The 56,365-nt window shown below is 72.5% G+C and carries 54 protein-coding genes and 2 pseudogenes (1 of these 56 only partly in view); 41 read left to right on the top strand and 15 right to left on the bottom strand.

Annotated elements, in window-relative coordinates:
* Nucleotides 1–128: 128 nt before the first annotated feature.
* On the bottom strand, nt 129–1,403 hold the full coding sequence (locus tag ACF1G2_RS19475) for a DUF1015 domain-containing protein (RefSeq protein WP_391799467.1): 1,275 nt from the start codon (nt 1,401–1,403) through the stop codon (nt 129–131).
* 79 nt (nt 1,404–1,482) lie between these two features.
* Between ACF1G2_RS19475 and ACF1G2_RS19480 the strand changes: the two genes are divergently transcribed.
* The 4 genes from ACF1G2_RS19480 to ACF1G2_RS19495 all read left to right on the top strand — a co-directional run bounded on the left by ACF1G2_RS19480 (nt 1,483) and on the right by ACF1G2_RS19495 (nt 5,693).
* A complete protein-coding gene (locus ACF1G2_RS19480) occupies nt 1,483–2,607 on the top strand; it encodes an HAD hydrolase-like protein (RefSeq protein WP_391799468.1) in 1,125 nt (374 codons plus the stop codon).
* Nucleotides 2,608–2,740: 133 nt separating this feature from the next.
* Nucleotides 2,741–3,796, top strand: coding sequence for an iron chelate uptake ABC transporter family permease subunit (locus tag ACF1G2_RS19485; RefSeq protein ID WP_352191677.1), 1,056 nt, complete (start codon nt 2,741–2,743; stop codon nt 3,794–3,796).
* A complete protein-coding gene (locus ACF1G2_RS19490; RefSeq protein WP_391799469.1) occupies nt 3,793–4,827 on the top strand; it encodes a FecCD family ABC transporter permease in 1,035 nt (344 codons plus the stop codon). Before ACF1G2_RS19485 ends, ACF1G2_RS19490 begins: the two co-directional genes overlap by 4 nt.
* Nucleotides 4,824–5,693, top strand: coding sequence for an ABC transporter ATP-binding protein (locus tag ACF1G2_RS19495; protein WP_391799470.1), 870 nt, complete (start codon nt 4,824–4,826; stop codon nt 5,691–5,693). Before ACF1G2_RS19490 ends, ACF1G2_RS19495 begins: the two co-directional genes overlap by 4 nt.
* Here the strand turns inward: ACF1G2_RS19495 and ACF1G2_RS19500 are convergent.
* Entirely contained in the window at nt 5,682–6,029 is a 348-nt protein-coding gene (locus tag ACF1G2_RS19500; protein WP_391799471.1) for an SCP2 sterol-binding domain-containing protein, read from the bottom strand. The two genes, ACF1G2_RS19495 and ACF1G2_RS19500, sit on opposite strands and share 12 nt — an antisense overlap.
* A gap of 201 nt (nt 6,030–6,230) precedes the next feature.
* On the opposite strand from ACF1G2_RS19500, the gene ACF1G2_RS19505 reads away from it, so the two are divergent.
* From ACF1G2_RS19505 to ACF1G2_RS19530, 6 genes are all read left to right on the top strand, one after another.
* On the top strand, nt 6,231–6,485 hold the full coding sequence (locus ACF1G2_RS19505) for a hypothetical protein (protein WP_391799833.1): 255 nt from the start codon (nt 6,231–6,233) through the stop codon (nt 6,483–6,485).
* A 70-nt stretch (nt 6,486–6,555) separates the two neighbouring features.
* Nucleotides 6,556–7,371 carry a TlyA family RNA methyltransferase gene (locus ACF1G2_RS19510; RefSeq protein ID WP_391799472.1) on the top strand — a complete coding sequence of 272 codons (816 nt, stop codon included), beginning with the start codon at nt 6,556–6,558 and terminating at the stop codon, nt 7,369–7,371.
* Entirely contained in the window at nt 7,368–8,285 is a 918-nt protein-coding gene (locus ACF1G2_RS19515) for an NAD kinase (RefSeq protein WP_352191671.1), read from the top strand. The genes ACF1G2_RS19510 and ACF1G2_RS19515 overlap by 4 nt, the downstream gene beginning before the upstream one ends.
* A 157-nt stretch (nt 8,286–8,442) precedes the next feature.
* Nucleotides 8,443–10,161: a DNA repair protein RecN gene (gene recN / locus ACF1G2_RS19520; RefSeq protein WP_391799834.1), complete on the top strand. Its 1,719-nt coding sequence runs from the start codon at nt 8,443–8,445 to the stop codon at nt 10,159–10,161.
* Between the two features lie 569 nt (nt 10,162–10,730).
* On the top strand, nt 10,731–11,495 hold the full coding sequence (locus tag ACF1G2_RS19525; protein ID WP_391799473.1) for a hypothetical protein: 765 nt from the start codon (nt 10,731–10,733) through the stop codon (nt 11,493–11,495).
* 90 nt (nt 11,496–11,585) lie between these two features.
* Nucleotides 11,586–12,671: a glycosyltransferase family 4 protein gene (locus ACF1G2_RS19530; protein WP_391799474.1), complete on the top strand. Its 1,086-nt coding sequence runs from the start codon at nt 11,586–11,588 to the stop codon at nt 12,669–12,671.
* 25 nt (nt 12,672–12,696) lie between these two features.
* Here the strand turns inward: ACF1G2_RS19530 and ACF1G2_RS19535 are convergent, their stop codons facing one another.
* Nucleotides 12,697–14,346: a PucR family transcriptional regulator gene (locus tag ACF1G2_RS19535; protein ID WP_391799475.1), complete on the bottom strand. Its 1,650-nt coding sequence runs from the start codon at nt 14,344–14,346 to the stop codon at nt 12,697–12,699.
* Nucleotides 14,347–14,505: 159 nt separating this feature from the next.
* Between ACF1G2_RS19535 and ACF1G2_RS19540 the strand changes: the two genes are divergently transcribed.
* Together ACF1G2_RS19540 and ACF1G2_RS19545 are read left to right on the top strand one after the other, a co-directional pair.
* Entirely contained in the window at nt 14,506–16,026 is a 1,521-nt protein-coding gene (locus ACF1G2_RS19540; RefSeq protein ID WP_391799476.1) for an APC family permease, read from the top strand.
* Nucleotides 16,027–16,053: 27 nt separating this feature from the next.
* Complete coding sequence (locus ACF1G2_RS19545) at nt 16,054–17,679, top strand: flavin monoamine oxidase family protein (RefSeq protein ID WP_391799477.1); 1,626 nt, start codon at nt 16,054–16,056, stop codon at nt 17,677–17,679.
* A gap of 3 nt (nt 17,680–17,682) precedes the next feature.
* Here the strand turns inward: ACF1G2_RS19545 and ACF1G2_RS19550 are convergent, their stop codons facing one another.
* Nucleotides 17,683–19,074: an FAD-binding oxidoreductase gene (locus ACF1G2_RS19550; RefSeq protein WP_391799478.1), complete on the bottom strand. Its 1,392-nt coding sequence runs from the start codon at nt 19,072–19,074 to the stop codon at nt 17,683–17,685.
* A gap of 121 nt (nt 19,075–19,195) precedes the next feature.
* A complete protein-coding gene (locus tag ACF1G2_RS19555) occupies nt 19,196–20,998 on the bottom strand; it encodes a glycoside hydrolase family 15 protein (protein WP_391799479.1) in 1,803 nt (600 codons plus the stop codon).
* 467 nt (nt 20,999–21,465) lie between these two features.
* Between ACF1G2_RS19555 and ACF1G2_RS19560 the strand changes: the two genes are divergently transcribed.
* From ACF1G2_RS19560 to ACF1G2_RS19625, 14 genes and pseudogenes are all read left to right on the top strand, one after another.
* The gene (locus ACF1G2_RS19560) at nt 21,466–23,115 is read left to right on the top strand and encodes a CTP synthase (RefSeq protein ID WP_391799480.1); all 1,650 of its coding nucleotides are present in this window, start codon (nt 21,466–21,468) and stop codon (nt 23,113–23,115) included.
* 86 nt (nt 23,116–23,201) lie between these two features.
* Nucleotides 23,202–23,828 (top strand): NUDIX domain-containing protein, encoded by a 627-nt coding sequence (locus tag ACF1G2_RS19565; protein WP_391799481.1) that lies wholly within the window; start codon nt 23,202–23,204, stop codon nt 23,826–23,828.
* A 227-nt stretch (nt 23,829–24,055) separates the two neighbouring features.
* Entirely contained in the window at nt 24,056–26,041 is a 1,986-nt protein-coding gene (locus ACF1G2_RS19570; RefSeq protein ID WP_391799482.1) for an AAA family ATPase, read from the top strand.
* 150 nt (nt 26,042–26,191) lie between these two features.
* On the top strand, nt 26,192–27,307 hold the full coding sequence (gene ald, locus ACF1G2_RS19575; protein ID WP_391799483.1) for an alanine dehydrogenase: 1,116 nt from the start codon (nt 26,192–26,194) through the stop codon (nt 27,305–27,307).
* Nucleotides 27,308–27,706: 399 nt separating this feature from the next.
* Nucleotides 27,707–28,750: a ParA family protein gene (locus tag ACF1G2_RS19580; protein ID WP_229818740.1), complete on the top strand. Its 1,044-nt coding sequence runs from the start codon at nt 27,707–27,709 to the stop codon at nt 28,748–28,750.
* The gene (locus ACF1G2_RS19585) at nt 28,747–29,265 is read left to right on the top strand and encodes a hypothetical protein (protein ID WP_391799835.1); all 519 of its coding nucleotides are present in this window, start codon (nt 28,747–28,749) and stop codon (nt 29,263–29,265) included. The genes ACF1G2_RS19580 and ACF1G2_RS19585 overlap by 4 nt, the downstream gene beginning before the upstream one ends.
* Nucleotides 29,266–29,311: 46 nt before the next feature.
* Nucleotides 29,312–30,673, top strand: coding sequence for a segregation/condensation protein A (locus ACF1G2_RS19590; RefSeq protein WP_391799484.1), 1,362 nt, complete (start codon nt 29,312–29,314; stop codon nt 30,671–30,673).
* Nucleotides 30,670–31,278, top strand: a complete 609-nt coding sequence (gene scpB / locus ACF1G2_RS19595) for an SMC-Scp complex subunit ScpB (RefSeq protein ID WP_391799485.1) — start codon at nt 30,670–30,672, stop codon at nt 31,276–31,278. Before ACF1G2_RS19590 ends, scpB begins: the two co-directional genes overlap by 4 nt.
* Complete coding sequence (locus tag ACF1G2_RS19600; protein WP_391799486.1) at nt 31,278–32,405, top strand: pseudouridine synthase; 1,128 nt, start codon at nt 31,278–31,280, stop codon at nt 32,403–32,405. Before scpB ends, ACF1G2_RS19600 begins: the two co-directional genes overlap by 1 nt.
* Nucleotides 32,406–32,540: 135 nt before the next feature.
* On the top strand, nt 32,541–33,194 hold the full coding sequence (pnuC, locus tag ACF1G2_RS19605; RefSeq protein ID WP_391799487.1) for a nicotinamide riboside transporter PnuC: 654 nt from the start codon (nt 32,541–32,543) through the stop codon (nt 33,192–33,194).
* A complete protein-coding gene (locus tag ACF1G2_RS19610) occupies nt 33,191–34,270 on the top strand; it encodes an AAA family ATPase (protein WP_391799488.1) in 1,080 nt (359 codons plus the stop codon). Before pnuC ends, ACF1G2_RS19610 begins: the two co-directional genes overlap by 4 nt.
* On the top strand, nt 34,267–35,016 hold the full coding sequence (locus tag ACF1G2_RS19615; RefSeq protein ID WP_391799489.1) for an NUDIX domain-containing protein: 750 nt from the start codon (nt 34,267–34,269) through the stop codon (nt 35,014–35,016). Before ACF1G2_RS19610 ends, ACF1G2_RS19615 begins: the two co-directional genes overlap by 4 nt.
* Nucleotides 35,013–36,035, top strand: coding sequence for an ADP-ribosylglycohydrolase family protein (locus ACF1G2_RS19620; protein WP_391799490.1), 1,023 nt, complete (start codon nt 35,013–35,015; stop codon nt 36,033–36,035). Before ACF1G2_RS19615 ends, ACF1G2_RS19620 begins: the two co-directional genes overlap by 4 nt.
* An 80-nt stretch (nt 36,036–36,115) precedes the next feature.
* Nucleotides 36,116–36,202 (top strand): annotated as a pseudogene (locus ACF1G2_RS19625) (ATP-binding protein); the annotation flags it as partial.
* 35 nt (nt 36,203–36,237) lie between these two features.
* Here the strand turns inward: ACF1G2_RS19625 and ACF1G2_RS19630 are convergent.
* Nucleotides 36,238–36,423 (bottom strand): hypothetical protein, encoded by a 186-nt coding sequence (locus tag ACF1G2_RS19630; protein ID WP_391799854.1) that lies wholly within the window; start codon nt 36,421–36,423, stop codon nt 36,238–36,240.
* 283 nt (nt 36,424–36,706) lie between these two features.
* Here ACF1G2_RS19630 and ACF1G2_RS19635 point away from each other — a divergent pair, with 283 nt between their 5' ends.
* From ACF1G2_RS19635 to ACF1G2_RS19645, 3 genes are all read left to right on the top strand, one after another.
* Nucleotides 36,707–37,465, top strand: a complete 759-nt coding sequence (locus ACF1G2_RS19635; RefSeq protein ID WP_391799491.1) for a GntR family transcriptional regulator — start codon at nt 36,707–36,709, stop codon at nt 37,463–37,465.
* Nucleotides 37,466–37,502: 37 nt separating this feature from the next.
* Nucleotides 37,503–38,774, top strand: a complete 1,272-nt coding sequence (locus ACF1G2_RS19640) for an MFS transporter (protein ID WP_391799492.1) — start codon at nt 37,503–37,505, stop codon at nt 38,772–38,774.
* Nucleotides 38,775–39,338: 564 nt separating this feature from the next.
* Nucleotides 39,339–40,121, top strand: coding sequence for a TSUP family transporter (locus tag ACF1G2_RS19645; protein ID WP_391799836.1), 783 nt, complete (start codon nt 39,339–39,341; stop codon nt 40,119–40,121).
* Between the two features lie 77 nt (nt 40,122–40,198).
* Here ACF1G2_RS19645 and ACF1G2_RS19650 read toward each other — a convergent pair.
* Nucleotides 40,199–40,506: pseudogene (locus tag ACF1G2_RS19650) on the bottom strand (cation transporter); the annotation flags it as partial.
* A 17-nt stretch (nt 40,507–40,523) separates the two neighbouring features.
* Between ACF1G2_RS19650 and ACF1G2_RS19655 the strand changes: the two are divergent.
* Both ACF1G2_RS19655 and ACF1G2_RS19660 read left to right on the top strand, forming a co-directional pair.
* Nucleotides 40,524–40,739, top strand: coding sequence for a hypothetical protein (locus ACF1G2_RS19655; RefSeq protein WP_391799493.1), 216 nt, complete (start codon nt 40,524–40,526; stop codon nt 40,737–40,739).
* A 78-nt stretch (nt 40,740–40,817) separates the two neighbouring features.
* The gene (locus tag ACF1G2_RS19660; protein WP_391799494.1) at nt 40,818–41,057 is read left to right on the top strand and encodes a hypothetical protein; all 240 of its coding nucleotides are present in this window, start codon (nt 40,818–40,820) and stop codon (nt 41,055–41,057) included.
* Nucleotides 41,058–41,458: 401 nt separating this feature from the next.
* Here ACF1G2_RS19660 and ACF1G2_RS19665 read toward each other — a convergent pair whose 3' ends face one another.
* From ACF1G2_RS19665 to ACF1G2_RS19675, 3 genes are read right to left on the bottom strand one after another with little or no spacing between them, the layout of a single operon-like run.
* Nucleotides 41,459–42,148 carry a DNA polymerase beta superfamily protein gene (locus ACF1G2_RS19665; protein ID WP_391799495.1) on the bottom strand — a complete coding sequence of 230 codons (690 nt, stop codon included), beginning with the start codon at nt 42,146–42,148 and terminating at the stop codon, nt 41,459–41,461.
* Nucleotides 42,149–42,158: 10 nt separating this feature from the next.
* On the bottom strand, nt 42,159–42,650 hold the full coding sequence (locus tag ACF1G2_RS19670) for a Rieske (2Fe-2S) protein (RefSeq protein WP_391799496.1): 492 nt from the start codon (nt 42,648–42,650) through the stop codon (nt 42,159–42,161).
* Between the two features lie 45 nt (nt 42,651–42,695).
* Nucleotides 42,696–43,031, bottom strand: coding sequence for a DUF952 domain-containing protein (locus ACF1G2_RS19675; protein WP_391799497.1), 336 nt, complete (start codon nt 43,029–43,031; stop codon nt 42,696–42,698).
* A gap of 106 nt (nt 43,032–43,137) precedes the next feature.
* Here ACF1G2_RS19675 and ACF1G2_RS19680 point away from each other — a divergent pair, with 106 nt between their 5' ends.
* The 6 genes from ACF1G2_RS19680 to der all read left to right on the top strand — a co-directional run bounded on the left by ACF1G2_RS19680 (nt 43,138) and on the right by der (nt 47,951).
* On the top strand, nt 43,138–43,407 hold the full coding sequence (locus ACF1G2_RS19680) for a YidB family protein (protein WP_391799498.1): 270 nt from the start codon (nt 43,138–43,140) through the stop codon (nt 43,405–43,407).
* Nucleotides 43,408–43,530: 123 nt separating this feature from the next.
* Nucleotides 43,531–43,893, top strand: coding sequence for a chorismate mutase (gene aroH, locus ACF1G2_RS19685; RefSeq protein ID WP_383179229.1), 363 nt, complete (start codon nt 43,531–43,533; stop codon nt 43,891–43,893).
* Nucleotides 43,890–44,978: a prephenate dehydrogenase gene (locus ACF1G2_RS19690; protein WP_391799499.1), complete on the top strand. Its 1,089-nt coding sequence runs from the start codon at nt 43,890–43,892 to the stop codon at nt 44,976–44,978. The genes aroH and ACF1G2_RS19690 overlap by 4 nt, the downstream gene beginning before the upstream one ends.
* A 126-nt stretch (nt 44,979–45,104) precedes the next feature.
* A complete protein-coding gene (cmk, locus tag ACF1G2_RS19695; protein ID WP_391799500.1) occupies nt 45,105–45,791 on the top strand; it encodes a (d)CMP kinase in 687 nt (228 codons plus the stop codon).
* A gap of 53 nt (nt 45,792–45,844) precedes the next feature.
* Nucleotides 45,845–46,432 carry a lysophospholipid acyltransferase family protein gene (locus ACF1G2_RS19700; RefSeq protein WP_391799837.1) on the top strand — a complete coding sequence of 196 codons (588 nt, stop codon included), beginning with the start codon at nt 45,845–45,847 and terminating at the stop codon, nt 46,430–46,432.
* 70 nt (nt 46,433–46,502) lie between these two features.
* The gene (gene der / locus ACF1G2_RS19705; protein WP_391799501.1) at nt 46,503–47,951 is read left to right on the top strand and encodes a ribosome biogenesis GTPase Der; all 1,449 of its coding nucleotides are present in this window, start codon (nt 46,503–46,505) and stop codon (nt 47,949–47,951) included.
* 109 nt (nt 47,952–48,060) lie between these two features.
* On the opposite strand, the gene ACF1G2_RS19710 is transcribed toward der, so the two are convergent.
* Both ACF1G2_RS19710 and ACF1G2_RS19715 read right to left on the bottom strand, forming a co-directional pair.
* Nucleotides 48,061–48,387: a hypothetical protein gene (locus tag ACF1G2_RS19710; protein WP_391799502.1), complete on the bottom strand. Its 327-nt coding sequence runs from the start codon at nt 48,385–48,387 to the stop codon at nt 48,061–48,063.
* A 128-nt stretch (nt 48,388–48,515) separates the two neighbouring features.
* A complete protein-coding gene (locus ACF1G2_RS19715) occupies nt 48,516–49,298 on the bottom strand; it encodes a hypothetical protein (RefSeq protein WP_383226320.1) in 783 nt (260 codons plus the stop codon).
* 194 nt (nt 49,299–49,492) lie between these two features.
* On the opposite strand from ACF1G2_RS19715, the gene ACF1G2_RS19720 reads away from it, so the two are divergent.
* Complete coding sequence (locus ACF1G2_RS19720; RefSeq protein WP_391799503.1) at nt 49,493–50,062, top strand: transglycosylase family protein; 570 nt, start codon at nt 49,493–49,495, stop codon at nt 50,060–50,062.
* Here the strand turns inward: ACF1G2_RS19720 and ACF1G2_RS19725 are convergent.
* The 3 genes from ACF1G2_RS19725 to ACF1G2_RS19735 are packed head-to-tail and all read right to left on the bottom strand — an operon-like array spanning nt 50,046 to nt 53,841.
* Nucleotides 50,046–50,705, bottom strand: coding sequence for an ATP-binding cassette domain-containing protein (locus ACF1G2_RS19725; RefSeq protein ID WP_391799504.1), 660 nt, complete (start codon nt 50,703–50,705; stop codon nt 50,046–50,048). The genes ACF1G2_RS19720 and ACF1G2_RS19725 overlap by 17 nt on opposite strands.
* On the bottom strand, nt 50,702–53,455 hold the full coding sequence (locus ACF1G2_RS19730; protein ID WP_391799505.1) for an ATP-binding cassette domain-containing protein: 2,754 nt from the start codon (nt 53,453–53,455) through the stop codon (nt 50,702–50,704). Before ACF1G2_RS19730 ends, ACF1G2_RS19725 begins: the two co-directional genes overlap by 4 nt.
* On the bottom strand, nt 53,443–53,841 hold the full coding sequence (locus tag ACF1G2_RS19735) for a hypothetical protein (protein ID WP_391799506.1): 399 nt from the start codon (nt 53,839–53,841) through the stop codon (nt 53,443–53,445). Before ACF1G2_RS19735 ends, ACF1G2_RS19730 begins: the two co-directional genes overlap by 13 nt.
* A gap of 148 nt (nt 53,842–53,989) precedes the next feature.
* Here ACF1G2_RS19735 and ACF1G2_RS19740 point away from each other — a divergent pair, with 148 nt between their 5' ends.
* From ACF1G2_RS19740 to ACF1G2_RS19750, 3 genes are all read left to right on the top strand, one after another.
* Nucleotides 53,990–54,487, top strand: coding sequence for a hypothetical protein (locus tag ACF1G2_RS19740; RefSeq protein ID WP_391799507.1), 498 nt, complete (start codon nt 53,990–53,992; stop codon nt 54,485–54,487).
* Nucleotides 54,465–55,754, top strand: a complete 1,290-nt coding sequence (locus tag ACF1G2_RS19745) for an ABC transporter substrate-binding protein (RefSeq protein WP_391799508.1) — start codon at nt 54,465–54,467, stop codon at nt 55,752–55,754. Before ACF1G2_RS19740 ends, ACF1G2_RS19745 begins: the two co-directional genes overlap by 23 nt.
* A gap of 83 nt (nt 55,755–55,837) precedes the next feature.
* Nucleotides 55,838–56,365, top strand: partial view of a glycosyltransferase gene (locus tag ACF1G2_RS19750; protein WP_391799509.1) — the beginning only. 750 nt of this gene lie beyond the right edge of the window; the window shows 528 of its 1,278 coding nt (coding positions 1–528); the start codon lies at nt 55,838–55,840; the stop codon falls past the right edge of the window.

The following is a 56,365-nucleotide window of genomic DNA, read 5'->3' on the forward strand; positions in this document are numbered from 1 at the left end:
GGCGGGGCCGCCCCAGTGCGCGCCGTCGCCGCCCCTGGCGGGCCCGCCCGGGGGGGGGGCCGCGCGGGCGGGGGGGGGGGGGGGGGGGGGGGCCCCCCCGGGGGGGGGGCCCCCCCCTTCTCCATGTCTCAGTCCAGCGCCAGGCTTCTGAGCACCAGGCCCGTCGCCGGCTTCGGTCCGAAGGACGTCGACTTGCGGGGCATGGTGACGCCCTGCCGGGCCAGGTCCCGTACGACGTCCTCCCGTACCGGATGCATGAGCACCGCCGTTCCGCCGCGGCGTTCGGCCTGTGCCACGGCGGCCTCGGTGTCGTGGATGTAGCTGATCTCCTCAGGGTCGTCCGGGATGTGCCACAGATGGTCGAGGAGCGTGGCGTGCAGGACCGTGGCGTCCAGGGTGCGCCAGGCCTCCGGGCGGTCGGCGGGGACGGTCCGGGCGAGGAGCTCAGGGTCCGGGCGGTCCACGAGGTGGAAGGTGCCGTCGCCGGCGAGGAGGAAGGCGTTGCCGCCGGAGGCGGCGGCCGCCAGGGCCTCCATGGCCGTCGGCAGCGTGCCCTCGACGCGGCGGACGCGGAAACCGTCGCCGAGGGCGGCGAGGGCCTCGCCGACGGGGAGGCGGTTGAGCAGCCGGTGGATGGCGCGGACCCTGAGCGGGTATCGGGCGGTGTCGATGAGCAGGACCAAGCCGTAGTTCCACGGGCTTGGCTGGGCGTGTTCCTCGCGGAGGCGGAGGTAGGTCGCCCAGCGGTGGTGGCCGTCGGCGATCAGCGCCTGGTGCTCGGCGAGGCCCGCGGAGACCGTGGCGAGGTCGTCGGGGTCCGTGATCGCCCAGAGGCGGTGGTGGAAGCCGTCCTCCGTGGTGGTGGCCAGCAGGGGCTCGCGGTGGACGGTGCGCTCGATGACCTCGGCCGTCTCGTTGCCGTCGCCCCGGTAGGTGAGGAGCAGCGGCTCCAGGTTGGCCGCGGTGGTCCGCATCAGCGCGGCGCGGTCCTCGACGACGTGCGGCATCACGTCCTCGTGGGGGAGCACGATCCCCTCGGCCGGGGTGGAGAGTTCCAGGGCACCGATGACGCCCCGCTGCAGGATGCCGTCGCCGCTCTGCTCGTACACGTACAGGGCGGGCTCGGGGTCGGGGGCGAGGACGCCCTCGGCGAGCCAGCGGTCGAGGGTGACCGCGGCCTTGCGGTGGCGGGTGCCCGCGGTGACGGCCTGAGGCAGGATCAGCCGGACGATGTTGTGGGGGTCGGCGGACTCGAGGTGGTGCAGTCCGTCGGGCCGTACGACGACGTCGTACGGCGGTGAGGTCACGGCGGCCAGGCTGCCGACCCGCTCCGGGACATAGCGGAGTCCCCGGAACGGGACCAGGTGCAGACCGTCATTGGCCGCAGGACCTCTGCTCATCATTGCGCAATCGTAAGTGGGCGGTGGCAATGAGCGATGATCGGGGGAGTCGGGACGGCTGAGACGTGAGGAGTACGAGGTCATGGGTGACGGCGGGCAGGGCGGTCAGGGCGTGCGGCAGGGCTCGGAGCGGGGCCGTGAGCCGGGCTCGGAGCCCGGTCTGCGGCATGGTTCGCGGGAGGTCAGGGACCGGCCGGCCGGCATCGAGCGGACGCTGAGCGAGGCGTACGACACGGCGCTGCTGGATCTGGACGGTGTGGTGTACGCGGGCGGTGAGGCGATCGCCCATGCCGTGGACGCGCTGGGCGCGGCCCGGGCCGGCGGGATGCATCTCGCGTACGTCACCAACAACGCGCTGCGGACTCCGGACGCGGTGGCCGCGCACCTGACCGAGCTGGGCGTTCCGGCGGAGGCGGCGGACGTCATCACGTCCGCGCAGGCGGTCGCGCGGCTGATCGCGGACGACGTGCCCGCGGGTTCGCCGGTGTTGGTTGTCGGGGGTGAGGGGCTCCGGGTGGCGCTGCGCGAGCGGGGCCTGGAGCCGGTGGAATCGGCGGACGTGGACGGTCTCGCGGCCGTGGTGCAGGGGTACGGCGGGCCGGAGATGCCGTGGGCGCGGTTCGCGGAGGCGGGCTACGCGGTGGCGCGGGGCGTGCCGTGGTACGCCTCGAACACGGACCTGACGATTCCGGGGGCGCGGGGGATCGGGCCGGGGAACGGGGCGGCGGTGGAGGTCGTACGGATCGCCACGGGCGGTGTCGTGGAGCCGAAGGTGGCGGGGAAGCCGTTGCCGCCGATGCACCGCGAGACGGTGCTGCGGACGGGGGCGGAGCGGCCGCTCGTGGTCGGGGACCGGCTGGACACGGACATCGAGGGGGCGTTCAACGGGGGCGTGGACTCGCTGCTCGTACTGACGGGGGTGACGGACGTGGCGCAGCTGCTCGCCGCTGTTCCGGAGCACCGGCCGACGTATGTGGACGCGGATCTGCGCGGGCTGCTGACGGGGCAGCCGCACGTGGTCGGGGTGCACGGGGGGTTCGTGTGCGGCGGCTGGTCGGCCGAGGCGCGCGGCGGCGAACTCGTCCTCGACGGGGAGGGGCCGGCCCTGGACGGGGTGCGGGCGCTGTGCGCCGCGGCGTGGACGGAGGCCGGGGCGGGCGCCTGCGGGTTGGACGCGGGGAAGGCGCTGGCGCGGCTGGCGCTGTGAAGGGCTGCGTACCGGCGTTCCGACCCGGGTTCTGTCCCAGGTTCTGTCCTGCGTTCTGACCTGGGTTCTGACCAGGGTTCTGACCTGGGGCGGGGATCGAAGAGCGATAGCAGGGTAGGCTAACCTAACTCCCGTGTTGGTCGAGAGTCCCTCCCGAGCGAGCGCGGATCCGACCGGCCCCGACCAGAAGCCGACGCGCCGGCATTCCGTGCGCGCCGTCGGGTTGGTCGCGGCCGTCGGAGTCCTGCTGCTGGTCTGTGTCCTGAGCGTCATGATCGGTGCCAAACCGGTGCCGCTCGGCGACGTGTGGCACGGGCTGTTCCAGAACACCGGTGTCGGCAACGACGTCATCATCCACGACGTCCGCGTCCCCCGGACCCTGCTCGGGCTGCTCGTCGGCGTCGCCCTCGGCCTCTCCGGGGCCGTGATGCAGGGCCTCACCCGCAACCCGCTCGCCGAGCCGGGACTCCTCGGCGTCAACGCCGGCGCCGCGGCGGCCGTCGTCTCCGCGATCGCCTTCCTCGGGATCTCGGACGTCGGCGACTACATCTGGTTCGCGTTCGCCGGCGCGGCCGTCGTCTCCGTCGTCGTGTACGTCCTCGGCGGCAGCCGCAGCTCCACGCCCGTGCGTCTCGCGCTCGCCGGAACGGCCGCCACCGCCGCGCTCTACGGCTACGTCAACGCCGTCCAGCTGCTGAACTCGGCCGCGCTCGACCGGCTCCGCTTCTGGACCGTCGGCTCGCTCGCCTCCGCCGACATGGAGACCGTGCGCCGCGTGGCGCCGTTCATCCTCGCCGGTGTCGTCCTCGCCCTGCTCATCGCCCGGCCGCTCAACGCCATGGAGCTGGGCGACGACACCGCCCGCGCGCTCGGCGCCGACCTCAACCGGACCCGCGTGCTCGCGATGGCCGCGGTCACGCTGATGTGCGGCGCCGCGACCGCCGCCTGCGGGCCGATCGTGTTCCTCGGCCTGATGGTCCCGTACCTCGTACGCGCCATCACCGGTCCCGACATGCGCTGGATCCTCCCGTACGCGGCCGTACTCTCGCCCGTCCTGCTGCTCGGCTCCGACGTGGTCGGCCGGCTGGTCGCCCGCCCCGCGGAGCTGCAGGTCGGCATCGTCACCGCGCTGATCGGCGGGCCCGTCTTCATCCGCCTCGTCCGCCGCAAGAGGATGGCCCAGCTGTGACCACCAAGACGCTACGGACCGGTGCCGGGCTCTCCCTGCGCTACGCGCCCCGCGCCGCCCTCTCCCTGGTCGGGTTGCTCGCCCTCGCCCTCGCGGCCGCCGTCGTGCTCATCGGCAGCGGAGACTTCCCCATCGCCCCCGGCGACGTCGTCGCCACCCTCCTCGGCGACGGCACCGCCGTTCAGGAGTTCGCCGTCATGGACCTGCGGCTGCCGCGCGTCCTCGTCGCGGTCTTCGTCGGCGCAGCGCTCGGCATCGGCGGCGCCGTCTTCCAGTCCATCTCCCGCAACCCGCTCGGAAGCCCCGACGTCATCGGCTTCGGCCAGGGCGCCACGGTCGGCGCGCTGGCCGTCATCGTCCTCTTCCAGGGCAGCGCGACGGCCGCGGCGGGCGGTGCCGTCGTCGGAGCCCTGGTCACGGGCACCGCGATCTACCTGCTCGCCTGGAAGCGCGGGGTCCACGGCTACCGGCTCGTCCTCGTCGGCATCGGCGCGGCCGCGATGCTCACGGCCGTCATCCACTACCTGATCACCAAGGCCAACCTCGTCGACGCCACCCGCGCCACCGTCTGGATGACGGGTTCGCTCGACGGGCGGGACTGGGAGCAGTTCTGGCCGCTGTTCGCCCTCTGCTGCGTGCTGATCCCGCTGGTCCTGGGCCACGGGCGGGCGCTGCGGATGCTGGAGATGGGCGACGACGCCGCGTACGCCCTCGGGGTGCGGGTGGAGCGGACCCGCATCGTGCTGATGGCCTCCGCCGTGCTGCTCGTCGCCGTGGCCACCGCCGCGGCCGGGCCCATCGTCTTCGTCTCCCTCAGCGCCCCGCAGCTCGCGCGCCGGCTGACCCGCTCGCCCGGCCCGAACCTCGCGGCCTCCGCCCTCATGGGCTCCGTCCTGCTGCTCGTCGCCGACTGGACCGCCACCAACGCCTTCGGCGACCGGCAGCTGCCGGTGGGCGTCGTCACCGGGGTGCTCGGCGGCTGCTATCTGCTGTGGCTGCTCGTCACCGAGCGCAAGGCGGGACGGATATGACGGATTCCCACGAGAAGAACAACAGGAGCACCTCCATGGACCGCCAGACCCAGCGGCTCGGCGCGGAATCGGTCACCCTCGCCTACGACCAGCGGGTCATCGCCCGCGACCTGTCCGTCGAGATCCCCGACAACTCGTTCACGGTCATCGTCGGCCCCAACGCCTGCGGCAAGTCGACCCTGCTGCGCGCCCTGTCCCGGATGCTCAAGCCCTCGGAGGGCCGGGTGCTCCTCGACGGGCAGAGCATCCACAGCCTGCCGGCCAAGAAGGTCGCCAAGACCCTCGGTCTGCTGCCCCAGTCCTCCGTCGCCCCCGACGGCATCACGGTCGCCGACCTCGTGGCCCGCGGGCGCTACCCGCACCAGGGGCTGCTGCGCCAGTGGTCGCCGGAGGACGAGCGGATCGTCCAGGAGGCGATGGCCGCGACCGGGGTCGCGGAGCTGGCCGAGCGGTACGTCGACGAGCTGTCCGGCGGGCAGCGCCAGCGCGTGTGGATCGCGATGGCGCTCGCCCAGCAGACGCCCCTGCTGCTCCTCGACGAGCCCACGACCTTCCTGGACATCCAGCACCAGATCGACGTCCTCGACCTCTGCGCCGAGCTGCACGAGACACAGGGCCGGACCCTCGTCGCCGTCCTCCACGACCTCAACCACGCGGCCCGGTACGCCACCCACCTCATCGCCGTGCGCGGTGGCGAGGTGGTCGCGGAGGGGCCGCCGGCCGAGGTCGTGACGGCCGAGCTCGTCGAGCGGGTCTTCGGGCTGCGCTGCCAGGTCATCGAGGACCCGGAGACGGGCACGCCGCTGGTCGTGCCCGCGGGCCGCAAGGCCCGCGCGAAGAGGGAGCAGCCCGCGCTACAGAAGTGAGCGCAGCTTCAGCAGGTCGCGGAAGCCGGCCTCCAGTCTGACCCGGCCGGAGGCCCAGGCCTTCGCGAAGTTCAGCTCGCCTCCCACCATGGCCACCAGGTCGTCGCCCGTCATCGCCAGGCGGATCTGCGCCTTGGCGGGCGGCGGACCCGGCACGGTGTCCTGGACCTCGATCCGACCGCCCGCGAGGCGGCCGGTGAACGTCGTGTCCAGGTCCGTGACGTGGCAGCTCAGGCTGCGGTCGAGCGCGGCGGCGCTGCGGACCTCGCCGTCCGCGCGCGCGAGATTGTCCGAAAGTCTGTCGAGTGCGCTGCGGCACTCCTCGATCGTGGCCATCGTGATCGACCGTACCCCAGGGCTTCGCGATAGCGTCGGGGGATGAACGACGTGACGGACGCAGCGCCGGCCCCGGACGAGGGCGCGGGCCGCCCGGCCCAGGACGCGGGTCCTGCCGCGAGCGAGGGCGCGGGCGCGGTCCTGGACCCGGCCTCGGACCCGGCTTCGGACCTGGACCCGGCCTCGGACCCGGCCTCGGTCCTGGACCCGGCCTGGCAGGCGGCGCCGGGGTCCGGCGAGGAAGCGGCTTTCGAACCCGCCGCGCCCGCGCCCCTCGGCGTGCAGCGCGTCCCCACCGGCCGTCCCTCCGTGGACGCGCTCCTGGAGCGGCTCGGTGACGCCGACCACCTCGCGGCGGACGGACACCTGGAGGTGTACGAGGATGTACACCGTGGGCTGCGCGACGAGCTGACCTCGCTCGACGCCGTTCGCCCCGGACCGGCCCCGGGACCGTGAACGGTTCCGCCGGTCCGTCCGTACAACCCGTCGTACAACCAGTCGTACAACCACAGGAGCTGAACCGAACGTGGCAGGAGTGGCACGCCGCCGTCTGGACGCCGAGCTGGTACGCCGCAAGCTCGCCCGCTCGCGCGAGCACGCCAGCCAGCTGATCGCCGCCGGCCGGGTGACCGTCGGCAAGACGGTCGCGACCAAGCCCGCCACCCAGGTGGAGACGGCCGCGGCCATCCTCGTCGCCCAGGACGACGCCGACCCCGACTACGTCTCGCGCGGCGGCCACAAGCTCGCCGGTGCCTTCGCGGCCTTCGTACCGCAGGGGCTGACGATCTCGGGCCGGCGGGCTCTGGACGCGGGCGCGTCGACCGGCGGGTTCACGGACGTCCTGCTGCGGGCGGGCGCCGCGCACGTCGTCGCCGTCGACGTCGGCTACGGACAGCTCGCCTGGTCGCTCCAGAGCGACGAGCGGGTCACCGTGAAGGACCGGACGAACGTACGCGAGTTGACCCTCGACGCCATCGACGGCACCCCCGTCGACCTCGTCGTCGGCGATCTCTCTTTCATCCCGCTCGGCCTCGTGCTGCCCGCCCTGGTGCGCTGCACGGCCCCCGACGCGGACCTCGTACTCATGGTGAAGCCGCAGTTCGAAGTGGGCAAGGAGCGCCTCGGCACGGGCGGCGTCGTCCGCAGTTCCGAGCTCCGTGCCGACACCGTACGGAACGTGGCGCGCCAGGCGGCCGAGCTCGGGCTCGGGGTGCTGGGCGTGACGGCGAGCCCGCTGCCCGGCCCCTCCGGCAACGTCGAGTACTTTCTTTGGCTGCGGGCAGGGGCGCCCGCGCTTGATCCGGCGGATGTCGACCGCGCCGTGGCGGAGGGACCTCGTTGAGCTCAACGACCGCACCACCTGGTAGCCGTACTGTCTTCCTGCTCGCGCACACCGGCCGGCCGGCCGCCGTGCGCAGCGCCGAACTCGTCGTACTCGGACTCCTGCGGAGCGGCATCGGCGTCCGCGTCCTGGAGGCGGAGGCGGCCGACCTGCCGCTCCCGCCGTCCGTGGAGACCGTGCCGGAGGCCTGCACCGACGCGCTGGAGGGCTGCGAGCTGCTCGTCGTCCTCGGCGGCGACGGGACGCTGCTGCGCGGCTCGGAGTTCTCCCGGGCGTCCGGTGTGCCGATGCTCGGTGTCAACCTCGGCCGGGTCGGCTTCCTCGCGGAGGCCGAGCGCGACGACCTCGACAAGGTCGTCGACCGCGTCGTCACGCGCGCGTACGAGGTCGAGGAGCGGATGACCCTCGACGTGGTCGTGTACGAGAACGGCGACGTGCTGCACCGCGACTGGGCGCTGAACGAGGCCGCCGTGCAGAAGGTCTCCCCGGAACGGATGCTGGAGGTCGTGCTCGCGATCGACGGCCGGCCGGTCACCGGGTTCGGCTGCGACGGGGTGATCTGCGCGACTCCGACGGGCTCGACGGCGTACGCCTTCTCGGCCGGCGGACCCGTGATCTGGCCCGAGGTCGAGGCGCTGCTCATGGTCCCGATCGGGGCGCACGCGCTGTTCGCCAAGCCACTCGTGACGACGCCCGAGTCCGTGCTCGCGGTGGAGGTGGAGCCGCACACGCCCAACGGCGTGCTGTGGTGCGACGGCCGCCGTACGGTCGAACTCCCGGCGGGCGCACGGGTCGAGGTCCGGCGCGGCGCCGTTCCGGTACGGCTCGCCCGGCTGCACCACGCCTCCTTCACGGACCGCCTGGTGGCGAAGTTCGCCCTTCCGGTCTCGGGGTGGCGCGGCGCGCCCCACTAGGGCGACGGCCGGGGACCCGGCGCCCCGGCCCGAGGCCGGGGCGGCCCACCCCCACGGGTGACAGCCGCGGTTCCGACCTGCGGATTCGCCCCGTTCCGGCAGGGGCCGTCGCACAGGCGGGGCCGGACCTCGTAAGGTCTTCCCCGTGTTGGAGGAGATGCGGATACGGTCGCTCGGGGTCATCGACGACGCTGTTGTCGAGCTGTCGCCCGGTTTCACCGCGGTGACCGGCGAGACCGGCGCCGGCAAGACGATGGTCGTGACCAGCCTCGGGCTGCTGCTCGGCGGACGTGCCGACCCCGCCCTGGTGCGGATCGGCGCGGGCTCCGCCGTGGTCGAGGGGCGGATCACGCTGCCCGACGGCTCGGGCGTCGCCGCACGCGCCGAGGAGGCGGGCGCGGAGCTGGACGACGGCACCCTGCTCGTCAGCCGGACGGTCTCGGCCGAGGGCCGCTCGCGCGCCCACCTCGGCGGGCGCTCCGTGCCCGTCGGCCTGCTGGCCGAGCTGGCGGACGAACTCGTCGCCGTGCACGGCCAGACCGACCAGCAGGGCCTGCTCAAGCCGGCCCGGCAGCGCGGCGCGCTCGACCGGTACGCGGGAGAGGCCGTCGCCGTGCCGCTCGCCGCGTACGGAGAGGCGTACCGGCGGCTGCGGGCCGTCGTCGCCGAGCTGGACGAGATCACCACCCGGGCGCGCGAGCGGGCCCAGGAGGCCGATCTGCTGCGCTTCGGGCTCGGTGAGATCGAGGCCGTCGAACCGCTGGCCGGGGAGGACGTCGAGCTGGCCGCGGAGGCGGAGCGCCTCGGGCACGCCGAGGCCCTCGCCTCGGCCGCCGCGCTGGCGCACGCGGCGCTGGCCGGACAGCCCGAGGACCCGGAGGCCGTCGACGCGACGACCCTCGTCGCCGGGGCGGGGCGCGCGCTCGAAGCCGTACGGTCGCACGATCCGGCGCTCGCGGCGCTCGCCGACCGGATGGGCGAGATCTCCATCCTGCTCGCCGACGTTGCGGGGGAGCTCGCCGGGTACGCCGACAACCTGGATGCCGACCCGCGCCGCCTCGCGGCCGTCGAGGAGCGGCGGGCGGCGCTGACCCAGCTCACCCGGAAGTACGGCGAGGACGTCTCGGCCGTTCTGGCATGGGCGCAGGAGAGCGCGGCCCGGCTCACGGAGCTGGAGGGCGACGACGACCGGATCGGCGAACTGACCGCCGAGCGGGACGCGCTGCGGAACGAACTGTCGGTCCTCGCGCAGGCGCTCACCGACGCGCGTACGGAGGCGGCGGCGCGGTTCGCCGACGCGGTCACCTCCGAGCTGGCCTCGCTCGCCATGCCCCACGCGCGCGTGTCCTTCGCCATCCGCCAGACCGAGGACCCGGAGGGCGTGGAGGTCGGCGGGCGCCGGGTCGCCTACTCGCCGTCCGGTGCCGACGAGGTCGAGCTGCTGCTCGCCCCGCACCCGGGGGCGCCGCCGCGGCCGATCGCCAAGGGCGCGTCCGGTGGTGAGCTTTCCCGGGTGATGCTGGCGGTCGAGGTCGTCTTCGCGGGTACGGACCCGGTGCCGACGTATCTCTTCGACGAGGTCGACGCGGGCGTCGGCGGCAAGGCGGCCGTGGAGATCGGCCGCCGGCTGGCGAAGCTCGCCAGGACGGCGCAGGTCGTGGTCGTCACCCACCTGCCGCAGGTGGCGGCGTTCGCCGACCGCCAGCTGCTCGTGGAGAAGACGAACGACGGCTCGGTGACCCGCTCCGGCGTGACGGTCCTGGAGGGCGAGGACCGGGTCCGCGAGCTGTCGCGGATGCTGGCGGGCCAGGAAGACTCGGAAACGGCCCGGGCCCACGCGGAGGAACTCCTGGCAACGGCCAGGGCGGACGGCTGAGGCCGCGTCGAGGGGTGGGCGCGGTGAGGGTCGCGTGGCCGGGGCCTGCGTGCCGGTGGCCGTGGGCGGCTGAGCGCCGCGTCGAGGGGTGGGCGCCGGTGAGGGCGTGGCCCTCGAAGGCGGCGGGGGCCGGCTGCTGACGGCGCGGTTCGGCGCCCGAGCAGCCGGGACCCGTGTGCCGGTGGCCGTGGGCGGCTGAGCGCCGCTTCGAGGGGTGGGCGCCGGTGAGGGCGTGGCCCTCGAAGGCGGCGGGGGCCGGCTGCTGACGGCGCGGTTCGCTGCCCGAGCGGCCGGGGCCTGCGTGCCGGTGGTCGTGGCCGTGGGCGTCGGCGCCTGGCGCCGGCCGCCGTGTCGGGAAGAGCGTGCACGTCCCCAGGCGGCCGGGCGCCGCGCCGGCCCGTCGGCGACGACGGGGAGCGCGGCCCTCCCCAGTGGCGCCGGGGCCGCCGTGGGCCCCGGGGGCGCCTTGGGCACCGGCCCTCCCCAGTGGCGTCGCCTTGGGTTTCGGGGGTCGCCCCGGGCCCCGGGGGTCGCTTCCGGGGCGGCCGGGGGGTGCCTAGGGTGGGGGCATGATCGGGACGTGGAGCAGGGCGGGGGCGTTCGTCGTGGCCGCGGGGGTCGCGCGGGTGGCGTACGGGGTGTTGCGGCGGCGGGACGACCCGCGGTGGCGGCGGGAGAACCACGCCGGGCGCAGCGTCGACCTGTACGCCGGTCCCGCCACCGCGCTCGGCACGGCCGTGGCGGTCGCGAGCACAGCGAATCGGGGGTCCCCCCGGCCGGAGGGCGGGGGAGGGCCGGCCGCGTTCGCCGTGCTCGCAGCCGGGGCCTGCGGGGCGTACGACGACCTCAAGGGTGACCACCGGCGGGGCCTCCGGGCGCACCTCGGGGCCCTGCGCGAGGGCGAGGTCACCAGCGGGACCGTGAAGCTCGTCGGGATCGGCGCGGCCGGGCTCGTGGCCGGCGCGCTGCTCAAGGAGCGGCCCGTCGACAAGGTCCTCGCGGCAGTCGTCATCGCCGGCACCGCCCACTTCGTCAACCTCGTGGACGTGGCGCCGGGGCGCGCCGGGTTGACGGTGCTCGGGCTCGCCGCCCCGGGCCTGCTGCGCGGGCCGATCGCCGCGGCCCCCATGGGCGCCGCGTTCGCCGTCCTCGCCGACGACCTCGGCGAGCGCACCATGCTCGGCGACACCGGCGCCCACGCGCTCGGCGCGGCCGTCGGCAGCGCCATCGCCGCCGGGAACGGGCGGTTCGGACTCGCCGTCCACGCGGCCGGACTCATCGCCGCCGCCGCGTTCGGAGACCGGATCAGCACCCTCGCAGGTTCACCCATGTGAGTGATAGCGCGTGACGAGTTGGGGGCTTGGACACGGCGACGAGGGGGCTTCGGTGCCGGAACGTGCGTACGGGCTGGCATCCTTGGGCGCGTGACACAGCTCCGTACGGTCCAAGTGCTGGGCGGCGGCAGCGCGGGCAGCAGCGCTCACGTCCGATCACTTGCCTCGGGGCTGGTGGCGAGAGGCGTGCGGGTGACCGTGTGCGCCCCGGCCGAACTCGACCGCGCCTACGACTTCATCGGCGCGGGCGCGCACTTCGTGCCCGTGCCGCGCCGCAACGACCCCGCGACGGTCGCCCAGCTCCGTAACGCCTGCATCGGCGTGGACGTCGTGCACGCGCACGGCCTGCACGCCTCCGTACGGGCGACGCTCGCGCTGTCCGGTACGGTCCGTGCGCCGGCGCTCGTGACGACCTGGCACACCCGCACCCACGTGGACGGGGCGCGGGGCGGGCTGCTGCGGCTGCTCGAACGGAAGACGGTGCGGGCGTCCGCCGTCGTCCTCGGGACGTCGTCCGAGCTGGTCGACCGGGCCCGGCGGCGCGGCGCGCGCGACGCGCGGCTCGCCCCCGTGACCGTTCCCGCCTCACGGGCCCCGGTCTGTCTGCACGACGGCAAGGCGCGGGCCGAACTGGGAGCGGTCGACCGGCCGTTGCTGATGGCCGTCGGCTCCCTCGTGCCCGAGCGGGGGTACGGGCTCCTCCTGGACGCGGCACGGGAGTGGCGGGACATGGACCCGCAGCCCCTGCTGGTGATCGCGGGCGAGGGGCGCGAACGGGCCGCGCTCCAGCGGCGGATCGAGGCGGAGGGCCTCGGGGTCCGGCTGATCGGCCGGCGCGAGGACGTGGCGGAGCTGCTGGCCGCGGCCGACGTGGCGGTCCTCCCGTCGCGGTGGGAGGCGCGCGCCCTGCTGGCGCAGGAGGCGCTGCGGCTCGGTGTGCCGCTGGTCGCCACGGCGGTCGGCGGTGTGCCCGAACTGGTCGGGGAAGCGGCCGAGTTGGTGCCATGGGGGGACGCGGGCGCGCTGGCCGCCGCCGTACGGGGGCTGCTGGAGGACGCCGACCGCCGTATGGACCTGGCGGCGGCGGGCCGGACACAGGCGAGGACCTGGCCCACGGAGGACGAGACGGTCGCGCACGTCCTGAGCGTGTACGACGAGCTGTCCGGTCGGCCCTGAGGGGCCGTTCCGGACGCCCCGCGTGCTACGGAGTGTGCCGTCGCGCCCGGAGGGCGAGCGACAGCGCCAGGACCGTCTGCGGGTCGTCCAGGTCCGTGCCGAGGAGTTCGGAGATACGGGCCAGGCGGTTGTAGAGCGTCTGGCGGTTGAGGTGGAGCTCGCGGGCCGTCTCCGCCTTGCGGCCCGCGTGGGCCAGGTAGGTCTCCAGGGTCGGGAGCAGCGGCGGGCGGGCGGCGCGGTCGTGGTCCCGCAGGGGGCCGATCGCGCGGTCGACGAAGGCCGCGAGGTCCGGGTGGTCGCGCAGGCGCCACAGCAGCAGGTCGATGTCGAGCCGCCGCGCGTCGTACCAGGGGCGGTCGGAGAGGCCCTGCGCCGCCGTCGCCGTCTCGCCCACGTGCCGCAGGGACGCCGCTGCCGCCGCCCAGCCGCCCGCGACGCCCACCACGACCACCGGCGGCTGCGTGCCGGGCCTCGCCCAGGCTCCGCCCGGGGCCGACCCCGCGAGGCCCGCCCGCTCCACGCCCGCGCGCAGCGCCGCCGCGACCCGGTCCGCCACCGCCGTACGCTCCGACTCCGAGCGCAGACCGAGCAGCAGGGGCACACGGCCCTCCACCGGCCGCACGCCGAGCAGCACCGGAACGCCGACCGACGAGAGCTCCTCCAGGACCGCCCGCGCGAGCAGCGCCCAGTTGCCGGAGGGGGAGAGTTCGGGGGCGAGACGCATGACCACGGGCAGCAGCGGGCCGTCCACCGGGCGGAAGCCCAGCACCCGCGCCTGCGCGGGCGCGTCCTCCGCCGTGATCCGGCCCTCCGCCAGGTCCGTCAGGAAGTCGCCCCTGCCCCGGGCCGCCAGCTCCTCCTCCTGGCGGGCCTGCATCAGCACGACCGCCAGGATTCCCGCCGCCCGCTCGGCCGCCATCCGGTGCACCGGGGCGAGCGGTCCGGAAACCGCGAGCAGCACGAGGCGGGCCCGGACCGATCCCGCACCGGGTCCGCCGCCGGGCACGTCCACGAGCACGGCGCCCGTCGGCGGCCCCGACTCCCGTGCCGCCCGCTGACCCCGTAGCCCGTCCCACACCTGGAGCGGGTCCGCCGGGCCCGACTCCGTACCGGCCGCGTAGAGCAGCTGTCCGTCCGCCGTCTCCAGGAAAACCGGATTCGCCGTGAAGTCGGCGAGGATCCGTAGCACCTGGGGCACCCCGCCCCCGCCGAGGAGCGCCTCCGTGCACTGCCGGTGGACCTCCTCCGCCTGCCGCAGGAGCGCGTAGTGGCCGTTGACGATCTCGGTGTGGATCTCCTCGGTGACGGCCACGAACGGCACCTCGCGGTGCAGCTGCACCAGCGGCAGGCCGGCCGAGCGCGCAGACTCCACGATGGCGGCCGGCAGCCGCGAGAACCGCGGCCCCAGCTCCACCACCAGGGCCGCGATGCCCCGGTCCGCGAGCCGCCGTACGAACGCGCGCTGCTCCGCCGGGCGGGTACCGAGGCCGAGCCCCGTCGTGAGCAGCAGCTCACCGCCCTTGAGCAGCGACGCGATGTTCGGGACCTCTCCCGCGTGTACCCAGCGCACGGTCCGGTTCAGCCGGTCCGCGCCCGCGACCACCTCCGGGAGGCCGCTGCGGAGTCCGGGCAGCTCCAGCGCCCGCTGCACGGTGATCCCGCCCTGACTGTCCATGGCCGGACGCTACCTCTGTCCATGTTCCGGTGACATCACCCGGCGGTGACGGGACTCGACATTTCGTCCGTACCGTCGACAACTCGTCGCCTCGTCGGGCCAATTGTGCGACCGCATGTCGATTGTGGTGTACGTCACGCGAGAGGATCCTCTCCGGCCATGGCAGAGAACCCCACCCCTGAGGTGCACCGTCTCAAAGCGAACTCGGTCGGTCTGGTCGGCGTCGTCTTCATGGCCGTCGCCACCGCCGCGCCGATCACGGCCATGACGGGGAACCTCCCCATCGCCGTGGGTTTCGGCAACGGCACCGGCGCGCCCGCCGGCTACCTGTTCGCGACCCTCGTCCTGACCGTCTTCTCGGTCGGCTACGTGGCCATGGCCAAGCGGATCACCGCCGCCGGGGCCTTCTACGGCTACATCTCGCACGGCCTCGGCCGGATCGCCGGCATGGCCTCCGGCATGCTCGCCGTGCTCGCGTACATCGTCTTCGAGGCGTCGATCGTCGGCGTCTTCGCCTACTTCACCCGGACGACGGTGGCCGGCCAGCTCGGTGTCGACCTGCCGTGGATCGTGTACGCGGCGGCGATGCTCGCCGTGACCGCCGTCCTCGCCTACTTCGACATCAACCTCACCGCCAAGGCCCTCGGCGTGATGCTGGTCGCCGAGATAGCGGTCCTCTTCGCCGTCGCCACCGCCGTCCTGATCTCCGGCGGCGGTCCCGACGGCATCCCGGTCGAGCCGGTCAACCCGAAGAACGCCTTCACCGGCGCCTCCGCCGGGCTCGGACTCTTCTTCGCCTTCTGGTCCTGGGTCGGCTTCGAGTCGACGGCGATGTACGGCGAGGAGTCCCGCGACCCCAAGCGGGTCATCCCCCGCGCCACGCTCGTCTCCGTCATCGGCGTCGGCCTGTTCTACATCTACGTCTCCTGGATGACCATCGCGGGCAACGGGCTCTCAGGTTCCGTGGAACTGTCTTCCTCCGCCGCCCCTCTCGACCTCTTCTTCGCTCCCACCCAGGCCTTCATCGGCGCCTGGGCCGTCGACGCCTTCCAGTGGCTGCTGCTCACCGGCTCCTTCGCCTGTGGCATGGCCTTCCACCAGTGCGCCTCCCGCTACCTCTACGCCATCGGCCGCGAGGGGTTCCTCCACCCGGCGCTCGGGCGCACGCACCCCCGTCACGGCTCTCCGTACGTCGCCTCCTACGTCCAGAGCGCCATCGCGGTCGCCCTCGTCGGCGCCTTCTGGCTCACCGGTCAGGACCCGTACATCCACCTCTACACGCTGCTCGCGATCCTCGGCACGATGGCCATCCTCATCGTCCAGACCCTCTGCTCCTTCGCCGTCATCGGCTACTTCCGCGCGAACCACCCCGAGGACCGGCACTGGTTCAAGACGCTCACCGCACCGCTGCTGGGCGGCATCGGCATGATCGCCGTGGTCGTCCTGCTGATCGTGAACATGGAGACGGCCGCGGGCCTCGCCGCCGACTCCCTCTTCTTCAAGGCGATCCCGTGGATCGTCGGAGCCGTCTTCCTCGGTGGTCTCGGCCTGGGCTGCTACCTGAAGGCCAGACGGCCCGAGCGCTACGAGATCATCGGCCGGATCGTCCTGGAGGACGCGGCCGAGCGCGACGACGAGGCCCAGCCGGCTCCCGCCCCCGCCGCCGTACCTCAGAGCTGATCCCTCACCTCAGACCAGGAGCGCCCCATGGCACGCACGAATCCGATGCACCTCCTGAACCGCCTCGCCGCCGAGCACGCCGACGCCAGGCGGCTGAACCTTCCCGTCGACGCCCTGAGGGAGATGCGGTCCGACCCGATCGGCCGTCGCTCCCTCCTGAAGTACGCCGCCGCGGCCGGGATCGCCGTCTCCGCCGTCACCTCGGTCTCCCGGCCGGCCGTGGCGCGGGCGGTGACACCCGCCCGTGTCGCGGTGGTCGGCGCCGGGATCTCGGGCCTGACCGCCGCCCTCACCCTGCAGGACGCGGGCCTGAGCCCCACGCTCTACGAAGCCGACCCCGCACGCGTCGGCGGCCGCATGTGGACCCAGCGGGGCCACTGGGCGTACGGGCAGACCTCCGAGATCGGCGGCGAACTCATCGACACCAGCCACAAGAAGATGCTGGAGCTCTGCCGCCGCTTCGACCTCCCCGTCGAGGACTTCCTCGGCGGCGGCCCGACCGGCGCGGAGGAGGTCCTCTGGTTCGACGGCGCGTACTACCCCCGCCACCAGGCCGACGAGGACTTCAAGGCGGTGTACCAGGCGCTGCGCCGTGACCTGTCGGAGGCGGGGGAGGTCACCTGGAACCGCACCACCCCGACCGGCACCGCACTCGACAACATGTCCGTCCACGCGTGGATCGAGTCGAGGGTCCCCGGCGGGCACTCCTCGCCGCTCGGCCGCTTCATCGACGTCGCCTACAACGTCGAGTACGGCGCCGACACCACCGAACAGTCCTCGCTCGCCCTGGTCCTGCTCATGGGCTACCAGACCAATCCCGGCAACTTCAACATCTGGGGCCTGTCGAACGAGCGCTACCACATCACGGGCGGCAACGACCGGCTTCCGAAGGCGATCGCGGCGGCTCTGGCGCCCGGCACCCTGCGCCACGGCTGGGCGCTGACCGCCGTACGGGCCAACGCGGACGGCACGCAGACGCTGACCTTCAGCGAGTCGGGCGCCACCCGTACCGTCGTCGCCGACCACACCGTGCTCGCCGTCCCGTTGCCGATACTCCAGAAGCTCGACCTCACCCAGGCGGGCTTCGATCCCCTGATGAAGAACCTGCTGCGGGATGCCCGGATGGGGTACTGCACCAAACTCAACATGCAGTTCGGCACCCGGCCGTGGCGCGGGACCGGCCCTTGGCCCGGTGTCTCCGCAGGGGACTGCTTCACCGACACCGACGTCCAGCAGACCTGGGACACCACCAAGGTCCAGGGCGGAACGGGAGGCATTCTCATCCAGTACGGCGGAGGCGGCCTCGCCAAGTCCCTCACGCCCGCCGGGCCGTTCTCCACCGAGTCGGACCCGTACGTACGGAGTCTGGTGAACCGTCACCTGAGCGGCATCGACGCCTTCTTCCCCGGCACCTCCGCTGCGTACACCGGCCGCGCCCAGCTCTCCGCGTGGCACCGCCACCCGTGGGCACTCGGCGCGTACTCCTGCTGGCCGGTCGGATACCTGCACCGGTACGCGGGCTACGAGGGCACCGCCCAGGGGAACGTCCACATCGGCGGCGAGCACTGCAGCTACGACTTCCAGGGCTTCATGGAAGGCGGAGCCACCGAGGGCGAGCGGGCCGCGCGGGAGGTGATCGACGCGCTCCGCTGAGACTCAGGCGGCCGCCGGGGCGATGTTGTGGTTGAAGCGGAAGATGTTGTCGGGGTCGTACGCGGCCTTCACGTCGGCGAGCCTGCGGTAGTTGTCGGCGCCGAAGCCCGCGACCACCCGCGCGTCGCCCTCGGTGCCGATGAAGTTGAGGTACACGTCCCCGGTCGACCACGGCCGCGCGTCGGCCCGGACGTCCCGCACCCACTGGATCGCCCGCTCGTCGTCCGCCGGGTCCTCCCAGGTCGCGAACGGGTGGACCACCCAGGGCGCCGAGCGCCACGGGATCGGGTAGTCGGCGGGGCCGGCCGCCACGGCGCCGCCCATCATGAACAGCACGTGCTGGGTGGCCGTCGGGGCGGGGATCAGGGCCCCGCGCGCGCAGAAGGCGTCCACGGCCTCGTCCGGGAGGCCGCGCAGGTACTCCGCCGACCAGTAGTTCCGCAGCCCCGGCGGATCGTCGAGCATGCACTGGAACTCCACGTACGGAATGTCCGTCGACATCTCGACGACCGGCTTCAGGGCGAACAGGGGCGCCGCGAGGTCACGGACCTCGGCGACGGGACCGGCGTACGAGAACAGCGCGCCGCAGACCAGCTCGCCGACGAGGTGTTCGGGGATGAAGGGCTCGGGCGGCGCGGGGAGGTAGATGATGCCGCCGCCCGCCTCGTCCGGGGCCCGGTCCGCCAGGTCCCGGAAGGCGCGCACCGCCTCGGGCGCCTGCTCGGGCAGGAAGAACAGCATCGCGAAGCTCATCTGCGGCAGCTCGTGCAGCCGGAGGGTGAGCGAGGTCGCCACGCCGAAGTTCCCGCCGCCGCCGTGCAGCGCCCAGAACAGCTCCGGGTTCGTCTCCGCGTCCGTGTGCACGTGCTTCCCCTCGGCGGTGATCAGCTCGGCGGCGAGGAGGTTGTCGCAGGCGAGCCCGAACTTCCGCTCCAGCCAGCCCGATCCGCCGCCCAGCGTGAAGCCGCCCACGCCCGTGGTGGAGACGCGGCCGCCGGTGGTGGCCAGGTGGAAGGGCTGGGTCGCGTGGTCCAGGTGGCTCATGGTCGCCCCGCCCTCGACCCGTACCGACATGTTCTCGGGGTCGGCGACGACCGCGTGCATCCGGCGCAGATCGATCACGAGCCCGTCGTCGACGACAGAGCTCCCGGCGACGCTGTGACCGCCGCCGCGCACGGCGACGGGCAGCCCGGTCTCCCGGCCGAAGAGGACCGCGTTGGAGACGTCCTCCGCGGTCGCGCACTGGGCGATGACGGCGGGACGCCGGTCGATCATGCCGTTGTGGATCGTCCGCGCCTCGTCGTAGCCGGGATCGCCGGGCACGTACACCTCGCCCGCCAGATCCTCACGGAGTCCGGCGAGGGCGGTCGGCGGGACGCTGATCCGGGGAGCCATGGGGAGCCCCCCTTTCCTAGGGGGGACAGGACCCTTTCAGCGTATTCCGCACCGCCGCCCCCCGCGCCTCGGCCGCCTTGCGGGACCTTGTCCGCCGCACGGGACAGCCGTCGCACGGCTCTCAACCGCCGTACGCGCCGCTCGCCGTCAGGCGCAGTGCCGTGTCGATCAGCGGGACGTGGCTGAAGGCCTGCGGGAAGTTCCCCACCTGCCGCTGCAGCCGCGAGTCCCACTCCTCGGCGAGGAGTCCCAGGTCGTTGCGGAGTGCCAGCAGCCGCTCGAAGAGCTTGCGGGCCTCGTCCACCCGGCCGATCATCGCCAGGTCGTCGGCGAGCCAGAACGAGCACGCCAGGAAGGCGCCCTCGTCGCCCTCCAGGCCGTCCACGCCCGCGTCCTCGCCCGCGGTCGGGTAGCGCAGCACGAAGCCGTCCTCGGTGGACAGCTCCCGCTGGATCGCCTCGATCGTGCCGATGACCCGCTTGTCGTCCGGCGGGAGGAAGCCCATCTGCGGAATGAGCAGCAGCGAGGCGTCCAGCTCCTTGGAGCCGTACGACTGCGTGAACGTGTTGCGCTCCTTGTCGTAGCCCTTCTCGCACACGTCGCGGTGGATCTCGTCGCGCAGCTCGCGCCAGCGTTCCAGCGGACCGTCGGCGTCCCCGGACTCGATGAGCTTGATCGTCCGGTCGACCGCCACCCAGGCCATCACCTTGGAGTGCACGAAGTGCCGGCGCGGCCCGCGCACCTCCCAGATGCCCTCGTCGGGCTGGTCCCAGTGCGTCTCCAGGTAGCGGATCAGCTTGAGCTGGAGGAGCGAGGCGTAGTCGTTGCGGGAGAGCCCCGTCATGTGCGCCAGGTGCAGGGCCTCGGTGACCTCGCCGTACACGTCCAGCTGGAGCTGGTTGGCCGCCCCGTTGCCGACCCGTACCGGACCCGAGTTCTCGTATCCCGGCAGCCAGTCCAGCTCGGCCTCGCCGAGCTCGCGCTCGCCCGCGATCCCGTACATGATCTGGAGGTTCTCGGGGTCGCCCGCGACCGCCCTGAGCAGCCAGTCCCGCCAGGCGCGGGCCTCCTCGCGGTAGCCGGTGCGCAGCATCGACGACAGCGTGATCGCCGCGTCGCGCAGCCAGGTGTAGCGGTAGTCCCAGTTCCGTACGCCGCCGATCTCCTCCGGCAGGGAGGTGGTCGGCGCGGCGACGATCCCGCCCGTCGGCGCGTAGGTCAGCGCCTTCAGCGTGATCAGCGAGCGGACCACGGCCTCGCGGTACGGGCCGTGGTACGTGCAGTGCTCCACCCACTCCCGCCAGAAGTCCTCGGTGGCCTCCAGCGAGCCCTCCGGGTCCGGCAGGGCGGGCGCCTCCTTGTGCGAGGGCTGCCAGCTGATGGTGAAGGTGATCCGGTCGCCGGGCGTGACGGTGAAGTCCGAGTACGTCGTGAGGTCCTGGCCGTGCGTCTCGGCGTCCGTGTCGAGCCAGACCGAGTCGGGGCCCGCGACGGCGACCGTACGGTCCCCGACCTTGTGCACCCACGGCACCACCCGTCCGTAGCTGAACCGCATCCGCAGCGCGGAGTGCATCGGCACCCGGCCGGACACGCCCTCCACGATCCGGATCAGCTGCGGCGCGCCGTCACGCGGGGGCATGAAATCGGTCACCCGGACCGTGCCGCGCCGGGTGTCCCACTCGGACTCGAGGATGAGCGAGTCGCCGAGGTAGCGCCGGCGGTCGGCGGGCGGCGGGGGAGCGCCCTCGGGGCCGGCGGGACCGATCCGCCAGAATCCGTGCTCCTCCGTGCCGAGGAGCCCCGCGAAGACGGCATGCGAGTCGAAGCGGGGCAGGCAGAGCCAGTCGACACTGCCGTCCCGGCAGACCAGGGCAGCGGTCTGCATGTCTCCGATGAGTGCGTAATCCTCGATGCGCCCGGCCACGTGCTCTCTCCAGTCGAACGGCCACGTCCGCCCCGCAGGGCGCTTGCTACAGGTCAGCGGTCAGGTCGGCGGTCAGCTGATCGTCAAGTCAACTGGTCGTCGAGTCAACTGGTCGTCGAGTCAACTGATCGTTGACGCTCGGCAGGCGAGTGTCCGAGCAGGATACGACGCATCGGGTTGCGTTCTCGTCACGTCGTGGCTCCGATCGGGTGAGCAGGGCTTGACGCCGCGAGAACCCGGCGGCCGGGACTCGCACCCGGGGGGCGCGTCGCCATCCGTGTGCACTCGACTGCCCCGTGTGGCCGGAAGCAGTCTCCCGATGTCGCTGATACCCTGGTACCCCGTGGACCGGTGGGAAACGGCGACAGCCGAGCCCCCGCAACCGCAGCGACGGCACCCCCCGATTCTTCCGGAGGGCACGCCGGAACGCACCTCCAGAACGCGACCACGGGAGCCCCCTCTTGGCGATGCCGCCCAAAACCACGACGACCAAGCACATCTTCGTCACCGGGGGTGTCGCCTCCTCCCTCGGCAAGGGCCTGACCGCCTCCAGCCTGGGTGCGCTCCTCAAGGCGCGGGGCCTGCGGGTCACGATGCAGAAGCTCGACCCCTACCTGAACGTCGACCCCGGCACGATGAACCCGTTCCAGCACGGCGAGGTGTTCGTCACCAACGACGGCGCCGAGACCGACCTGGACATCGGCCACTACGAGCGCTTCCTCGACGTCGACCTCGACGGCTCGGCCAACGTCACGACCGGCCAGGTCTACTCGCAGGTCATCGCCAAGGAGCGGCGCGGCGAGTACCTCGGCGACACCGTCCAGGTCATCCCGCACATCACCAACGAGATCAAGTCGCGGATCCGCCGCATGGCCACCGACGACGTCGACGTGGTCATCACCGAGGTCGGCGGCACGGTCGGCGACATCGAGTCGCTGCCGTTCCTGGAGACCGTCCGTCAGGTCCGCCACGAGGTCGGCCGCGACAACGTCTTCGTCGTGCACATCTCGCTGCTCCCCTACATCGGCCCCTCCGGTGAGCTGAAGACCAAGCCGACCCAGCACTCCGTCGCCGCGCTGCGGAACATCGGTATCCAGCCGGACGCCATCGTGCTGCGCGCCGACCGCGAGGTCCCCACGGCCATCAAGCGCAAGATCTCGCTGATGTGCGACGTCGACGAGGCCGCCGTCGTGGCCGCCATCGACGCCAAGTCGATCTACGACATCCCGAAGGTCCTGCACACCGAGGGCCTGGACGCCTACGTCGTGCGCAAGCTCGACCTGCCGTTCCGCGACGTGGACTGGACGACGTGGGACGACCTGCTGGACCGCGTCCACAACCCGGAGCACGAGGTCACCGTCGCGCTCGTCGGCAAGTACATCGACCTGCCCGACGCGTACCTCTCGATCACCGAGGCCATGCGCGCCGGCGGCTTCGCCAACAAGGCGCGGGTCAAGGTCAAGTGGGTCACCTCCGACGACTGCAAGACGCCGGCCGGTGCGAAGAAGCAGCTCGGCGACGTCGATGCCATCCTGATCCCCGGCGGCTTCGGCGACCGCGGTGTCAACGGCAAGATCGGCGCGATCCAGTACGCCCGTGAGAACAAGGTGCCGCTGCTCGGCATCTGCCTGGGCCTGCAGTGCATCGTGATCGAGGCCGCCCGGAACCTGGCCGACATCCCGGACGCCAACTCCACCGAGTTCGACGCGGCGACCGCCCACCCGGTCATCTCGACCATGGAGGAGCAGCTCGCGTACGTCGAGGGCGCGGGCGACCTCGGCGGAACGATGCGCCTCGGCCTCTACCCGGCGAAGCTCGCCGAGGGCTCGATCGTGCGCGAGGTCTACGACGACCAGCCGTACGTGGACGAGCGCCACCGCCACCGCTACGAGGTCAACAACGCGTACCGCGCCGAGCTGGAGAAGAAGGCCGGTCTGGTCTTCTCCGGCACCTCCCCGGACAACAAGCTCGTCGAGTACGTCGAGTACCCGCGCGAGGTGCACCCGTACCTGGTCGCGACCCAGGCCCACCCGGAGCTGCGCTCGCGTCCGACGCGTCCGCACCCGCTCTTCGCGGGCCTGGTCAAGGCCGCTGTCGAGCGCAAGACGGCCAAGTAGTACGAGGAGTTAACGTTGCCGGGGTACAGGTCCTTCACCGGGCCGGTACCCCGGCTTTCGTACGTGGTTCGTGTGGGAGGACGCAGATGGAGTTGCAGGACACCCCGGAGGAGTGGCGGGTCGTCGCGACGACGACCCCGTTCCAGGGAAACAAGACGAGTGTCCGCACGGACGACGTGGTCATGCCCGACGGGACGGTCGCGCGCCGCGACTACCAGGTCCACCCCGGTTCGGTGGCGGTCGTCGCCCTCGACGACCAGGACCGGGTGCTGCTGGTGAAGCAGTACCGGCACCCCGTACGGCAGAAGCTCTGGGAGATCCCGGCCGGCCTCCTCGACGTGCCCGGGGAGAACCCGCTGCACGCCGCGCAGCGCGAGCTGTACGAGGAGGCGCACGTCAAGGCCGAGGACTGGCGGGTCCTGACCGACGTCTACACGACGCCGGGCGGCTGCGACGAGGCGGTACGGATCTTCCTGGCGCGGGACCTTTCGGAGGCGCAGGGCGACCGCTTCGACGTCTCCGACGAGGAGGCCGACATGGAGCTGGCCCGGGTCCCGCTCGCGGACCTGGTCCGGGGCGCGCTGGCGGGCGATCTGCACAACAACTGCCTGGTCGTGGGCGTGCTCTCGCTGGCGGCGGCGCGGGCGGGTGAGGGCGTGGAGGCTCTGCGCGCGGCGGACGCGGCATGGCCGGCGAGGCCGTTCGAGGCGTAGCGGCAACGCCGCCGGTTGTTCCGCGGTGCGGCTCCCACCCGTGACCCTGCGCCCACGGGGGGCGGGGGTGGGTGAGGGAGGCCGGTGTGAACATCGGCTGATCCGATCGGGGGAACTGTCCGCCCTGCCCCGCCCGGTCCGGCCCACGCCCTGAACTACGCTCGTGATCGCCCGTGCGGAGACCCCCGCGGGATCGGCTCGTGCGCAGGTGGACGGGAGCGTGGCCCGTGACGGATCAGGCGGTGGCAGCGGGCGGAGTGCGGAACTTCTACGGTCGTCAGCGGGAGTTGAAGGCCCTGCGCGCCGACATCGAACGGACCGGACTCGACACCCTCGCCGGCCACAAGGCCCCCCGCGCGCGTGTCCTGCTGATCGCCGGACGCCCCGGCTCCGGCCGGACGAGGCTCGCCCGGGAACTGGTCGCCGGGCTCGGCACCGCCTACCCCGACGGCGTCTTCCGCGCCCGGCTCACCGAACCCGGCGGCGACCCCGTCCCCACCGCGCGTGTCGCGCAGGGCCTGCTCCAGGACCTGGGCGTCGCCGAGCCGCCCGGCGCCGGGGAGGACGAGCTGACCGAACTGGTCCGCGAGGCCCTCGCCGAGCGCCGCAGCGTCCTGGTCCTCGACGACTGCGTAGACGCCGAGCAGGTCGACCCGCTGATCCCCGACAACCCCGGCGCGCTCGTCGTCGCCGTCGCCAAGGGACCGCTCACCGGAATCCCCGACGTCCGGCCCTGCACCCTCGGCGGCCTCGACCCCAAGTCGGCGATCGAGCTGCTCACCGCCTTCACCGGTTCCGTCCGGGTGACGGTCGACCCGCAGGCCGCCGAGACCCTCGTCGAGGAGTGCGGCGGCCAGCCGTCCGCCGTCGTCCTCGCCGGCGGCTGGCTCGGGGCCCGTCCCAAGGCCTCCGTCGCCGACCTCGCCAAGCGGCTGCGCGCCCTCTCCGGCGACCCGCTCTCCCGCGCGTTCCAGCTGGTCCACGAATCCCTGGCCCCGCCGGCCGCCCGGATACTGCGATACCTCTGCCTCGCCCCGCTCGGCCGTGCCGACGCCCACACCGCGTCCGCCCTGGCCGGCTGCTCCGTCTCGGCCGCCGCGAGCACCCTGGCCGGTTTCGTCGCGCTGGGTCTCGCCGCCGAGGGCGAGGACGGTCAGTACGAGCTGCCCGGGCACCTCGTCCCCCTTCTGCGCGAACAGATGGAGGAGCGCGACCGCCCCGCCGAGGTGCAGCTCGCCCGTGCCCGGATGCTGGAGCGGACCGTACGGCTCCTCCAGTCCTGCCGCGCGGTCACCGAGCCCGAGGGGTCCGCCGCCCGTAAGAAGCTCGCCGGACTGCCCCGCGCCCTGCGCTTCACCAGCGTGTCCGCCGCCGCCGAATGGCTGGAGAGCCGCCGCCCCGTGCTGCTCGCCTCCGCCCGTCTCGCCGTCGCCGACGGAGAGCTCGACACCCTGGCCCGCCGGCTCGTCGCCGCCCTGGTCAGGGCCGAGACGGCGCACCGCGGTGCCGAGGCCGCGGCGCCGGTCCTCTACGGCCTGCACCGGCTCGTCCTGGACGTGGCCGAGCGGCGCGGCCTGCACCGGGAGCGGGCCGCGGCCCTGCTGAACATGGCCGACCTCGACGCCGGGACCGGCCGTACCAAGGACGCCCTGGCCCGCTACCGCGCCGCCCTGGACGCCGGCCGGGCCGCCGACGACCCGTACGCGATCGGTCGCGCGATGGAATCCGTAGGAGGTTCGTACCAGGAACTGGGGGACTGGCAGCGGGCCGGCGACTGGTACGGCCGGGCCCTCGCCCAGCGCCTCGCCCGCGACGAGCGGGCCGACCAGGCCCGGCTCTACGCACGGCTGGGCACCGTCCAGACCTACGCGGGCCGGTACGGCGAGGCCCTGCGGAACTGGCGCGCCGCAGCCGCGGCCTACCGGCGCCTCGCGGATCTCCCCGGTCACGCGCGGGCGTTGAGCGAGGCGGCCCGGGTCCAGGAGTACGCCGGACGGCCCGAGGAGTCCCTGCGGACCTGCGAGGAGGCGGTCGAGTGGGCGCGGAAGGCCAGGGACGTACGGCTGCAGGCGGCGCTGCAGCTCCGGCTCGCCGACACCCTCGACCGGCTCGGTGACCCCGCAGCGGCCCGATTGCACCGGTCCGCGGCCGAAAGACTCCTCGGAAGCGAGACTTCCGCCTACGAAATCCGTAGTGCTTCCAGTGAAGATTAATGCTTTGCAAGGCTAGACACGGGGAACTCCTTCATTAGACTGGGTGCGCCGCGATCGACCGCGGTCTGTCCCGGTGTGCGGTAGTGCATCCGGGTATGTATCGCAGTGCACCCCCGTTTCCCTCCCCTGATTCAAGGACCGTGATCGACGATGAAGGTCGGCATCCCCCGCGAGGTCAAGAACAACGAGTTCCGCGTGGCCATCACCCCCGCCGGTGTCCACGAGCTCGTCCGTAACGGCCACCAGGTCTTCGTCGAGCAGAACGCCGGTGTGGGCTCCTCGATCACGGACGAGGAGTACGTCTCCGCCGGTGCGCAGATCCTTCCCACCGCGGACGAGGTCTGGGCCATCGCCGACCTGCTCCTGAAGGTCAAGGAGCCCATCGCCGAGGAGTACCACCGCCTCCGCAAGGACCAGACCCTCTTCACGTACCTGCACCTCGCCGCCTCCCGCGAGTGCACGGACGCGCTGCTGGAGTCCGGCACCACCGCCATCGCCTACGAGACCGTCGAGACCGCGAACCGCGCCCTGCCGCTGCTCGCCCCGATGTCCGAGGTCGCGGGCCGCCTGGCCCCGCAGGTCGGCGCCTACCACCTGATGCGCTCGGTCGGCGGCCGTGGCGTGCTCCCCGGCGGCGTCCCCGGCACCCACGCCGGCGAGTGCGTCGTCATCGGTGGTGGCGTCTCCGGCTGGAACGCCACCCAGATCGCCGTCGGCATGGGCTTCCACGTGACCCTGCTCGACCGTGACATCAACAAGCTCCGCGAGGCCGACAAGATCTTCGGCAGCAAGGTGAAGACGATCGTCTCCAACGCCTTCGAGCTGGAGAAGGCCGTCATCGAGGCCGACCTCGTCATCGGCGCCGTCCTCATCCCGGGCGCCAAGGCCCCGAAGCTGGTCACCAACGAGCTCGTCGCCAAGATGAAGCCCGGAAGTGTCCTTGTCGACATTGCGATCGACCAGGGCGGCTGCTTCGAGGACTCGCACCCGACCACCCACGCCGAGCCGACCTTCCAGGTCCACAACTCGGTCTTCTACTGCGTCGCCAACATGCCGGGCGCGGTGCCGAACACCTCCACCTACGCCCTCACCAACGCCACGCTGCCGTACATCGTGTCGCTGGCGAACAACGGCTGGGTCGAGGCGCTGCGCCGCGACGCCGCCCTGGGTCTGGGCCTCAACACCCATGACGGCAAGGTGGTTTACAAGGAGGTCGCCGAGGCGCACGGCCTCGAGCACGTCGAGCTGGCGAGCCTCCTGGGCTGAGCTCCTTAGACGTCGCGTCAACCGGCGCCGTCAACCTCACGCATCCGGCCACGTCCGGGGCGCCGAGCAACTCGCCTCGAACGTAACCCTTTAACCGTTTCGCACACCCCCGAAACGTGTGGATGCATGGCTGCGCACCCTTGACAGAGACGTGTTCGGTTGCCGACACATCGGGCCGGGTCCGGCGGATTGTGTTGCTGCGGAGCGGTGACACGCCATAGAGTCGCCAACCGTCGGCATGGTGCCACGCTGACCTATCGATAAATGTTCCTGGTCACATCCAAGGAGGTAAGACGACTTGTGAATGAGTCGACATTTACTCCCGGGGGCGGACAGCCAGGAATCCCTGTCGGCTCCGTCGCTGTCCGCACCTTCGCGACCAACGCGACGCATCAGCCCATGACGACAGCCCACACGATGAAGATGATGGACGGCCTACACGTGAACGCCACGGCCGGCAACGAGAGTGGCCGAGAGTCCACCCACTTCGCCGCCTACGACGAGGTGCCCGAGGGGCACTTCTACGACCCTGACGCCGAGTACGAGCCCGACCCGGAGTACGCGGCCACCCTCGCACCCGACGCTGCCCGTCAGCGCCGCGAGCGGATCGGCCCGACCGGACGGCCCCTGCCGTACTTCCCGATCCCGGGTCCGCTGACCGACCACGGACCCGCGAAGATCATCGCGATGTGCAACCAGAAGGGCGGCGTCGGCAAGACGACGTCGACCATCAACCTGGGTGCGGCGCTCGCGGAGTACGGACGGCGGGTGCTGCTCGTCGACTTCGACCCGCAGGGAGCCCTGTCGGTCGGTCTCGGTGTGAACCCGATGGAGCTCGACCTCACCGTCTACAACCTGCTCATGGAGCGGGGCATGTCGGCGGACGAGGTGCTGCTCAAGACCGCCGTGCCCAACATGGACCTGCTGCCGAGCAACATCGACCTCTCGGCGGCCGAGGTGCAGTTGGTCAGCGAGGTGGCGCGCGAGTCGACGCTGCAGCGCGCCCTCAAGCCGCTGATGAACGACTACGACTACATCGTGATCGACTGTCAGCCCTCGCTCGGCCTGCTGACGGTGAACGCTCTGACGGCGGCTCACAAGGTCATCGTGCCGCTGGAATGCGAGTTCTTCGCGCTGCGCGGTGTGGCCCTGCTGACCGAGACGATCGAGAAGGTCCAGGAGCGGCTCAACCCCGAGCTGGAGCTGGACGGCATCCTCGCCACGATGTACGACTCCCGTACGGTGCACAGCCGTGAGGTCCTGGCGCGTGTGGTCGAGGCCTTCGACGACCACGTCTACCACACCGTCATCGGCCGTACCGTCCGCTTCCCGGAGACCACGGTCGCCGGTGAGCCGATCACGACGTACGCGTCGAACTCGGTGGGTGCGGCCGCCTATCGTCAGCTCGCCAGGGAGGTGCTCGCCCGGTGTCACGCCGAGTGAGTCTGCCCGGCGCCGACGAACTGTTCCGTACGACCGGGGGGATGGCGCTGCAGTCCTCCTCACCCCGGGGCCGGGTGCCGGCTCCGGCGGGAGAGAGCGACACGGAGGCGGCGGAGGGCTCGGGCACGGGCTCCGGATCCGGCGCGGTCTCCGCCGAGCACTCGGCGGCGCAGCCCGCGGACCAGGCGGAGCCGCGGACCCGCGCGACGGAGCCCGCGGCGGCGCCGTCCGCGGCCGCCCAGGGGCCGGCGGCGGCCCCCGCTCAGGCCCGGCGGCGCGGCCGGTCGCCGAACCGGCGGCCCAGCGGACGTGAGCGGCACGACGAGAAGATCACGGTCTACGTCTCCGCGGAGGAGCTGATGGACCTGGAGCACGCCCGCCTGGTGCTCCGGGGTGAGCACGGGCTGGCCGTGGACCGCGGCCGGATCGTCCGCGAGGCGGTCGCGGTGGTCCTGGCGGACCTGGAGTCCCGGGGCGACGCGAGCATCCTCGTGCGCCGCCTGCGCGGCCGCTGAGGGTAGCCTGCGGGCTGCACGCCCCCTTGCTCCTCCCTGGACCCCGATGCCGCCACCCCCTGCCGAAACGTCCCGCCCCCCGCACCGCCGCGCCCTGGGCCGTGGCCCGGGCACGGCCGCGCCCGCGGCGCCTCCCCCCGAGGACCAGGACCCCACGGCCGCCGCGGCCACGCCGGAGGGCGGGACGCCCCCGGACGGCTCCCACGGCGCGACGCCGCCCACCGGCGCCGACACGCCGCCCGCAGGCGCCTCGACGCCGCCCGCCGCCGTCGAGGCACTCCCCGCCGTCGAGGCACTCCCCGCCTCCGAGGCGCTCCCCGGCCCCGAGGCGTTTCCCGCCCCCGAGGCGTTTCCCGCCTCCGAGGCGCTCCCCGGCCCCGAGGTGCTCCCCGCCTCCGAGGTGCTCCCCGCCTCCGAGGTGCTCCCCGGCCCCGGCGCGGCCCCCGGCCCCGGCGCGGCCCCCGGCCCCGCGGCGACCGAGCGCGACGCGACCGCCGAATCCGGAGTGCCCACCGCGCCCGCCGCCACCACCGCGCCCGCCGCCGCCACTGCCGCGTCCGGCGCCACCGCCGCGTCCGGCGTAGACGTCGCCACCACCGAGCCGGGCGCCCCCGGCGGCGACGGGCGGTTCACCGTTCGGCTGGCGAACTTCGAGGGGCCCTTCGATCTCCTCCTCCAGCTCATCTCCAAGCACAAGCTCGACGTCACCGAAGTCGCCCTCTCCAAGGTCACCGACGAGTTCATGGCGCACATCCGCGCCATGGGACCCGACTGGGATCTCGACCAGACCACCGAGTTCCTCGTCGTCGCCGCCACGCTGCTCGATCTCAAGGCCGCCCGGCTGCTGCCCGCCGCCGAGGTGGAGGACGAGGCCGATCTCGCGCTCCTGGAGGCGCGGGACCTGCTCTTCGCGCGGCTCCTGCAGTACCGCGCGTACAAGCAGATCGCCGAGATCTTCAACGAGCGGTGGGAGACCGAGGGCCGCCGGCACCCCCGGACCGTCGGCCTGGAGGCCCATCACGCCGAGCTGCTCCCCGAGGTCGTCATCTCCCTCGGCGCCGAGGGCTTCGCCAAGCTCGCCGTGAAGGCCATGCAGCCCAGGGCCAAGCCGCAGGTGTACGTCGACCACATCCACGCCCCCCTCGTCAGCGTCCGCGAACAGGCCGGCATCGTCGTCGCCCTCCTGCGCGAGCGCGGGAGCGTCAGCTTCCGCGAGCTCGCCGACGGCGCCGGCGACACCCTCACCGTCGTCGCCCGCTTCCTCGCCCTCCTGGAGCTCTACCGGGAGAAGGCCGTCGCCCTCGACCAGGACGACGCCCTCGGGGAGCTGACCGTCACCTGGACGGGCGGCGACCAGGAGACCCAGGTCACCGACGAGTTCGATCAACCCGTGGAGGAGAAGGCATGAGCGACCTCAGGCCCGCCCTCGAAGCCGTTCTCATGGTCGTCGACGAGCCGGCCACCGAGGCGCATCTCGCCAAGGTCCTGGAACGCACCCCGCGCGAGGTCGCCGACGCCCTGCGCGAGCTCGCCGACGAGTACACCGTCCAGGGCCGCGGCTTCGAGCTGCGCCTCGTCGCCGGCGGCTGGCGCTTCTACTCCCGCCCCGAGCACGCCGCCGCCGTCGAGGCCTTCGTCCTCGACGGACAGCAGGCCCGCCTCACCCAGGCGGCCCTGGAGACCCTCGCCGTCGTCGCGTACCGCCAGCCCGTCAGCCGTTCCCGCGTCTCCGCGGTCCGCGGAGTGAACTGCGACGGGGTCATGCGCACCCTCCTCCAGCGCGGTCTTGTGGAGGAGGCGGGCGCGGAACCCGAAACAGGTGCGATCCTGTACAGGACGACGAACTACTTCCTGGAGCGGATGGGCCTGCGCGGCCTGGACGAGCTCCCGGAGCTCGCGCCCTTCCTCCCCGAGGCGGACGCGATCGAGGCGGAGACGCTGGAAGGGGTCCCGTCGTTCGATCCGGACCTTCCGGATCGCGAAGACGTAAGAGACAAGACGACGGACATTTGATGCGAAGCAGCAGCGGCAGGAACAGCGGAAACAACGGCGGGAGCCGTGGTGGCAACAGCGGTGGCCGCGGCAATTACCGGGGCGCCGGCAACAGCCGTGACGACCGGCAGGGCGGCGGCAGCAGCGGCGGCGGCAGCGGCCGGCCCCGCAATCCCCGCCCCGAGGAGCGCAAGTACGACGTGGGCGGCTCCGGCGGCGGCCCCTCCGACGGCCCCAAGCGGGGCCGTGGCGCCGCCGCCCGCGGTGGCGCCAAGGGCGGGCCGAAGCAGTCGCCGCAGCGCGGTGGCGGCCGTACGGCCCCGGCGCGCTCGCGTGAGTACGACGCCCGTACCGAGGAGCGCAACCGGGAGCGGTACGCGAACAAGCCGCAGGTGAAGACCCCCAAGACCTTCCCCGGCGCCGAGCAGGAGGGCGAGCGGCTGCAGAAGGTGCTCGCCCGCGCCGGCATGGGCTCGCGCCGTGCGTGCGAGGAGCTGATCGAGCAGGCGAGGGTCGAGGTCAACGGCGAGATCGTGCTCGAGCAGGGCAAGCGCGTGGACCCGGAGAAGGACGAGATCAAGGTCGACGGCCTGACCGTCGCGACCCAGTCGTACCTCTTCTTCGCGCTGAACAAGCCGGCCGGTGTCGTCTCCACGATGGAGGACCCCGACGGCCGTCAGTGCCTCGGCGACTACGTCACCAACCGCGAGACCCGGCTCTTCCACGTCGGTCGGCTCGACACGGAGACCGAGGGCATCATCCTCCTCACCAACCACGGTGAGCTGGCCCACCGCCTCACGCACCCGAAGTACGGCGTGAAGAAGACCTACCTGGCCGCCATCACCGGCCCGCTGCCCCGCGAGGTCGGCAAGATGCTCAAGGAGGGCATCCAGCTGGAGGACGGCTACGCCCGCGCGGACCACTTCCGCGTCGTCGAGCAGACGGGCAAGAACTACCTGGTCGAGGTCACGCTGCACGAGGGCCGCAAGCACATCGTGCGCCGCATGCTCGCCGAGGCGGGCTTCCCGGTCGAGAAGCTCGTCCGCACCGCCTTCGGTCCGATCGGTCTCGGCGACCAGAAGTCGGGCTGGCTGCGCCGCCTGACCAACACCGAGGTCGGCATGCTGATGAAGGAAGTCGGCATGTAGTCCGGCCCCACCGCTCCACACGACGAAGCCCGTGACCGCCCGCCCGGCGGTCACGGGCTTCGTCGCGTGCGCTCTCGCACTTGTGGATCAGTCGCCTCGCCCTTTATAGTCAACATGACTCTTAAGGAGGCGGGCGTGAGCCTCGCACATGTCCTCGAACCCCTGCAGCGGCCTCTCTTCACCCTTCTGGACACCCCGGTCAGCTGGACCGAGGTGCTCGGCTTCGGCAGCGGCGCCCTCTGCGTCTGGCTGGTCGCCCGCCAGCACCTCGCCAACTGGCCCGTCGGCATCGCCAACAACCTCTTCTTCGTCCTGCTCTTCACGCAGGCGGGGCTCTACGCCGACGCCGGCCTCCAGATCGTCTTCATCACCCTCGCCGTGTACGGCTGGTGGACCTGGACCCACGGGGGTGGCCCAGGCTCCGACACCCTCCCGGTGCGCCGCACCACGCGCACCGAGTGGACGTGGCTGTTCACGGCGGGGGTGGTGGGGACCCTCGCGCTCACGCTGCTGCTCGACCGCGCCACCGACTCGACCGTCCCCTTCTGGGACGCGGCGACGACCGCGCTCTCCCTCATGGCGACCTACGGTCAGTGCCGGAAGCGGCTGGAGTCCTGGTGGCTCTGGATCGCCGCCGACCTCGTGTACATCCCCCTGTACGCGTACAAGGAGCTGTACCTCACCTCCCTGCTGTACGTCGGCTTCCTGACGCTCTGCGTCCTCGGTCTGCGCAACTGGAACCGCGACCTCACCGCACGGCAGGCGCTCCCCGCGGAGGCGACGGCATGAAGACGTACGGACACGGCCTGGTCCTCGGCAAGTTCTACCCGCCGCACGCCGGCCACCACCACCTCGTCCGCACCGCCCGCGACCGCTGCGAGCGCCTCACCGTGCTCGTCTGCGCCTCCTCCGTCGAGAGCCTGACCCTGGAGGACCGCGTCGCCTGGATGAGAGAGATCCACCCCGACGTCCTCGTCGTGGGTGCCGTCGACGACATCCCCGTCGACCTCCTCGATCCCGATGTGTGGGCGGCCCACATGGCCGTCTTCAGGGCCGCGGTGCCCGAACCGGTCGACGCCGTCTTCACCTCGGAGTCGTACGGAGAGGAGCTGGCCCGCCGCTTCGGCGCCGAGTCCGTCTGCGTCGACCCGGACCGTACGCTCTTCCCCGTCTCCGGCACCGCCGTCCGCAAGGACCCCGTCGGCTGCTGGGACCTCCTCGAACCGCCCGTGCGTGCCGCGCTCACCCGGCGCGTGGTCGTGCTCGGCGCCGAGTCCACCGGCACCACCACCATGGCCCGCGCCCTGACCGACCACTACCGGTCCAGGGGCGGCATCTGGGCCGGGACCCGCTGCGTACCGGAGTACGGCCGCGAGTTCAGCGAGGTGAAGCTCGCCGAACTCCGGGCCCTGCGCCCCGGAGCCACCTGGGAGGACGTCACCTTCCACTCGGAGGACTTTCCGCTCATCGCCCTGCGCCAGTCCGAACTGGAGGAGGAGGCCGCGCGCACCGGGTCGCCGGTGCTCTTCTGCGACACCGACGCCTTCGCCACCACCATCTGGCACGAGCGGTACATGGGCACCGCCAGCCCCGCGGTCGGCGAGATCGCCGCGCACGGCCGGCAGCATCTGTGGCTGCTGACCGACCACGAGGGTGTGCCCTTCGAGGACGACGGGCTGCGGGACGGAGAACATCTGCGGCCCTGGATGACGGCCCGCTTCCACACCCAGCTCTCCCGCACCGGGCGGCGCACGGCCGTGCTCACCGGGCCGCACGAGGAGCGGCTCGCGGCGGCGATCACCGCCGTGGACGCCCTGCTCGCCGAGGGCTGGAACCTTGCCGATCCCCTGCCGGAGCGCCGATGACCCCGCCCCAGGCCCCCGAGGGCTACGACCCGCACGCCTTCGAGCCGTTCGCCGTCACCGTCGACCTGGCCGTCTTCACCCTCCGCGAGGAGCGGCTCCACGTGCTGCTCGTCGAACGCGGACAGCGGCCGTACGCCGGGGCGTGGGCGCTGCCCGGCGGCTTCGTCCTGCCCCGCGAGTCCGCCGAGACCGCGGCGCGCCGCGAACTGGCCGAGGAGACCGGCCTCTCCGAGGGCACCGTCGCAGGACTCCACCTCGAACAACTGCGGACGTACAGCGAGCCGGACCGCGACCCGCGGATGCGGGTCGTCTCGGTCGCCTTCGCCGCGCTCGTCCCGGATGCTCCCGAACCGCGGGGCGGCGGCGACGCGGCGCGGGCGCTCTGGAAGCCGTACGGGGCACAACGCGCGTACGGGCCCCTCGCCTTCGACCACGACCGGATCCTCGCCGACGCCCACGACCGGGTCGGCGCCAAGCTCGAATACACCTGCCTCGCCACCGCCTTCTGTCCGCCGGAGTTCACGATCGGCGAGCTGCGGCAGGTGTACGAGACGGTCTGGGGCGTCGAACTCGACCGCCCCAACTTCCGGCGCAAGGTCCTCGCCACGCCCGGCTTCGTCCAGGCCGTCGAGGGACCACCGCGCCTCACCGGCGGACGGGGGAAACCGGCCGCTCTCTACCGGGCGGGGGAGGCCACGGCCCTCCACCCGCCCCTGCTGCGACCGGAAGGACGATCCACCTCATGAGGACCACCACGAAGCAGGCCGCCACCGGTTCCCTGATCGGGCTGGCGCTCGGGGACGCGCTCGGCTACCCCACGGAGTTCGACGACGTCCCGTCGATCCTGGCGAAGTCCGGCCCCTGGCGGCAGATGGAGCTGCCGGTGAGCGGCGGCACGGCGTACATCACGGACGACACCCAGATGACCCTCGCCCTCGCCCGCGGCATCCGCGCATGCCAGCAGCGGGGGGTGGTGGGCCCCGAGCGCTTCGCCGCGCTCGTCCGCCCCGAGTTCGTCGCCTGGTACCACTCCCCGGAGAACAACCGGGCGCCGGGGAACACGTGCCTGCAGGCCTGTGACCTCCTCGACAGCGACCGCGCCTGGCAGGACGCCAGCCAGATCCACTCCAAGGGCTGCGGCGCCAACATGCGCGTCGCGCCGCTCGGTCTCGTACCCGGGCTGAGCGAGGAGCAGCGGTCGGGTGCCGCGCAGCTCCAGTCGGCGCTCACCCACGGCCACCCCACCGCGCTGGCCGCCTCCGACCTGACGGCCCGCGCCGTGTACCTGCTGACCCAGGGCGTCGATCCGACGGGCCTCGTGGGGCACCTGCGCTCGTACGCGTACGAGAACCGGTCCGTCTACCGCGAGAGCTGGCTCGGCGACCTGTGGACCCGCTCCCAGGACCCCTCCGCCCGGCACTTCATCGAGCGCGGCTGGGACGAGTGCCTGGCGGTTCTGGAGAAGCTGGACGCCGTGCAGCGCACCGCGGACCCGGAACTCGACCCCTGCACGTACACGGGCGACGGCTGGATCGCCGAAGAGGCCCTCGCCACCGGCCTCCTCTGCTTCCTGCTCTTCCCCGAGGACCCCGTCACGGCCCTCCGCCGCGCCGCCTGCACGCGCGGCGACTCGGACTCGATCGCCTGCCTGGCAGGCGCCTTCGCGGGCGCCCACCTCGGAGCGGGCGCCTGGCCGAAGGGGTGGGAGGAGCGGATCGAGCACCGCAGTGAACTCCTGACCCTGGGCGCCCTCTGGGACGTATGACGACCCTGGCACGCTGACGCCATGACCGCGCGAACCTGTCCTTCCAGCTCATCGCATCGCGCTACGAGCAGGGCTCTGTGATGGTCACCTCGAATCTCCCCTTCGGGCGGTGGGGAGAGACCTTCTCGGATGACGTCGTGGCCGCCGCGATGACCGACCGCCTGGTCCACCATGCCGAGGTTCTCACCCTGACCGGCGACTCCTACCGCACCCGCCATCGACGAGAACTGCTGAACAAGGTCAGAACGTCCGCCGCGACTTCGGCGCCGATCCGAATCTGCCGGAGTTCGTCGGTCTTCGACCACGGCTCAGCAAAGCGCACGAGGTCGTCCTGCGTCGCCGTGACGAGGGCATCGAACAGGGTGTCCGACAAGCTGACCACATCCACGGCCGGCAACCCTGACGACACGACCAGGGCACTCGGCGGCCAACAACACGGGGGGTCAGTTTTCAGAGACTCGCCGGGGCCAGATTTCAGAGAGCGTTGACAACCCCTGGCGGCCGACGGCCGATCACAGGCCGAGGGGGTCTGCTTGCCGACCACCTTCGCAGGCGCGTGAGCTCGGAGCGTATTGCTACTCCAGCAGCTTTTTCCTGGTGCAGTAACTTGCCAACGCCCGCCCCCTGGGAACGATCAGCTGCCGTGGCGTAGGACAACCGGAGGACCATCCATGCCCCGAGAGGCGCCGTACCTCGCAGTAGCCGACGTGCTGCGCGCACGGATTCTCTCGGGAGAGTGGGAGATCGGGGAGCGCCTGCCGTCCCGGGCACGACTCGCCGTGGAGTACGGGGTCGGGCGCAACGTCATGCAGAGGGCCATGGACCGTCTGATCATCGATGGTTTTCTCGAAGGACGCGCCGGCTCGGGCACCTACGTCCGCACACCGCGAGAGCGCCTGCGGCTGGTCCGTTCGCGGCACCGCGAACGTCGGGAGGGCTCCTGGTGTTGGCCCGACAGGAGAGAGCGGGGCAGGGCCGACGCCTGGGATTCACACAGTCAGGTGCGCGTCCCCGCCCCCGAGCCAATCGCTGAGCGGCTCGCCATCAGCCCTGGGGACCTCTGTGTCAAGACGCATTACGAGTTCCTCGCCGATGGGCAACCCGTCCAGCTCTCCGAATCCTGGGAGCCGATGGCCATCACGGACGGAACGCCGATTGTGCTGCCCGAAATGGGTCCCCTAGCAGGAAAAGGGGTGGTCGAACGTATGCGTTCCATTGGCGTGGTCATCTCGACAGTGGTTGAGGTGCCGCGCCCGGCTCGTGCCACCCAGGTGCAGGCGAACCTGCTGGGGATCAGCCTGGGAGACCTCGTGCTACAGATCGAGCGGACCATCTTCGACACGGACGGACGCCCGGTGGAAACGGCGGACATGGTCATTCCGGATGTGCGCCGGGAAGTGGTCTACGAGTTCGGAGTCGACCGTCCGTAGTCGTTGAATCCATGAAACAGGCAACGGAAATTCGACAGTGGGGTATGCCATGCCAAAATCTTCCCGGCTCGGCCTCTTGCGTAATCAGGACTTCGGGCGGTTGTTTGCTGCCACTGCGCTCGGTCAGTTGGGAGACCGCATCATCTTTCTGGCCTTGCCTCTGGTTGCCATCGCGGCGTTGCATGCCGACGAGTTCCAAGTGGGCTTACTGGCCGCGATGACTTCGGCGGGATCGCTCCTGGTCGGGTTGCCGGCTGGTGCATGGGTGGATCGAATGCGGAAGCGATCGGTGATGATCAGCACTGATCTCGCTCGCGCGCTGTTCCTCCTGACGGTTCCGGTGGCGTGGTGGGCGGGTCTTCTCACCATCTGGTGGCTCTATGCAGTCGCCTTGGTTCACGGAGTGCTGACTGTCTTCTTCGATGTCGCATACGTCAGCTATCTCCCGCACTTGGTGGGGCGCGGCAATCTCGTGGAAGGAAACTCGAAACTTTCGGCCATGCGCTCGGTGACCAGTATCAGCGGGCCGACGGTGGCAGGGCCGCTGGTCGGCCTGATCGGAGCTCCGGCAACGCTTTTGGCGAGTTCAGTCGGGATGGCTATGTCCGGACTGATCGCGATCACCATCCGGAAAAGTGAACGTAAGCCTGAGTCGAGTGATCACCCTCGACTGGCCCGAGAGATCAAGGAGGGGCTGAAGTTCGTCATCAAGTCCCCTGCCTTACGTGCGATCATGCTGGGGGATGCGATATTCAACCTCTTCCTGGTTATGTATCAGGCCATGTTGCTGGTCTTTTTGGAGCGGGAGATCGGCCTCCAATCCGTTGGTATCGGCCTCATTTTCTCGGGAATGGGTTGCGGCGCCTTGCTGGGCGCGCTGTCGGCAACCAGGGTCTCCAACCGGGTCGGGCAAGGTACGGTCATCTGGCTCGCGTCGCTGGTTACCTGTCCGTTGACCGCGCTCATGCCGTTGGCGCAAGCGGGTTGGAGCGTGTATGTGGCTGCGATCGGACTTGCGACTCTTTCCATGGGGGGAGTCGTCCGCGTGGTGGCTCAGTCAAGCATCCAGCAGACCCTGACACCGGATCGGCTTCTGGGCCGGATGAGCGCAACAGCTCGGTTTGTTTCCTGGGGTGGCATACCTCTCGGTGGGCTTTTGGGTGGAGCCTCGGGCTCCGTTTTCGGAGCGGCAGGCACTTTGTGGATTGGTGCAGCAGGTATGACGCTGAGTGCCCTTCCCAGCGTTCTGTCACCGCTTCGAACCATGCGCACGTTGCCCACGGAGAGGGCCCCCGAGTTCGCGCGTTGAGGTGTGGCCAATGGCTGACGAACAAGCGCGTACGACCTGTAGGGCCAAGGGGGGATGATGACGGCTGATTGTTTGGTGGCTTGCTCGCGCAGGGCTGTGTTCTCCGCGAGCGAGACTGCGATGATGAAGTTCCAGCAGCCGACGGCAGATCTCCCGGCGTCGAGCCGGGGCCGGGCCGGGTGCATCAGAACCGGGCTCGCCGGTGCCGGTGCACTGAACGCCTGGCGCATTCGGGCGCGGGCCCGGCCCTTGCCGAAGTCGATGGTCACGCTGGAGGAGCCGAACTCGATGTCGTGCTCGGTAAGCGCTGCCACGTCCTCCGGGGCCCGGCCAGTCGCTGCCGTCAGCAAGATCCGGTAAGCCTGCAGATCGGAGTTGTGCAGGACCGGTTGCCTCACCAGGCCCCTGACGACTGCGGCCTTCGCGGCGACGGGGATGTAACAGCCGGTCCAGTTGCCGCTGAGATTGATCATGGTGTGGGTTGTGAATGCCGTGTTGCCAGGCGGCTGTAACGGGGGCTCCCGCACCGATACTGGCCCGGACGATCTCGGGGCGGGGGCAGTGGTGGAGTGGTGGGTCGGGCTGGGCGGGCTGGCTGCCGGGTTGCTCATATCGGTGGTGACCGCACCGGTCGGGGTGTCGGGAGCGGTGTTCCTTCTCCCCGTCCAGTTGAGCGTGTTCGCGGTGCCCAGCCCGGCGGTCACGCCGACGAACCTTCTCTTCAACGTCGTCGCCGGGCCCGGCTCGCTGTGGCGTTACCGCACAGCCGGCGCCCTGCGCGGCCCGCTGACCCGGCGTCTGCTCCTGGGCACCCTGCCAGGTGTGGTCATCGGCGCGGCCCTGCGGGTCTTCGCCCTCCCCGGCCCGACCCTCTTCCGGCTGCTCATCGCCGCACTTCTGCTCCCGCTCGGTCTGTGGCTGTGCGCCCGCACCCTGCGTCCGCCCCACGGCCGGGCTGCAGCCGAACCCTCCAACCGGACGGTCACCACCCTCGCCGTCGCCGTGGGCGTGGTTGGCGGGATCTACGGCATCGGCGGCGGCTCCCTCCTCGGCCCGGTCCTCGTCGGCCGGGGCATGCCCGTCGCCCGTGTCGCCCCGGCCGCGCTCACCGCCACCTTCGCGACCTCCCTCGTCGGTGCCGCCGCCTTCGCGCTGCTCTCTCTGACCGGGCGGGGCAACATCTCACCCGACTGGTACCTGGGTCTGTCCTGCGGCCTCGGCGGACTCATCGGCGGGTACCTCGGCGCCCGCCTCCAGCCCCACCTCCCCGAAACCGCACTGCGTCTCCTCCTGGGCGCACTGGCCGCCGCCATCGGCACCCTCTACGCCGTCCAGACCCTCGCCTGAGCAGGACCCGGGGAAGACAACAACCGCCCACGCGCGGTCCCCGGCCGGGGACCGGGGCCCTGGAGTGGCGGGGGATGTCAGGAGCAGAAGTCCCAGCCGGGACGGCAGCCGCACGCATCCGCCGGGACGGACGGCGCCGCCGCGGCCGTGGGGGCGCAGCAGCCCTTGTCCTGCCAGGCGTCGCGGCCCTCCTTCACCACGATGGCGGCGATCACGAGGGCGGCGATCGGGTCGGCCCAGGACCAGCCGAGGGTGGCGCTGAGGATCAAGGGCCGACCAGCAGCATGGCGGCGGACAGGTAGGTGGACAGCAGCGTCTGCTTGGAGTCGGCGACCGCGGAGGCGGAGCCGAGTTCGCGTCCGGCCTTGCGCTGGGCGTAGGAGAGCAGCCGGAGGGGAGCCCATGACGCAGGGGCACACGCACACGCCGACGGACGTCGCCCTGGGCACGGTCACGCCGTGCGCCACGGGAGAGCTGCCGGGCGGGCTCCAGTGGGCGCACCTGCCCGTGCACCGGCGGCTCTGGTCCGAGGAGGGCCTGCGGGAGGGGTTCCGTGCGCGGGTCCGGCGCACGGTCGGCGCCCCCTCGGCGCCGGTCGAGGTCGTCGGTGGCTCGTAGCGCGGCCGCCGGAGTGGGCGGAGTCCGCCGGCTGGGCCAGGGGGCGTGTCCTGCCGTGGTCGGATTCGTTGCCCGGGCATGAAGAAGATCATCACGGTCGCCGCCATGGCATTCTGCGCAGCTGCCATGGCCGCCCCCGCCCACGCAGACGACGACTCGCACTTCGGCAGCGGCGTCAACGCCGCCAACAACTGGAACTTCACCGCCGCGGACGTGTGCATCCAGGAGCTGGCCGTCGTACCCGCACTGAGTGACTGGACCGGCAACCACGCCAACAACTGCTCCAACGGCAACGTGATCGACCACTCCGCCCCGTAGTCAGCCGAAGGTATGCGCGGCTCCCGGCGCCGGACCAGGCACGGGAGCAGCGCCGAGCAGCCGGGGGCGTGTGTGGCTCGGCGTGCTCCGTAGTCAGAACGGGGGGGATTCTTGGGGACGGCACGGTCGGGGCGAGGCGCATCGCTCGCTGACAGACCGAGGAACCGGGAAAGCGGAGCACCGTTCGACGGACCTTCCCTGAAGCCTGTCCGACCAAGGCGATGAGGCTCGCCCTTGCATCCTCCGTCAGCTCTCGCCGGCCTCGGCTACCTGGCGCGCGTACGGGGGACGACGTGGAGGCGCTGCACGGCGTCCTGGACCACGTGCAGGCCGCGACGGCGCTCGGCGGGGAGGCCACGGGGGCGCTCGACGCGCTGCACGACTTCGTCGTGCGGCTGCGGCTAGAGGGAGCGTAGGGCCGAGGCGCTGCGGGCGCGGATCAGGAAGTCCTGCACGCGCGCGTGGTCCGGGGCGGCCGGGAGGGGGGAGCGGCTGGCCGCAGTGTCGGCCTCCTCGGTGAGGCGGGTCATCCAGGACTCGACCTCCGTCCACGGGACCTCCCCGCGCTTCACCGCCAGCAGGCGGTCGCGGTCGGTGCCGACGTGGATGGTCAGCTCCCCGGTGCGCAGCAGGTCGCGGCAGCTCATCAGCAGCCGCAGCAGATGCATCGCGTGCTTCCAGCGCGGGTGACCGTGCTGGCGGACGTCCGCGTCGAGCTTCCTGCGCTGCCCGCCGGCGTACCGGACGAAGGTCTGGTGGGCCTGGCGGGAGAGGAACGCCTCGCGCAGTGAGACCAGTTCGCGGCCGGTCTCGTCGATGTGCTCGACCACGGGGGAGTGCAGACACTCCAGGACGTTCGGATTCGCGCGCAGCGCCAGCTCGCAGAAGCGTTCCAGCTCCCAGCTGAACTGCTCCTCCGCGGGCCCCTCCACGTGCGCCGGCGGCTTGTCGAAGCGCCAGAAGAGCGGGGTCGGGGCGAGGAAGACGCCCCGGCGGTCGGTGTCGCTGTCCTCGGTCTCCAGACCGAAGGCGCGCGACCCCATGACGCAGGAGTAGATCGTGTGGTCGCGCACCAGGTCTGCCGGAGTCATGCGGGCCAGGCTACGCGAGGGTGATCGAGTCTCCCGACACGGTGATCTCCTCGGCCGGGAGCGGGCGCGTGGCCGGTCCGTTGACCACCGAACCGTCCGTGATGCGGAACTTGGAACCGTGGCACGCGCAGTCGATCGTGCCGTTCTCGACCTTGGCGACGATGCAGCCCTGGTGGGTGCAGATCGCCGAGAACGCCTTGAAGTCGTCCGCGGTCGGCTGGGTGACGACGATCTTCTCCTCCTTGAAGATCGTGCCGCCGCCGACCGGGATGTCGGACGTCTGGGCGAGCGCGTCCTGGGTCGGCGGGGTGGCCGGGGACCCGGTCGGCTCCTCCGCGGGCGTCGTCGTCGCCGCGGGCGTGGTGTCCGTGCCCGGGGCCGTCGGACTGGCGGTCGTACCGCTGTCCGTGTCGCCGTCGGAGCCGCAGCCGGTGGCCAGGGCGGCGACGGAGCCCGCACCGGCCATCAGCACGGTACGGCGGGGCGTGGTGTCAGGAGTCATGCCGTACACCTTGGCCGCGCGCACGGGACGGGGTCCGCAACACGCCTAGACCCAGGGGGTCAGCTCCCTCGCTCGGCCGTCGGAGTCACGGCGCACCTCGTGGACCGCCGTGACGGCGGCCCGCTCGACGGGCCCGTAGACGTGCGGGAAGAGGACGTCCTCCGAGCCCTCCCAGCGGACCTCGGCGCTCAGCAGGGTCTCGTCGATGACCAGGACGAGGAGCGGACCGTGCGCGTCCCGGTAGTGGGCGTCCGCGACGGTCAGCGCCGCCGTCTCGTCCGGCGAGCAGTGGACGAAGCCCTCGGAGGCCAGCGAGGGCGGGGCGTAGGGGCGGTCGGGATCGGCGGACCATTCGTCCAGCGGTACGACGTGCAGCAGCATCCGACAGTTGTATCGCGCCCATGCGCGGCCCTTACTACCCCGAGTGGCGGCACTGCCCGGTCCGGGTGACATTGGCCGTGTTTCGTACCGGACGAAAGGCAGGACGATGGCAGGAAACGATCTCGGCAGTCTCCTCGGCGACCAGGCCCAGTCCTGGGTGGGCACCGGCCAGAACCAGCCCGTCAGCGGCGACCAGATCACCCGGGCCCTCCCGGACGAGACGCTCCGGAAGGTCGCCCAGGACGCGGGTGTCAGCCCGGAGCAGGCCGCCGACGAGATCGCCCAGGTTCTGCCGTCCGCCGTCGACAAGCTGACCCCCCAGGGCCAGGTGCCGACGGGATCGCTGGAGGACATCATCAGGCAGCAGCAGCTCTGACCCGGCTCCTCGGCGGCCCCCTCCCGTCTCGGAGGGCGGTCGCCGCGACGGCGTGTCCGCCCGGCTGACTAGGCTGATCGGAGCACTCTCGCAGGGTTTCGCAGGTCAGGTAAGGAGCACGACGTGGCGGTACGAGCGGTCCGAGGCGCCGTCCAGCTGGAACGGGACGAGGCCGGACACATGAGTGAGCAGGTCGAGGAACTGCTCACCGCCGTCCTGGAACGCAACGGGCTCACCGCCGACGACCTGATCAGCATCTGGTTCACGGCCACGCCCGATCTGCACAGCGACTTCCCGGCCGCGGCCGCCCGCCGCATCGGCATCGTCGACGTGCCGCTGATCTGCGCGCAGGAACTGGACATCGAGGGTGCCATGCCGAGGGTCGTACGCCTCCTCGCCCACGTCGAGTCGGAGCTGCCCAAGTCCGCGATCGCGCATGTGTACCTCGGTGCCGCGGCCGCCCTGCGCAAGGACATCGCCCAGTGAGAACCGCGCTCGTCATCGGAACCGGCCTGATCGGCACCTCGGCCGCGCTCGCGCTCGCCGGGCGGGGCATCGCCGTCCACCTCCGCGACCACGACCCGGCACGCGCGCGTACGGCGGCGGCGCTCGGCGCAGGTACGGACGAGGCGCCGGAGGGGCCCGTCGACCTCGCGATCGTCGCCGTACCCCCGGCGCACGTGGCCGCCACCCTGGCCGCCGCCATGCGGGAGCGGGTCGCACGCGGCTACCTGGACGTGGCGAGCGTCAAGGGCGGCCCGAAGCGGGAGCTGGAGGCGCTCGGGCTCGACCTCACCGCCTACATCGGGACGCACCCGATGTCGGGCAAGGAGCGCTCCGGCCCCCTGGCGGGGAGCGCGGACCTCTTCGAGGGACGGCCCTGGGTCCTCACACCGACCCGCGACACCGACACCGAGGTCCTGAACCTGGCCCTGGAGCTGGTCGCGCTCTGCCGCGCCGTCCCGGTCGTCATGGACGCGGACGCCCACGACCGCGCGGTCGCGCTCGTCTCGCACACCCCCCAGCTCGTCTCCTCGATGGTCGCCGCGCGGCTGGAGGAGGCGGACGAGACGGCGGTACGGCTCTGCGGGCAGGGCATTCGTGACGTCACGCGGATCGCCGCCTCCGACCCGCGCATGTGGGTCGACATCCTGTCGGCGAACCCCGGTCCGGTCGCCGACGTCCTCTCCGGGGTCGCGGCGGACCTCGACGAGACGGTCCGGGCGCTGCGCTCGCTCCAGTCCACGGACGAGGAGAAGCGCCGCGAGGGCACGAGCGGCGTCGAGGACGTCCTGCGCCGCGGCAACGCCGGGCGCGCACGGGTCCCGGGCAAGCACGGCGCGGCGCCGGCGCAGTACGAGACGGTCGCCGTCCTCATCAGCGACCAGCCCGGCGAGCTGGCCCGCATCTTCGCGGACGCCGGCCGGGCGGGCGTCAACATCGAGGACGTCCGCATCGAGCACGCGACGGGCCAGCAGGCGGGGCACGTCCAGCTCATGGTCGAGCCCGCCGCGGCCCCCACGCTCGGCGCGGCTCTGAGGGAACGGGGCTGGGCGCTCAGGCAGGGGTGACGAAGGGCCGGGGCGGCCCCGTGCCCGGGGCCGTCCGCGACCGCTCGGCCGAACGGGTTCCCGGGACTCGGTAACCTTGTGTAGGCCGCGCATGTCCGCGAGGCCGCACCCGCTCACCCCAGGAAGGTGTTCCCCACCGTGGAAACCGTGATCGTCGCCATCGACGGGCCCTCCGGCACGGGCAAGTCGAGCACCTCGAAGGCGGTTGCCGCCAAGCTGGGGCTGAGCTACCTGGACACCGGTGCGCAGTACCGGGCGATCACCTGGTGGATGATCAGCAACGGCGTCGACACCGGCGACGCCGAGGCCGTCGCCAACGCCGCCGCCAAGCCCTTCATCGTCTCCGGCACCGACCCGGCCCGGCCGACGATCACCGTCGACGGCGTCGACGCCGCCGGGCCGATCCGTACCGAAGAGGTCACCTCCAAGGTCAGCGCCGTCAGCGCCGTCCCCGAGGTCCGGGCCCGGATCACCGAGCTGCAGCGGTCCATCGCCAAGGAGGCCAAGGGCGGCATCGTCGTCGAGGGCCGGGACATCGGCACCACGGTCCTCCCCGACGCCGACCTCAAGATCTTCCTCACCGCCTCCCCCGAGGCCCGCGCCGCCCGCCGCTCCGGCGAGCTCAAGGGCGTCGACGTGGCCGCCACCCAGCAGGCCCTGATCAAGCGGGACGCGGCCGACTCCAGCCGTAAGACCTCCCCGCTCGCCAAGGCCGGCGACGCGGTCGAGGTCGACACGACCGAGCTGACGCTCGACCAGGTCATCGAGTGCGTCGTGACGCTGGTGGAGGAGAAGAGGGCGGCCGCGCAGTGACACAGCCCTCCCTGAGGGGCGCCGCGGTCGGGCGGGGTATCGGCATCGGGCTGATGTACGGCCTGTGGAGACCGCGCGTCCTCGGTGCCTGGCGTGTGCCGGCCACCGGACCCGTCATCTTCGCCGTCAACCACGCGCACAACATCGACGGCCCCATGCTCATGGGCACGGCCCCCCGGCCGGTGCACTTCCTGATCAAGAAGGAAGCGTTCGTCGGGCCGCTCGGACCCTTCCTGGAGGGCATCGGGCAGCTCAAGGTCGACCGGTCCACGGCCGACCGCGCCGCGATAGGGAACGCGCTGAGCGTCCTCGAGCAGGGCGGCGTCCTCGGGATCTTCCCCGAGGGCACCCGGGGCGAGGGCGACTTCGCCTCCCTGCGCGCAGGACTCGCCTACTTCGCCGTCCGCAGCGGGGCGCCCATCGTGCCGGTGGCCGTCCTGGGAAGTTCCGAGCGCCGCGGACGGTTGGTCAAGGCACTGCCCCCGCTGCGCAGCCGTGTCGACGTCGTCTTCGGTGACGCGTTCGAGGCCGGGGACGGCAGCGGACGGCGGACCCGCAAGGCGCTGGACGACGCCACCGTACGTATTCAGGAGCGGCTGACCGGCCACCTGAAGGACGCCAGGCGCCTCACCGGGCGCTGAGCGAGACTCTGAGTAGTGGGCCCCGGGGCCCGGGGACCCACCGACCACGAATGATCAAGGAACGGACTTCATGAACGACCAGCACGACCACGGGGCACTTGGCGACGCCGAGTACGCGGAGTTCATGGAGCTCGCCGCGGAAGAGGGCTTCGACATCGAGGAGGTCGAAGGCGCGATCGAGGAGGCCGGGCACGGCCCGCTCCCCGTCCTCGCCGTCGTCGGCCGCCCCAATGTCGGCAAGTCGACCCTGGTGAACCGGATCATCGGCCGCCGCGAGGCCGTCGTCGAGGACAAGCCCGGCGTCACCCGCGACCGCGTGACCTACGAGGCCGAGTGGGCGGGACGCCGCTTCAAGGTCGTCGACACCGGCGGCTGGGAGCAGGACGTCCTCGGCATCGACGCCTCCGTCGCCGCCCAGGCCGAGTACGCCATCGAGGCCGCCGACGCCTGTGTCTTCGTCGTGGACGCCACCGTCGGCGCCACCGACACCGACGAGGCCGTCGTCAAGCTGCTGCGCCGCGCCGGCAAGCCCGTCGTCCTCTGCGCCAACAAGGTCGACGGGCCCTCGGGCGAGGCCGATGCCACCGCCCTGTGGTCCCTGGGCCTCGGCGAGCCGTACCCGGTCTCCTCGCTGCACGGCCGCGGTACGGGCGACATGCTCGACGCCGTCCTGGAGGCCCTGCCCGAGGCCCCCGCCCAGACCTTCGGCAACGCGATCGGCGGCCCCCGCCGGATCGCCCTCATCGGCCGCCCGAACGTCGGCAAGTCCTCGCTCCTGAACAAGGTCGCCAACGAGGACCGCGTGGTCGTCAACGAGCTGGCGGGCACCACCCGCGACCCGGTCGACGAGCTGATCGAGCTCGGCGGCAAGACCTGGAAGTTCGTGGACACCGCCGGTATCCGCAAGAAGGTCCACCTCCAGGAGGGCGCCGACTACTACGCCTCCCTGCGGACCGCCGCCGCGGTCGAGAAGGCCGAGGTCGCCGTCGTCCTGATCGACACCACGGACAACATCTCGGTCCAGGACCAGCGCATCATCACGATGGCGGTCGAGTCCGGACGCGCGCTCGTCATCGCCTACAACAAGTGGGACGAGCTCGACGAGGAGCGGCGCTACTACCTGGAGCGCGAGATCGAGACGGAGATGCAGCAGGTCGCCTGGGCTCCCCGGGTCAACGTCTCCGCCAAGACCGGCCGCCACATGGACAAGCTCGTCCCGGCCATCGAGACCGCGCTCGCCGGCTGGGAGACCCGCGTCCCCACCGGCCGGCTGAACGCCTTCCTCGGCGAGCTGGTCGCCGCCCACCCGCACCCGATCCGCGGCGGCAAGCAGCCCCGCATCCTGTTCGGTACGCAGGCGGGCACCAAGCCGCCCCGGTTCGTCCTCTTCGCCTCCGGCTTCCTGGAGGCGGGCTACCGCCGCTTCGTCGAGCGCCGGCTGCGGGAGGAGTTCGGCTTCGAGGGCACGCCGATCCACATCTCGGTCCGGGTCCGCGAGAAGCGCGGCCGCAAGAAGTAGCCATGGCGTGAGTGCCGTGGGCACGGGTACGGCGGAGGGCCGGGGCGATGTGCCCCGGCCCTCCGCCGTACGTGTGCTCCTCCGGGAGACTCCCGGGATCTGCCGGCCCCTACAGGCCCCTGCGGGGGCCCGGCGGGAGGGCCGCCGGAAGGGCGGCCGGAACGTGGTGCTGCGCCGACCACGCCACCGGATGCGCTGCGGGCCGGTGTCCGTGGCTCCCGTAGAACCCCGCGCTCACCGGCGTCCCGAAGGCCCGGAAGCCGAGATCCTCCTCGCCGCTGCGGTCACCCGGCAGCGTGCGGAAGGACCGGCGGTACTCCGAGTACAGAGCGTCGTAGATCGGCGTGGCCGACTGGCCTGCGGTGACGTCCTGCGCCGGGCGCATGGACGGGATCTGACTCGGATAGGGCTGGCGGGGTGGGTCGTATGTGTGCACGTATGTGCCAACGACCCCGCCCTCCGTCGGATGCGGGCGGCTCTCCGAAAGAGAAGGCCGCCGGGACCTGGGCACGGTCGGACCCACGGGGACCCACGCCGGTCCTATGCCCGTACGCCCGTGCTCCGTCACGTGCCGGCCAGCGGCATCGCGGCGGCGACCAGGCGCCCGTTGGCCGCGGCCTTCTCCAGGGCGTCCCGCAGCAGGTCCTCGCGCGGCTGCTGGCCGATCGACCCGACCGGAGCGGCGAAGACCAGGACCGTGTGCGACTTGTTGGCCGCCGCGCGCCAGCCCTCGGTGACCTGGAGCGGCTGGTGCGCCTGCCACCAGGCGGCCTGGCCGGTGCCGCCCGTACCCGGCTGGAGCACGGAGTGCAGCTGGCCCATGGCGACGAGCACGGACCAGCCGGGGAGGGTGCCCGGCTTCTGGTTCACGTCGGAGATCGGCTGGAAGCCCTGCTCGATCAGGAGCGGCAGGAACTCGTCGCTCAGCCCGTCGGTGCCCGGGCGGGCGACCGGCGCGGTCGGTTCGACGACCAGGGCTGGGTGCAGCTCGCCCTCGATCAGGACGAGGCCGCTGGTGACCCCCAGGACCGCCTGCTCGGGGTGGGCGGCGCTGAGCTCGTCCGCCGCGTCGGTGGCCGCGATGGAGCGGACGGCGCCCTGGAGCTGCTCCTCGGCGACCTTCACCACCTGGGACGGGATGCAGCTGGCGTGGGCGAACGCCAGGACCGCGGTCTCCTCGCCGACGAACAGCACCGTGCTCGTGCGCTCCTGCTCGGAGTCGCCCGGCGTGCGGCAGGAGGTGCAGTCGTAGCTGCCCGGGGCGTTGTCGCCGGCCAGCAGCCGGTCGGCTTCTTCGTCGCCGATCTCGGCGCGTACGTCCTCGCTGACGTCGAGCATGCGCGGCACGGGGGACTCCCTGGACTCGGTGCGTGCGACGCCGGGCGGTTCCCGGCTCGTCTCATGCCGAGTTCAACGGGGAAGGCTCGGCCGGGGTCACGCGTCCGGGTGCGGCAACTTGTGTGACTCCGACCGGGTGGGTGATGCGCGTCCTCCCGCGCGGCACGGGACCTGAGGGCCTCTCCACTGCCTAGCCTGCCGCGATGTCGAAGATCAGATTGTGGGCGGCCGGTGCGTCCGCCGCGGCGCTGATGGCCCTCGTCCCCGCGCCGGCCGAGGCACATGCCCCGCACCAGTCCGCCGCCCGCGTCCCCGCCCCCGCCGGGGTCCCCGCGTACGCCTGCGCCAAGGACCAGTGGCCGTGGGGCTGCGTCGCCGAGTGCGAGAGCGGCGGTCGCTGGCACATCAACACCGGCAACGGCTACTACGGCGGGCTCCAGTTCTGGCAGCCGACCTGGGAGGGGCACGGCGGACTGCGGTACGCGAAGCGGGCCGACCTGGCGACCCGCGCGCAGCAGATCACGATCGCGGAGGAGGTCCTGCGCACCCAGGGGTGGGGAGCCTGGCCGGTCTGCTCCAAGCGGTACGGGCTGAGCGGGCGGGCGCACGTGGTCCAGCCGGGCGACACCCTCAGCTCGATCGCCCGCCGGTTCAGGATCGCGGGTGGCTGGCAGGCGCTGTACAAGGCGAACCGGAGCGTCGTCGGAGCGGACCCGGACCGGCTCCTCGTCGGGACGATGCTGCGGATCGCACCGCTCACCGTCCTGCGGTGAACTCGGCGGCCTCCCCGCTGAACGCGAGGGAGCCGCGGCGCAGTTCGTACAGCAGCGTGCCGGACGGCAGTCCGGGCGGGGGCCGCTGCTCGGCGAGCACGACGGCGGCGCCGCCCGGCCGGGCGAGGGCGGCGAGCAGCCGGTACGTACGCGCGGACACGGCGGGGGACATGCCGAGGGACGGTTCGTCGACCAGGACCACTTGGGCGGGGGTCACCAGGGCCCGGGAGAGCGCGAGCATCCGGCGCTCCCCGCCGGAGAGCGTGCCGGCGGGGCGCGCGAGCAGGGGGCGCAGCTCGGGGTAGGCCGCCAGCGCCCGCTCCGGGTCCCCGGGGGCCAGGTCCAGGTTCTCGGCGACGGTGAGTGTCGCGTACACCGCCCGCAGATCCGGTACGAGGCAGAGTCCGCGCCGCGCACGGGCGTGGGCGTGGAGGCGGGTCACGTCGGCGCCCCGCCACAGGACCCGGCCGGAGGCGAGGGGAACGGTGCCGGCGAGGGCGCGCAGGGCGGTGGTGCGGCCGGAGCCGTTGCGGCCGACGAGGACGGTGACGGTCGCGGCCGGGACGGGCAGGTCGAGGCCGTGCAGGGCTTCCAGGGGGCCGTAGCGGACGCGGGCGGCGCGCAGGGCGATCTCGACGCTCATGACACGATCCGGCCTCCCTCCATGGTGTGCACGGTGTGGGCGACGCCGGCGACGAGATCCGGGTCGTGCTCGACGAGGAGGACGGTGAGGCCGTCGGCGGCGAGGGCGGCGAGGATCCGGGCGAGGGCGTCGGTCTCCTCGGCGTCCAGGCCGGCCGAGGGCTCGTCCAGGAGCAGGGTGTGGGGGCCGCCGGCGAGGGCGCGGGCCAGCTCGACACGGCGGAGCGTGCCGGTCGGGAGGTCGGCCGCGGGGTGGTGGCGGACGGAGCCGGAGAGGCCGAGGAGGCGGAGGGCCTGTTCGGCCTGCGCGGAGGAGCGGCGACGGCCCTGTTCGGCGCCGAGGCGGACGTTGTCCTCGACCGTGAGGGACGGGAAGACGGCGAGCTGCTGGAAGGAACGGGCGACGCCGAGCCGGGTGCGGGCGTGGGCGGGGCGTGGGGTGATGTCGGCGCCGTCGAGGGTGACGCGGCCGCCGGTGGGGCGCAGGGTGCCGGCGATGCAGTCGAAGAGGGTGCTCTTGCCCGCGCCGTTGGGGCCGACCAGGGCGGTGACCTGGCCCTGGGGAAGGTCGAGGTTGACATCCCTGAGGGCGGTGAGGCCGCCGGGATAGGTGAGGGTGAGGTGGTGGGCACGGAGCCGGGGCGCCGACCGCGGGAGGGGGCCGGACCCGGGGCCCGGAGCAGGGCCGCGCACGGGGGCGGGGCCGGACGCGGGGGCAGCGCCGGGGACGCGCGCGGACCGGCGACGGCGCGGCCGGTCGCCGCCTGGCGTGCCGTTCCCGCTCGCCGGGGTGCGGGCGCCCGCCGTGCGGTTGCCGCCTGCCCCGCCGTTCCCGCCTGCCCCGCCGTTCCCGCTCGCCGGGCCGGTTGCGGCCGCGGCGGCCGTGGCCCTGCCCGGCCCGGTCCTGCCCTCCGCACCGCCCGTGCCCCCGGGCGGGGAGGCCGGGGGAGCGTCACGGGGTGCGGCCGCCGCCTTGGCCGAGGGCCGTGTCCTGCGTGCGGGCAGCCAGGACGTCAGGGGCGGGATCCGGCCCGTCAGAGCCGCCAGGACGCCGATCGCGGCCGCCGCCACGCCGCCCCTCGTGCCCGCGTCCAGGCCGACGAGGAGGGCCGCCGCGGCCAGCGGGGAGAGGAGGCTGTCCGCGCCAAGGACGATGATCGCGGCGAACCAGAGGAGTCCGCGGACCGGGTCGTACGCCTCCGGGTCGAAGGCGCGCAGGCCCATGCCGAGGAGGCCGCCGCCCAGGGCCGCCAGGGCCGCGCCCAGGACGAAGGCCAGGATCTTCAGCAGGCTCACCCGCACCCCGGCCGCCTCCGCGCCGCCCTCGTGGTCGCGCAGGGCGGCGAGCGCACGGCCCGTGCGGCCCCGGCGCAGGGCCGCGACCAGGACGAGGCAGCAGGACAGGACCACGAGCTCCAGGGCGTAGTAGCGGCGGTCGTCGGCGAAGCCCGCCGGGCGCCCGAGCTCCAGGCCGGCCGTCGCGTACGGCTGCGCGAAGACGAACCGGCTCACCGCCACCCCGACGGCCAGGGTCGCGAGCGCCAGGGCCAGGCCGTGGCGCCGGACCGCCGGCCACCCCGTCACCAGGCCCAGCGGGGCCACGATCAGCACCGCGAGCGCGAGCGCGAGCAGCTCCGGCAGACCGCCCGCCGCGAGCAGCGCCGTGAACAGCGCCCCCAGGCCCGCGTACGCCGCCTGGCCGAGCGCGATCTGCCCGCCCCGGCCCGTCACCACCACCAGTGAGAGAAGGACGATCGCGAGCGCCGGGACCTGGATCGCCGTGTGCAGATCCGTTCCCGCGAAGCCCACGGGGAGCAGGAAGAGCACCCCGACCGTGAACCAGACGCCCGGCGCGGTCCGGGGCGCGACGGCTGGCGGCGGCAGCGCGTCCTGGCCGCGCCCGGCGACCCCCGGCAGGACCAGGGCGGCCACAAGGAGTGCGAGCACGAAGAGGTTCGCCCCCACCGCCTGCACCAGCGGCCCCGCCCACCCCTCCGGGTGGAGCCGGGTCAGCTGCGCCTGCGCCACGCCCAGCGCGAGAGCCGTCACGATCGCGACCGGCAGGCTCCGCATCCGGGCCACCACCGCGACCGCGATCACCTCGAGGACGAGAAGCGGCAACCCGTACGGGTCGAGCCGTACGTACGGGGCCAGCAGCACCCCCGTCAGACCCGCCGTGAAAGCGCCGAACGCCCATCCCGCCGCCGAGACCCGGTCCGCGTCGATGCCGCCCAGCATCGCCAGCGGCCGGTTGTCCACCACCGCCCGCAGCTCGCGCCCGAACCGGGTCCACCGGGTCACCGCCCCCACGGCGACGGCCAGCAGCACCACCGCCGCGAGCTGTGTCCACGGGTCGTCGCCGAGCAGCACCGGCGCGTCAGCCCGCGCGCCGGTGCCCCACACCAGCGCCGCACCGCCCACGAGGAGGACGAAGACACCGATGGAGGCCACCAGGGTCTGCGCCGGGCTGGAACCGAGGAGCGCCAGCGGCCGGAACACCGTCCGGTCGAGGACCAGACCGATTCCGGGAGCGACCACGAAGAGCGTCACCAGCGCGCCGAGGGACAGCGGCCAGCCCCACTCGACCACCAGCTGCCGCAGCACGTACGCGCAGACCATGGCGATCGCCCCGTGCGCCAGGTTCAGCACGCCCGTCGCGCGGTACGTGACGATCAGTCCGATGCCGGTGAGCGCCGCGGCGCTGCCGACCGCGAGTCCGGCGAGCGTGAGGTCGTACGTCAGCGAGGCCACGGCTCACACACCGGACACGGGCCGAGCTCCGCGTCCCCGGCCGGCTCGGCGTCCGCCCGGCCCGCCACGAGCGGGCAGTCGGGCCGGTGGGCGAGTGTCCCGCCCGGCACCCGGACCGGCGGCTCCTCGGACGACGGCGGGGCCGTGTCCTCGAGGGCCTCGGCGGGCGGGGCGGTTCCGCGCACCGGCACCCGGCCCGCCGCCCCGACCAGCACCGCCCCGGCGACGATCAGCGCCGCCCCCGGCACCGTGCACGAGGCGAGGAAGGGCAGTTGCCGTTCGGCGAACCGCTCGCCGGAGATCCCGTACCACCCCAGGACGCAGAGCACCGCCCCGCCGGCCGCCGCCGCGAGGCCGGCCCACAGCAGTACCCGGGATGTCGGCACGGGACCTCCTCGCCTCCGCCCCCCGAGCGACTCGCCCTTGTTATCCATGTTCCTTGCACTATGCCCTTAATCGGCCCACCCTGGAATCATCAGGGCGCCCGGCCCCGACGGACACCCGGTGGTGAGCCAGATGGTTCTCAAGCGACGTGTGGGACGCACACGCTCACGCTCTCGTATCGCGGCCCTGGCGGCCGCCTCGGTCCTCGTACTCGGGCCGACCCTCGTGGCCTGCGGGGACGGCGACAGCGGTGACGCGGAGTCCACCGCGACCGCGACGGCCGCGGCCGAACCGGCCGACCCGGCCGCCGCCCGGGCGGAGATCACCCAGAACTGGACCGACTTCTTCGACCCCGACACCCCGGCGTCCGAGCGCGCGGAGCTGCTGGAGAACGGCGAGCAGATGCGGCCGGCCCTGGAGGCGCTGCTCACCAACCAGGCCGCCGCGGCGGCCACGGCGAAGGTCGAGACGATCGAGTTCACCTCGGCGAACGATGCCAAGGTGACCTACGACCTGCTGGTCTCCGGCGCCCCGGCCGTGCCCGACGCCCAGGGAACGTCCGTCTTCCAGGACGACACCTGGAAGGTCTCCGTGAAGACCCTCTGCGGCCTGGCGCAGCTCAGCGGTGCGACGGTTCCGGGTTGCTGAGACGGCAGGCACGCTGCTCCTCGCCGCGCTGCTCGGCCTGACCGCGGCGTGCGGCAGCCGGCTCCCGGAGCGCGCGTTCGAGACGCGGCCCACCGCCACTGTCCCCTCCGGCGGTGAGCCGCTCCGTATCGGCATCATCACCAGCGCCACCAGCCCCGTCGGCGGTGACGCCTTCTCAGGCCCGCGCGACGGCGCCCGGGCCTGGTTCGACGCCCTCAACGCCCGCGGCGGAATCAACGGCCGCCGGGTCGAGGTCGTCACCTGCGACGACGGCGGCAGCGGAGTCGGCAACAACGAGTGCGTGCACCGGCTGATCGACGAGCGGAAGGTCTTCGCGCTCGTCGCCACGACCGCGCTCGACTACGCGGGCGCACCGCTGGTCGCCAAGGCCGGCGTTCCCGACATCGGAGGCCAGCCGCTCACCCCGGCGTACGACACCTATCCGCACCTGTACGGGATCTACGGCAGCCTCGCCCCGCGCACCGGGAACATGCCCGGCTGGGACGGCGTCCTGTACGGCGGGACCGAGGTCTACCGCTGGTTCAAGCGCGAACACGGCGCCCGTACCGCCGCCGTCGTCTCCTACAACCAGGCCGCGTCGACCGCGTACGCCCGGCTGATCGCCGACGGGCTGCGGGCCGAGGGGTACCGGGTCGTCGAGGAGCAGGTCGACTTCGCCCTGCCCAACTTCCGCGCCGTCGCGGCCGATCTGCGGGCCCAGGGCGCCGACCTCGTCTTCGACGCCATGGACACCCACGGCAACGTCCGGCTCTGCGAGGCGATGGAGGCGCTGGGCGTCAAGGTCACCGCCAAGGTGACCAACGTGCAGAACTGGTCCTCGACCGTGCCGCGCGACTACGCCGGGACCCCCGGCTGCCGCGCCTCGCTCTTCGTCACCGGCTCCAGCCGCAACTACGAGGACACCGGGCACGCGGCGGTACGGGAGTTCCGCAAGGCGATGGGCGAACGGCCGCTCTCCCAGTGGCAGTTGGAGGGCTGGGCCGCCGCCATGTGGTTCACGGACGCGGCGCTGTCCTGCGGGGACCGGCTCACCCGCGCCTGCGTCGAGGAGTTCATGAACCGGCCGGAGCCGTACACGGCCCGCGGCCTGCTGCTGCCCGTCCGGTTCGAGAAACTCGCCGAGCCGCCGAAGACCCGTGACACCTGTCTCTCCGTGGCCCGTTGGCAGGACGGACGGGGATGGGTCGACCAGGGCGACATGAACAGGAACTGCGCCGTCGTCCCCCAACTCGGCTACCGGCCCTGAGCCCACCGGACGTGAACCGGTCGTGGCCGACGCGTAAAGTCGCCAGCGACCGCACCACTTGAGCCGGGGGAACCACCAGTCCGATGCGCATCTCGTTCCTGCTCCACAACGCCTACCACATCGGCGGAACCATCCGGACGACGTTCACGCTCGCCCACGCCCTCGCCGAGCGGCACGAGGTCGAGATCGTCTCGGTCTTCCGGCACCGGAACGAGCCGATCCTGAGCGTCCCCGCCGGCGTGACCCTGCGTCACCTCGTGGACCTGCGCAAGGACAGCGCCGACTACGACGGCGCGCACCCGGACATCTCCCGGCCCGCCCGGGTCTTTCCGCGCGGCGACGGCCGGTGGAAGCAGTACAGCGCGCTGACCGACGCCCGGATCGGCGCCCATCTGGCATCGGTCGAGGCCGACGTGGTGGTCTCGACCCGCCCCGGCCTCAACGTCCACCTCGCGCGGCAGACCCGGCGCGGCCCGGTCCTCGTCGGCCAGGAGCACCTGATCCTGGACGGCCACACCTTCCGGCTGCGCCGTGAGATCGCGCACCGGTACGCGGTCCTCGACGCCGTCACCACGGTCACCGAGGCCGACGCCCGCTCGTACCACACCCGG

The sequence above is a fragment of the Streptomyces sp. NPDC013457 genome, from assembly GCF_043089925.1.
Classification (GTDB): domain Bacteria; phylum Actinomycetota; class Actinomycetes; order Streptomycetales; family Streptomycetaceae; genus Streptomyces.

Coding starts and splice junctions, on each gene's coding strand:
- ACF1G2_RS19475 (WP_391799467.1), bottom strand. CDS start 1,403: ATGATGAGCAGAGGTCCTGCGGCCAATGACGGTCTGCACCTGGTCCCG.
- ACF1G2_RS19480 (WP_391799468.1), top strand. CDS start 1,483: ATGGGTGACGGCGGGCAGGGCGGTCAGGGCGTGCGGCAGGGCTCGGAG.
- ACF1G2_RS19495 (WP_391799470.1), top strand. CDS start 4,824: ATGACGGATTCCCACGAGAAGAACAACAGGAGCACCTCCATGGACCGC.
- ACF1G2_RS19500 (WP_391799471.1), bottom strand. CDS start 6,029: ATGGCCACGATCGAGGAGTGCCGCAGCGCACTCGACAGACTTTCGGAC.
- recN (WP_391799834.1), top strand. CDS start 8,443: ATGCGGATACGGTCGCTCGGGGTCATCGACGACGCTGTTGTCGAGCTG.
- ACF1G2_RS19525 (WP_391799473.1), top strand. CDS start 10,731: ATGATCGGGACGTGGAGCAGGGCGGGGGCGTTCGTCGTGGCCGCGGGG.
- ACF1G2_RS19535 (WP_391799475.1), bottom strand. CDS start 14,346: ATGGACAGTCAGGGCGGGATCACCGTGCAGCGGGCGCTGGAGCTGCCC.
- ACF1G2_RS19540 (WP_391799476.1), top strand. CDS start 14,506: ATGGCAGAGAACCCCACCCCTGAGGTGCACCGTCTCAAAGCGAACTCG.
- ACF1G2_RS19545 (WP_391799477.1), top strand. CDS start 16,054: ATGGCACGCACGAATCCGATGCACCTCCTGAACCGCCTCGCCGCCGAG.
- ACF1G2_RS19550 (WP_391799478.1), bottom strand. CDS start 19,074: ATGGCTCCCCGGATCAGCGTCCCGCCGACCGCCCTCGCCGGACTCCGT.
- ACF1G2_RS19560 (WP_391799480.1), top strand. CDS start 21,466: ATGCCGCCCAAAACCACGACGACCAAGCACATCTTCGTCACCGGGGGT.
- ACF1G2_RS19565 (WP_391799481.1), top strand. CDS start 23,202: ATGGAGTTGCAGGACACCCCGGAGGAGTGGCGGGTCGTCGCGACGACG.
- ald (WP_391799483.1), top strand. CDS start 26,192: ATGAAGGTCGGCATCCCCCGCGAGGTCAAGAACAACGAGTTCCGCGTG.
- ACF1G2_RS19580 (WP_229818740.1), top strand. CDS start 27,707: ATGACGACAGCCCACACGATGAAGATGATGGACGGCCTACACGTGAAC.
- ACF1G2_RS19590 (WP_391799484.1), top strand. CDS start 29,312: ATGCCGCCACCCCCTGCCGAAACGTCCCGCCCCCCGCACCGCCGCGCC.
- scpB (WP_391799485.1), top strand. CDS start 30,670: ATGAGCGACCTCAGGCCCGCCCTCGAAGCCGTTCTCATGGTCGTCGAC.
- ACF1G2_RS19600 (WP_391799486.1), top strand. CDS start 31,278: ATGCGAAGCAGCAGCGGCAGGAACAGCGGAAACAACGGCGGGAGCCGT.
- ACF1G2_RS19610 (WP_391799488.1), top strand. CDS start 33,191: ATGAAGACGTACGGACACGGCCTGGTCCTCGGCAAGTTCTACCCGCCG.
- ACF1G2_RS19615 (WP_391799489.1), top strand. CDS start 34,267: ATGACCCCGCCCCAGGCCCCCGAGGGCTACGACCCGCACGCCTTCGAG.
- ACF1G2_RS19620 (WP_391799490.1), top strand. CDS start 35,013: ATGAGGACCACCACGAAGCAGGCCGCCACCGGTTCCCTGATCGGGCTG.
- ACF1G2_RS19635 (WP_391799491.1), top strand. CDS start 36,707: ATGCCCCGAGAGGCGCCGTACCTCGCAGTAGCCGACGTGCTGCGCGCA.
- ACF1G2_RS19655 (WP_391799493.1), top strand. CDS start 40,524: ATGACGCAGGGGCACACGCACACGCCGACGGACGTCGCCCTGGGCACG.
- ACF1G2_RS19660 (WP_391799494.1), top strand. CDS start 40,818: ATGAAGAAGATCATCACGGTCGCCGCCATGGCATTCTGCGCAGCTGCC.
- ACF1G2_RS19665 (WP_391799495.1), bottom strand. CDS start 42,148: ATGACTCCGGCAGACCTGGTGCGCGACCACACGATCTACTCCTGCGTC.
- ACF1G2_RS19670 (WP_391799496.1), bottom strand. CDS start 42,650: ATGACTCCTGACACCACGCCCCGCCGTACCGTGCTGATGGCCGGTGCG.
- ACF1G2_RS19675 (WP_391799497.1), bottom strand. CDS start 43,031: ATGCTGCTGCACGTCGTACCGCTGGACGAATGGTCCGCCGATCCCGAC.
- ACF1G2_RS19680 (WP_391799498.1), top strand. CDS start 43,138: ATGGCAGGAAACGATCTCGGCAGTCTCCTCGGCGACCAGGCCCAGTCC.
- ACF1G2_RS19700 (WP_391799837.1), top strand. CDS start 45,845: ATGTACGGCCTGTGGAGACCGCGCGTCCTCGGTGCCTGGCGTGTGCCG.
- der (WP_391799501.1), top strand. CDS start 46,503: ATGAACGACCAGCACGACCACGGGGCACTTGGCGACGCCGAGTACGCG.
- ACF1G2_RS19720 (WP_391799503.1), top strand. CDS start 49,493: ATGTCGAAGATCAGATTGTGGGCGGCCGGTGCGTCCGCCGCGGCGCTG.
- ACF1G2_RS19725 (WP_391799504.1), bottom strand. CDS start 50,705: ATGAGCGTCGAGATCGCCCTGCGCGCCGCCCGCGTCCGCTACGGCCCC.